The sequence below is a fragment of the Pseudooceanicola endophyticus genome, from assembly GCF_018760365.1.
Taxonomy (GTDB): domain Bacteria; phylum Pseudomonadota; class Alphaproteobacteria; order Rhodobacterales; family Rhodobacteraceae; genus Pseudooceanicola; species Pseudooceanicola endophyticus.
Window position 1 is genome coordinate 1 of record NZ_JAHIAB010000020.1, and the last position, 52,929, is coordinate 52,929.

General features: G+C 65.4%; 53 protein-coding genes and 7 pseudogenes. 33 read left to right on the forward strand and 27 right to left on the reverse strand.

The annotated features are described in order from the left end of the window. Nucleotides 1-321 precede the first annotated feature (321 nt). Complete coding sequence (locus tag KM176_RS25380) at nt 322-924, forward strand: glutathione S-transferase family protein (protein ID WP_160897100.1); 603 nt, start codon at nt 322-324, stop codon at nt 922-924. A 426-nt stretch (nt 925-1,350) separates the two neighbouring features. Here KM176_RS25380 and KM176_RS23095 read toward each other — a convergent pair whose 3' ends face one another. Then, on the reverse strand, nt 1,351-2,340 hold the full coding sequence (locus tag KM176_RS23095; RefSeq protein WP_160897099.1) for a LysR family transcriptional regulator: 990 nt from the start codon (nt 2,338-2,340) through the stop codon (nt 1,351-1,353). 51 nt (nt 2,341-2,391) lie between these two features. Between KM176_RS23095 and KM176_RS23100 the strand changes: the two genes are divergently transcribed. The 6 genes from KM176_RS23100 to KM176_RS23125 are packed head-to-tail and all read left to right on the forward strand — an operon-like array spanning nt 2,392 to nt 8,396. Beyond that, the gene (locus tag KM176_RS23100; protein ID WP_160897098.1) at nt 2,392-4,194 is read left to right on the forward strand and encodes a CocE/NonD family hydrolase; all 1,803 of its coding nucleotides are present in this window, start codon (nt 2,392-2,394) and stop codon (nt 4,192-4,194) included. Then, nucleotides 4,191-4,643 (forward strand): hypothetical protein, encoded by a 453-nt coding sequence (locus KM176_RS23105; protein ID WP_160897097.1) that lies wholly within the window; start codon nt 4,191-4,193, stop codon nt 4,641-4,643. The genes KM176_RS23100 and KM176_RS23105 overlap by 4 nt, the downstream gene beginning before the upstream one ends. Beyond that, nucleotides 4,634-5,434, forward strand: a complete 801-nt coding sequence (locus tag KM176_RS23110) for an ABC transporter permease (protein ID WP_160897096.1) — start codon at nt 4,634-4,636, stop codon at nt 5,432-5,434. Before KM176_RS23105 ends, KM176_RS23110 begins: the two co-directional genes overlap by 10 nt. An 18-nt stretch (nt 5,435-5,452) precedes the next feature. Beyond that, the gene (locus KM176_RS23115; RefSeq protein WP_160897095.1) at nt 5,453-6,490 is read left to right on the forward strand and encodes an ABC transporter ATP-binding protein; all 1,038 of its coding nucleotides are present in this window, start codon (nt 5,453-5,455) and stop codon (nt 6,488-6,490) included. 34 nt (nt 6,491-6,524) lie between these two features. Then, nucleotides 6,525-7,562, forward strand: a complete 1,038-nt coding sequence (locus KM176_RS23120; protein WP_160897094.1) for an extracellular solute-binding protein — start codon at nt 6,525-6,527, stop codon at nt 7,560-7,562. A 3-nt stretch (nt 7,563-7,565) separates the two neighbouring features. Further along, nucleotides 7,566-8,396, forward strand: a complete 831-nt coding sequence (locus KM176_RS23125) for an ABC transporter permease (RefSeq protein WP_160897093.1) — start codon at nt 7,566-7,568, stop codon at nt 8,394-8,396. Nucleotides 8,397-8,867: 471 nt separating this feature from the next. Here the strand turns inward: KM176_RS23125 and KM176_RS23130 are convergent, their stop codons facing one another. After that, nucleotides 8,868-9,116 (reverse strand): hypothetical protein, encoded by a 249-nt coding sequence (locus tag KM176_RS23130; protein ID WP_160897092.1) that lies wholly within the window; start codon nt 9,114-9,116, stop codon nt 8,868-8,870. Continuing rightward, entirely contained in the window at nt 9,116-10,708 is a 1,593-nt protein-coding gene (locus KM176_RS23135; RefSeq protein WP_160897091.1) for a phytoene desaturase family protein, read from the reverse strand. The genes KM176_RS23130 and KM176_RS23135 overlap by 1 nt, the downstream gene beginning before the upstream one ends. Nucleotides 10,709-11,332: 624 nt before the next feature. On the opposite strand from KM176_RS23135, the gene KM176_RS25070 reads away from it, so the two are divergent. Then, nucleotides 11,333-11,839, forward strand: coding sequence for a transposase (locus KM176_RS25070; protein ID WP_236045438.1), 507 nt, complete (start codon nt 11,333-11,335; stop codon nt 11,837-11,839). Between the two features lie 156 nt (nt 11,840-11,995). Beyond that, nucleotides 11,996-12,166, forward strand: a pseudogene (locus KM176_RS25240) (transposase); the annotation flags it as partial. 189 nt (nt 12,167-12,355) lie between these two features. On the opposite strand, the gene KM176_RS23145 reads toward KM176_RS25240, so the two are convergent. After that, the gene (locus tag KM176_RS23145; RefSeq protein ID WP_202398101.1) at nt 12,356-13,255 is read right to left on the reverse strand and encodes a LysR family transcriptional regulator; all 900 of its coding nucleotides are present in this window, start codon (nt 13,253-13,255) and stop codon (nt 12,356-12,358) included. 127 nt (nt 13,256-13,382) lie between these two features. Here KM176_RS23145 and KM176_RS23150 point away from each other — a divergent pair, with 127 nt between their 5' ends. Then, the gene (locus KM176_RS23150; RefSeq protein ID WP_160897090.1) at nt 13,383-14,750 is read left to right on the forward strand and encodes an amidohydrolase family protein; all 1,368 of its coding nucleotides are present in this window, start codon (nt 13,383-13,385) and stop codon (nt 14,748-14,750) included. A gap of 47 nt (nt 14,751-14,797) precedes the next feature. Here KM176_RS23150 and KM176_RS23155 read toward each other — a convergent pair whose 3' ends face one another. From KM176_RS23155 to KM176_RS23170, 4 genes and pseudogenes are all read right to left on the reverse strand, one after another. Then, nucleotides 14,798-14,935 (reverse strand): hypothetical protein, encoded by a 138-nt coding sequence (locus KM176_RS23155; protein ID WP_160897089.1) that lies wholly within the window; start codon nt 14,933-14,935, stop codon nt 14,798-14,800. 115 nt (nt 14,936-15,050) lie between these two features. After that, nucleotides 15,051-15,287: pseudogene (locus KM176_RS23160) on the reverse strand (transposase); the annotation flags it as partial. 127 nt (nt 15,288-15,414) lie between these two features. After that, nucleotides 15,415-16,563 (reverse strand): annotated as a pseudogene (locus KM176_RS23165) (IS256 family transposase). Between the two features lie 142 nt (nt 16,564-16,705). Beyond that, complete coding sequence (locus KM176_RS23170; protein WP_160897088.1) at nt 16,706-17,344, reverse strand: TetR/AcrR family transcriptional regulator; 639 nt, start codon at nt 17,342-17,344, stop codon at nt 16,706-16,708. Nucleotides 17,345-17,686: 342 nt separating this feature from the next. Between KM176_RS23170 and hpbA the strand changes: the two genes are divergently transcribed. From hpbA to KM176_RS25385, 5 genes and pseudogenes are all read left to right on the forward strand, one after another. Beyond that, nucleotides 17,687-19,723 carry an N-methyl-L-proline N-demethylase HpbA gene (gene hpbA / locus KM176_RS23175; RefSeq protein WP_160897087.1) on the forward strand — a complete coding sequence of 679 codons (2,037 nt, stop codon included), beginning with the start codon at nt 17,687-17,689 and terminating at the stop codon, nt 19,721-19,723. A gap of 105 nt (nt 19,724-19,828) precedes the next feature. Next, nucleotides 19,829-20,314 carry a dimethylsulfonioproprionate lyase family protein gene (locus KM176_RS23180; RefSeq protein ID WP_236045439.1) on the forward strand — a complete coding sequence of 162 codons (486 nt, stop codon included), beginning with the start codon at nt 19,829-19,831 and terminating at the stop codon, nt 20,312-20,314. A gap of 22 nt (nt 20,315-20,336) precedes the next feature. Then, nucleotides 20,337-20,441 (forward strand): annotated as a pseudogene (locus tag KM176_RS23185) (electron transfer flavoprotein subunit beta/FixA family protein); the annotation flags it as partial. A gap of 11 nt (nt 20,442-20,452) precedes the next feature. Beyond that, the gene (locus tag KM176_RS23190) at nt 20,453-21,064 is read left to right on the forward strand and encodes an IS110 family transposase (protein WP_311136200.1); all 612 of its coding nucleotides are present in this window, start codon (nt 20,453-20,455) and stop codon (nt 21,062-21,064) included. 14 nt (nt 21,065-21,078) lie between these two features. After that, a complete protein-coding gene (locus tag KM176_RS25385; protein WP_202398099.1) occupies nt 21,079-21,255 on the forward strand; it encodes a transposase in 177 nt (58 codons plus the stop codon). Between the two features lie 101 nt (nt 21,256-21,356). On the opposite strand, the gene KM176_RS23200 is transcribed toward KM176_RS25385, so the two are convergent. Genes KM176_RS23200 through KM176_RS23225 form a run of 6 tightly spaced genes read right to left on the reverse strand, consistent with a single transcriptional unit; the run spans nt 21,357 to nt 26,839 of the window. Next, a complete protein-coding gene (locus KM176_RS23200) occupies nt 21,357-22,151 on the reverse strand; it encodes an SDR family NAD(P)-dependent oxidoreductase (protein ID WP_202398098.1) in 795 nt (264 codons plus the stop codon). Next, entirely contained in the window at nt 22,148-23,146 is a 999-nt protein-coding gene (locus KM176_RS23205; RefSeq protein ID WP_160897085.1) for a branched-chain amino acid ABC transporter permease, read from the reverse strand. The genes KM176_RS23200 and KM176_RS23205 overlap by 4 nt, the downstream gene beginning before the upstream one ends. A 1-nt stretch (nt 23,147) precedes the next feature. Further along, nucleotides 23,148-24,011 carry a branched-chain amino acid ABC transporter permease gene (locus KM176_RS23210; protein ID WP_160897084.1) on the reverse strand — a complete coding sequence of 288 codons (864 nt, stop codon included), beginning with the start codon at nt 24,009-24,011 and terminating at the stop codon, nt 23,148-23,150. Between the two features lie 3 nt (nt 24,012-24,014). Beyond that, complete coding sequence (locus KM176_RS23215; protein ID WP_160897083.1) at nt 24,015-24,716, reverse strand: ABC transporter ATP-binding protein; 702 nt, start codon at nt 24,714-24,716, stop codon at nt 24,015-24,017. Between the two features lie 14 nt (nt 24,717-24,730). Further along, nucleotides 24,731-25,477 (reverse strand): ABC transporter ATP-binding protein, encoded by a 747-nt coding sequence (locus KM176_RS23220; RefSeq protein ID WP_160897082.1) that lies wholly within the window; start codon nt 25,475-25,477, stop codon nt 24,731-24,733. Nucleotides 25,478-25,534: 57 nt separating this feature from the next. Continuing rightward, nucleotides 25,535-26,839, reverse strand: a complete 1,305-nt coding sequence (locus KM176_RS23225) for an ABC transporter substrate-binding protein (RefSeq protein WP_160897081.1) — start codon at nt 26,837-26,839, stop codon at nt 25,535-25,537. Nucleotides 26,840-27,020: 181 nt separating this feature from the next. Here KM176_RS23225 and KM176_RS25080 point away from each other — a divergent pair. Beyond that, nucleotides 27,021-27,629, forward strand: a pseudogene (locus tag KM176_RS25080) (TetR/AcrR family transcriptional regulator); the annotation flags it as partial. Nucleotides 27,630-27,642: 13 nt separating this feature from the next. Here KM176_RS25080 and KM176_RS25085 read toward each other — a convergent pair. The 6 genes from KM176_RS25085 to KM176_RS23255 form a co-directional block, all read right to left on the reverse strand. Beyond that, entirely contained in the window at nt 27,643-28,131 is a 489-nt protein-coding gene (locus KM176_RS25085) for a winged helix-turn-helix transcriptional regulator (RefSeq protein ID WP_160897079.1), read from the reverse strand. 88 nt (nt 28,132-28,219) lie between these two features. Continuing rightward, nucleotides 28,220-28,567: a nuclear transport factor 2 family protein gene (locus KM176_RS23235; RefSeq protein ID WP_202398097.1), complete on the reverse strand. Its 348-nt coding sequence runs from the start codon at nt 28,565-28,567 to the stop codon at nt 28,220-28,222. Then, nucleotides 28,555-28,797 (reverse strand): hypothetical protein, encoded by a 243-nt coding sequence (locus KM176_RS23240; protein ID WP_202398096.1) that lies wholly within the window; start codon nt 28,795-28,797, stop codon nt 28,555-28,557. Before KM176_RS23240 ends, KM176_RS23235 begins: the two co-directional genes overlap by 13 nt. Before the next feature lie 4 nt (nt 28,798-28,801). Then, nucleotides 28,802-29,593, reverse strand: coding sequence for a hypothetical protein (locus KM176_RS23245; protein WP_202398095.1), 792 nt, complete (start codon nt 29,591-29,593; stop codon nt 28,802-28,804). A 45-nt stretch (nt 29,594-29,638) separates the two neighbouring features. Continuing rightward, nucleotides 29,639-30,073 (reverse strand): hypothetical protein, encoded by a 435-nt coding sequence (locus tag KM176_RS23250; protein ID WP_202398094.1) that lies wholly within the window; start codon nt 30,071-30,073, stop codon nt 29,639-29,641. A 188-nt stretch (nt 30,074-30,261) separates the two neighbouring features. Further along, on the reverse strand, nt 30,262-30,372 hold the full coding sequence (locus KM176_RS23255; RefSeq protein WP_202398093.1) for an NAD(P)-binding protein: 111 nt from the start codon (nt 30,370-30,372) through the stop codon (nt 30,262-30,264). Nucleotides 30,373-30,535: 163 nt separating this feature from the next. On the opposite strand from KM176_RS23255, the gene KM176_RS23260 reads away from it, so the two are divergent. Genes KM176_RS23260 through KM176_RS23280 form a run of 5 tightly spaced genes read left to right on the forward strand, consistent with a single transcriptional unit; the run spans nt 30,536 to nt 33,351 of the window. Then, nucleotides 30,536-31,141 (forward strand): cupin domain-containing protein, encoded by a 606-nt coding sequence (locus KM176_RS23260; protein ID WP_160897078.1) that lies wholly within the window; start codon nt 30,536-30,538, stop codon nt 31,139-31,141. Then, nucleotides 31,134-31,622 carry a VOC family protein gene (locus KM176_RS23265; RefSeq protein ID WP_160897077.1) on the forward strand — a complete coding sequence of 163 codons (489 nt, stop codon included), beginning with the start codon at nt 31,134-31,136 and terminating at the stop codon, nt 31,620-31,622. Before KM176_RS23260 ends, KM176_RS23265 begins: the two co-directional genes overlap by 8 nt. A 12-nt stretch (nt 31,623-31,634) precedes the next feature. After that, nucleotides 31,635-32,453 (forward strand): SDR family NAD(P)-dependent oxidoreductase, encoded by an 819-nt coding sequence (locus KM176_RS23270; protein WP_160897076.1) that lies wholly within the window; start codon nt 31,635-31,637, stop codon nt 32,451-32,453. Continuing rightward, on the forward strand, nt 32,450-32,755 hold the full coding sequence (locus KM176_RS23275; protein ID WP_160897075.1) for an antibiotic biosynthesis monooxygenase family protein: 306 nt from the start codon (nt 32,450-32,452) through the stop codon (nt 32,753-32,755). The genes KM176_RS23270 and KM176_RS23275 overlap by 4 nt, the downstream gene beginning before the upstream one ends. A 17-nt stretch (nt 32,756-32,772) precedes the next feature. Then, nucleotides 32,773-33,351 carry a TetR/AcrR family transcriptional regulator gene (locus KM176_RS23280; protein ID WP_160897074.1) on the forward strand — a complete coding sequence of 193 codons (579 nt, stop codon included), beginning with the start codon at nt 32,773-32,775 and terminating at the stop codon, nt 33,349-33,351. Here the strand turns inward: KM176_RS23280 and KM176_RS23285 are convergent. The 4 genes from KM176_RS23285 to KM176_RS23300 are packed head-to-tail and all read right to left on the reverse strand — an operon-like array spanning nt 33,336 to nt 36,620. After that, nucleotides 33,336-34,280, reverse strand: a complete 945-nt coding sequence (locus tag KM176_RS23285; RefSeq protein WP_160897073.1) for an ABC transporter substrate-binding protein — start codon at nt 34,278-34,280, stop codon at nt 33,336-33,338. The genes KM176_RS23280 and KM176_RS23285 overlap by 16 nt on opposite strands. Nucleotides 34,281-34,315: 35 nt before the next feature. Next, nucleotides 34,316-35,080 carry an ABC transporter permease gene (locus KM176_RS23290; protein ID WP_160897072.1) on the reverse strand — a complete coding sequence of 255 codons (765 nt, stop codon included), beginning with the start codon at nt 35,078-35,080 and terminating at the stop codon, nt 34,316-34,318. Then, a complete protein-coding gene (locus tag KM176_RS23295) occupies nt 35,077-35,814 on the reverse strand; it encodes an ABC transporter permease (protein ID WP_160897071.1) in 738 nt (245 codons plus the stop codon). Before KM176_RS23295 ends, KM176_RS23290 begins: the two co-directional genes overlap by 4 nt. Further along, complete coding sequence (locus KM176_RS23300; protein ID WP_160897070.1) at nt 35,811-36,620, reverse strand: ABC transporter ATP-binding protein; 810 nt, start codon at nt 36,618-36,620, stop codon at nt 35,811-35,813. The genes KM176_RS23295 and KM176_RS23300 overlap by 4 nt, the downstream gene beginning before the upstream one ends. 443 nt (nt 36,621-37,063) lie before the next feature. On the opposite strand from KM176_RS23300, the gene KM176_RS23305 reads away from it, so the two are divergent. From KM176_RS23305 to KM176_RS23320, 4 genes are all read left to right on the forward strand, one after another. Next, nucleotides 37,064-37,813 (forward strand): SDR family NAD(P)-dependent oxidoreductase, encoded by a 750-nt coding sequence (locus tag KM176_RS23305; protein WP_160897069.1) that lies wholly within the window; start codon nt 37,064-37,066, stop codon nt 37,811-37,813. Between the two features lie 146 nt (nt 37,814-37,959). After that, on the forward strand, nt 37,960-38,874 hold the full coding sequence (locus tag KM176_RS23310; protein ID WP_160897068.1) for a LysR family transcriptional regulator: 915 nt from the start codon (nt 37,960-37,962) through the stop codon (nt 38,872-38,874). 109 nt (nt 38,875-38,983) lie between these two features. Beyond that, entirely contained in the window at nt 38,984-39,910 is a 927-nt protein-coding gene (locus KM176_RS23315; RefSeq protein WP_160897067.1) for a VOC family protein, read from the forward strand. Then, nucleotides 39,910-41,436, forward strand: coding sequence for an FAD-dependent monooxygenase (locus KM176_RS23320; RefSeq protein WP_160897066.1), 1,527 nt, complete (start codon nt 39,910-39,912; stop codon nt 41,434-41,436). Before KM176_RS23315 ends, KM176_RS23320 begins: the two co-directional genes overlap by 1 nt. 83 nt (nt 41,437-41,519) lie before the next feature. On the opposite strand, the gene KM176_RS23325 is transcribed toward KM176_RS23320, so the two are convergent. After that, complete coding sequence (locus KM176_RS23325) at nt 41,520-42,482, reverse strand: fumarylacetoacetate hydrolase family protein (protein ID WP_160897065.1); 963 nt, start codon at nt 42,480-42,482, stop codon at nt 41,520-41,522. Next, nucleotides 42,479-43,408, reverse strand: a complete 930-nt coding sequence (locus tag KM176_RS23330; protein WP_160897064.1) for an NAD-dependent epimerase/dehydratase family protein — start codon at nt 43,406-43,408, stop codon at nt 42,479-42,481. The genes KM176_RS23325 and KM176_RS23330 overlap by 4 nt, the downstream gene beginning before the upstream one ends. Before the next feature lie 175 nt (nt 43,409-43,583). Here KM176_RS23330 and hisD point away from each other — a divergent pair, with 175 nt between their 5' ends. From hisD to KM176_RS23365, 7 genes and pseudogenes are all read left to right on the forward strand, one after another. After that, nucleotides 43,584-44,921 (forward strand): histidinol dehydrogenase, encoded by a 1,338-nt coding sequence (hisD, locus tag KM176_RS23335; RefSeq protein ID WP_160897063.1) that lies wholly within the window; start codon nt 43,584-43,586, stop codon nt 44,919-44,921. Nucleotides 44,922-44,924: 3 nt separating this feature from the next. Then, nucleotides 44,925-45,689 carry an SDR family NAD(P)-dependent oxidoreductase gene (locus tag KM176_RS23340; protein WP_160897062.1) on the forward strand — a complete coding sequence of 255 codons (765 nt, stop codon included), beginning with the start codon at nt 44,925-44,927 and terminating at the stop codon, nt 45,687-45,689. Between the two features lie 5 nt (nt 45,690-45,694). Further along, nucleotides 45,695-46,858 carry an alpha/beta hydrolase family protein gene (locus KM176_RS23345; protein ID WP_202398092.1) on the forward strand — a complete coding sequence of 388 codons (1,164 nt, stop codon included), beginning with the start codon at nt 45,695-45,697 and terminating at the stop codon, nt 46,856-46,858. Beyond that, nucleotides 46,855-47,874, forward strand: coding sequence for an SMP-30/gluconolactonase/LRE family protein (locus KM176_RS23350; protein WP_160897061.1), 1,020 nt, complete (start codon nt 46,855-46,857; stop codon nt 47,872-47,874). The genes KM176_RS23345 and KM176_RS23350 overlap by 4 nt, the downstream gene beginning before the upstream one ends. Nucleotides 47,875-48,098: 224 nt before the next feature. Then, a complete protein-coding gene (locus tag KM176_RS23355; protein WP_160897060.1) occupies nt 48,099-49,703 on the forward strand; it encodes a MaoC family dehydratase in 1,605 nt (534 codons plus the stop codon). Nucleotides 49,704-49,775: 72 nt separating this feature from the next. Next, nucleotides 49,776-50,885: a hypothetical protein gene (locus KM176_RS23360; protein ID WP_160897059.1), complete on the forward strand. Its 1,110-nt coding sequence runs from the start codon at nt 49,776-49,778 to the stop codon at nt 50,883-50,885. Between the two features lie 263 nt (nt 50,886-51,148). Then, nucleotides 51,149-51,901: pseudogene (locus KM176_RS23365) on the forward strand (IS256 family transposase); the annotation flags it as partial. A 127-nt stretch (nt 51,902-52,028) separates the two neighbouring features. On the opposite strand, the gene KM176_RS23370 reads toward KM176_RS23365, so the two are convergent. Then, nucleotides 52,029-52,430 carry a hypothetical protein gene (locus tag KM176_RS23370; protein WP_160897058.1) on the reverse strand — a complete coding sequence of 134 codons (402 nt, stop codon included), beginning with the start codon at nt 52,428-52,430 and terminating at the stop codon, nt 52,029-52,031. Nucleotides 52,431-52,460: 30 nt separating this feature from the next. On the opposite strand from KM176_RS23370, the pseudogene KM176_RS23375 reads away from it, so the two are divergent. Continuing rightward, a pseudogene (locus tag KM176_RS23375) lies at nt 52,461-52,793 on the forward strand (transposase); the annotation flags it as partial. Between the last annotated feature and the right edge of the window lie 136 nt (nt 52,794-52,929).

Below are 52,929 nucleotides of genomic sequence, written 5' to 3' on the forward strand. Positions count from 1 at the left end.
GGCCAGATCCAGGCCGACTGTTGTAACCTTCATGCGGATGGCTCCTCTCGCAGCAGACAATGACATCTGCACTATGGCGCATTGCGACGCCGATGGAGCAGGAGCCATCCACTCCATCAGGTATGGGGAAGCTGCGCTGCGGCAACGCTGATCCTGGCCAAGGTCGGCTTCGGGCCGACCGCGACGGTCTTCGGCGCCGAGCAAATCGAGCCGTCCGCCCCGCCGCCGCGAGGCTGGCCCGGCCTAAGGACGATCTTTCCATCGGTTTCAGATCATGTGAGATTGAATGTGCCCCAACGCTACCCATCGGCGAAAATCATAGTGATCCTCTTCTATACACAAAACTCACCTTTTGCCCGGACTGCGCGCATCGCGCTTCGCGAGTGGGGCCAACTTACAGGAACCGAGGAGAGGCTTGCTGCGAACCGGGAAGTCGACAACCCAGTCTTGCTGTTCAGTCCTGTTGGGCGAGTACCAACCATTGTCGATGGCGGGCTTGTAATCACTGAAGCACGAGCGGTCTTCGCATATATCAAAGCGCGAGCCCAAGGCAGCAGAGAAGCTCCCCCTGAGGTCGACAGCTGGGCAGCCGTAGCTGCGGAGGGACAAATAGTTGGGTTCTTGGAAGGGATAGCTACCTGGGTGAGAGAGAATCGCAGAGCGCCACAAGAACGCTCGAGTTTCCTTGCAGCTGTTGAGCATGATCGGATGACGCGATGCCTCGTCCACTTAGATGAGCTGGCTGCTGAGCGACGACTGCCTAATGTTCGGGAGTTTGGCGGGGCAGCCTTGGCTTCTGCTCTTCAATTGATGTCGATGCATAACCTTTGTGTTGGATGGGAGGCCTCGCATCGCAATCTTTCAGAATGGCTCAACCCACAGCTTATGCGCCCCTCCATGCTTTCCACCCAACCCGTAATCTGAAAGGATGGGTGCCTGCTTTGTCCCGCGGGGCTGACCCTAGCGTGCCAGACCTTGCTGCAAGATGCCACGGATGGCCGGTTTGGGGAGGCTGCGCCGCAGCAAAGTCGAACCTGCGAAGGTCGGGATTGGGCCGCAAATGCCTATCGCGGGACAGTGGGGTTCGGGACGAGGAATGTCCACTGTCTTCGATATTCAGGCAAACGGAAACATAATCAACCTTATAAATTTTATCTTGGGCCGGGTTGCCGATACCCATTCAACGGCACCAGGCGCAACTGAACCGGAGGGACGAAAGCGCTAAGTGCCGGCTCGTGGCGCGGCTGCCCCGTCTCCTTTTGGCCGGCACGTGAGGCGCTATGAAATGGGCCGTCACCCGCAGGTCACCAATACTTCCCAACGGCCTCCGATCGTCTGTTTCCGAGACATCTAGCCCTGAAAGATTTCCGCTGCGAGCGCCTTGGAATTTCGCCGGATCTCGAGCGCCACCTCCTCGACCACCGGCGAGCGTGTGCCCCAGCTGGGAAAAAGGAAGGCATAACGCAAAAGGCCCTGAGGGGCGAATGGACGCAGAACAATGTCCTCGACACCGCTCGAGAGCGCCACGAAGGGATCGGTCAGGCAACAGCCGATGTTCAGGCCGGCCATCTGGCAGGCGATCACACCATTACGGGCCTCGACACGCACATCAAGGCGCTTGCCCGTCTGCTGGCAGAGCATTTCCAGGTGCTGGCCCAGCAGCGAACGGGCATGGGTTGCGACGATGGGATGGGCCGCGAATTCCTCGAAAGTGACCACTTTTCGGGCAGCCAGCGGGTGATCGGGATGCATGGCGACCATCATAGGCAGTTCCAGGAACGGTTCGACCTCGAAGGCCCCTTCCCGGATCGGCAGCGGCGCGACACCCAGATCGAAGGTTTCCTGAGTCACCCAGATGTCGATATCCAACCGTACCCGGGCGTCGATCTGCGCTGTCATCCGGGGGTGGCGTTCCATCACCGTGGCCAGCGCCTGGTTGATTACCGCGTTGGAAATGAACGGGGCAACCAGCAGGCGAAGATGTTCCTTACGACCGCGCCGGATCTGGTCCGCGCGCCGTTCGACCACGTCCTGCGCCTGCATAACCCTTTCAACTTCATAGTATAATTCCTTCCCTTCGCGGGTGAGGTGTAACCGTCGACCGCGCTTTACGAGCACGGCGAAGCCAACCTGCTGCTCCAGTGCCGAAAGAAGCCGGCTCACCTGAGGGGGGGTGCGCAGCAGCCGGTCCGCCGCGCCGCTGATCGAGCCCGTCTCGACGAAGGCCCGCAGCGCCTCGAGGGATTTCTGGTTCAGGTGCAAGGATGGTCCTTTCGCGATGCAGCCGTTCAATGGTTGCTCTTTACGCAAATGTTTTTTGAAATTATTCAATTTACGCAAGTCAAAATTTTGGCCTGTGTGGCGGAAACAGACCCAGACGGACTACAGCCCATGACTTCGCACAGCGACTTCCACCGCCGCATCGCCGCCTACGAGGCGGACCGGCCCGTGCCCTACAGCCCGCCCGCCACCCCTTCGTCGCACTACGTGCTCATGGCCGACGGCTGCCGGATCGCCATCGATGTCTACCTGCCGCAGGGCGCCACCCTGGGGACGCGCTTTCCGACGCTGCTGCTGTTCACGCCCTATTTCCGCCGTTTCCGCCTGGCTGACGGCTCGGACGCGATGCCCAACCCCAACACCGGCAAGTTTAGCAGCTACTTCGTGCCGCGCGGCTACGCGGTGGTGGTGATCGACGTGCGCGGCACCGGCGCCAGCTTTGGCACCCGCGATGGCTTCCGCTCTCCGACCGAGCGCCGCGACAGTGCCGAGATCGCCGACTGGGTGATCGCCCAAAGCTGGTCGAACGGCGTGCTGGGGGCCACCGGGATCTCGTATCTGGGAGCGGCCTCGGATTTCCTTGCCTCGACTGGGCATCCGGCGGTGCGCGCCATTGCGCCGCTGTTCTCGGTCTGGGACACCTATGCGGACAACTATTTCCCTGGCGGCATGCAGTGCAGCTCTCTGACGCAGATCTACGACACGCTGATGAAAGGGCTGGACCTGGACCGGCGCGCGCATTTGAAGGACTACAAGTACTACGCCCATCCCGACTATCAGGGCCCGCAGCCGGTTGACGAGGATCCCGAGGGCACGCTGGTGGCCCAGGCCGTGGCCGAGCATCAGGCTAACTTCCGCCAGACCGACTTCATGGCCGATTTCGCCTATCGGGAAGAGGGCCTGCCGTATGATCCCGACTATACCAGCGCCTCGATCAGCCCCTATGCCTATGCCGAAGGCATCCCCGAAGACGTGGCGATCCTGTCGGTCTCGGGCTGGATGGACGGCGCGGGCTATGCCAACGGCGCCATCGCGCGCTTCCTGACGCTGGACCGCAACCCCCGCCACCTGGTGCTGGGCCCCTGGGACCACGGTGCCCGCATCGACGTCTCGCCTTGGCGCAAGGACGAGACGCCCGATTTCCCGGTGCTGGGATGCGTGCTGCGCTTCTTCGATACCTACCTAATGGACCACCCCACCGGCCTGCGGGACGAACCTCCGGTCAGCTACTTCCTGATGCACGAGCAGGCCTGGGCCGAGGCCACCAGCTGGCCTCCCGTGCCGGCCGCCACAACCTTGCACCCTACCGAAACCGGCACGCTAATCCCGCAGAGCGCTAGCGGCGAGGCGCGGTACCAATGCACGCCGGACACCCGCACCGGCCTGGAAACCCGATACGAGCGCATCGCCGGGATGGATTCGCGCAACTATTACTGCGACTGGCAGGGCCGCGCCGGGGCCATGCTGAATTTCGACAGCGCCCCGCTGCCGCAGGCCATGCGGCTGGCAGGTCATGCGCTTTTGGACATGACGCTGCGCTTCGATGCCCCCGACGCCGGTCTTTTCGTTTACCTGACCGAGGTCGAGACCGACGGAACCGAGCGCTACATCACCGAAGGCGTGCTGCGTGCCCTCTTCCGCGCCGAGGCCCCCGCGCCCGAACATACCCGCATCAGCTGGCCCTACCGGACCTTCCACCGCGCCGATGCCCGGCCCCTGCCGCAGGGCGAACCGCAGCGGATCCGCATCCCGCTGCTGCCCACCGGCTGGACGCTGTCGGCGGGCAGCCGTCTGCGGCTGTCGATCGCCGGGGCCGATGCCGACCATTTCCGCAAGGTCCCTCATGGCCGGATGCCCGAGCTGCGCATCGACCTGGCGGAGACCTCTCTCGAACTGCCGATGGTCCCGGCATGAGCGCGCCGCGCGACTGCTCGGCGTTGCTGGCCGCGCTCTCGGCCCTGGCCGAACTGCGCGCGGCCACGGTGCTGCGCTACCGCGACGGCGGGGCCGAACGCATCTGGTCGACTCATCCGGCGGTCTTTGCCGCCGAAGGGTTCAAGCGTTTCGACGAGGCGCCGACCATGCGGCGGGTGCGCGATGGCGGCCGCCCGGTGCTGACCGAGGGCAGGGCGGCGCTGCAGGCGGGCTTTGCCGACTGGCAGGCGATCCTTGAGCGGGGTGCCGACGCGATCCTGAACCTGCCAGTCCGCGATCCTGCGGGCCGCTGCCTGGGCCAGGTCAACCTGATGGGGCGTTACGGTGGCTTTCCGGCCGACGTGATCGCCCGGCTTCAGTCTACTGCCGATGCCCATGCCGACTGCTTCTTGCCACCCGAACCACAGGAGACCCCGCCATGCGCCTGACCAGCCTGATCTACCGCGGCACCATCGTGATCGCCTATACGGTGATGCTGCTGCCCGTGCTGCTGCTGGTTGTGACCTCGTTCTTCCGCGATGCCATCATCGCCTTTCCACCCACGGGGCTGTCGCTGGAATGGTACCGCAACGCCCTGACCCGGGATGAATTCCTGTCGGGCTTCCTGGTCAGCGTGAAGGTTGCCGCCATCGCCACCGCGATCGGCGTACCCACAGGCACCGCCGCCGCCATGGCGCTGGTGCGCAGCCGGCTGCGCTTCAAGGCCGCGATCACCACCTTCCTGCTGGGCCCGATCATCGTGCCCGGGATTGTCGCCGGCATCGCGCTTTATCTGTCCTACCTCGCGGTGCAGAACCGCCTGGACATGGATATTGTCGGCACCCTGCCAGGGCTGATCGCCGCCCATGTGCTGCTGACCATTCCCTGGACGGTGCGGGTGGTGATCTCGGGGTTGCAGGGGCTGGACCGCAGCGTCGAGGAAGCGGCGCTGAACCTCGGGGCGCGCCCCCGTGCGGTCTTCCTGCGCGTCACCCTGCCGATGATGCGCCCGGCCATCGTTGCCGCCGCGATGTTCTCGTTCATCCAGAGCTTCGAGAACCTCGAACTGACGCTGCTGCTGGTCGGCCCCGGCATGAGCACCCTGCCCATCGCGATGATGAACTACCTCGAATTCCAGGTCGACCCCACGCTGGCGGCCGTGGCCACCCTGCAGATCGCCGTCATCGCCGCGATGATGCTGATCACCGACCGATACGTGAAACTGTCGCGCATCGTCTGACCCACCGGAGACACCCCGATGAAATCTCTTGAACTCGTCAACATCCGCAAGGAATACGGCGATGCCGTGGCGGTCGACGACATGAACATGACGATCCGCAAGGGCGAGCTGGTCTCTCTGCTGGGGCCCTCGGGCTGCGGCAAGACCACGACCCTGCGCATGGTGGCGGGCTTTGTCGCGCCAAGCGCCGGATCGGTGCTGATCGACGGCCGCGATGTCACCCACCGCCCCCCCTACGAGCGCAACACGGCACTGGTCTTCCAGTCCTACGCCCTGTTCCCGCACATGAGCGTGGCGCAGAACGTGGCCTTCGGGCTGGAAATGCGCCGGATGCCCCGCGCCGAACGCGAGGCGAAAAGCCTGGAGGCCCTGCGCCGGGTGCGCCTTGACCACCTGGCCGAGCGCTATCCGCGCCAGCTGTCTGGCGGTCAGCAGCAGCGCGTGGCCCTGGCGCGCGGGCTAGTGTTGAACCCCGATGTCTTCCTGCTGGACGAACCGCTGTCGAACCTGGATGCCAAGCTGCGCGCCGAGGTCCGTTCAGAGATCCGCGGCCTGCAGCAGGCGCTGGAACTGACGACGCTGATGGTCACCCATGACCAGGAAGAGGCGCTGACCATGTCCGACGGGCTGGTGCTGATGGCAGGGGGCCGGGTGCGCCAGTCCGGCAGTGCCCAGGACCTTTATGAGCGTCCCGCCGATGCCTTCGTGGCGGATTTCGTCGGCCGCTCGAACGTGCTGGAAGGCCGGGTCGAGGGCGGCAGCTTCCGCATGAAGGACGGCACCGCCCTGCCCGGCACCGCCGTGCCCACCGCCCGCTACTACACCCTGCGCCCCGAGAAGATCGCCCTGACATCGCCCGACCAGGGCGTGCCCGGCACCCTTCGGGAGGTGCTCTACCTCGGGGCGCAGACCGAATACACCGTGCTGCTGGGCACGACCCCGGTGACGGTGATCCGGGCCACCCCCGGCCCCGACGACACCCTGGCGCGGTTGCGGCCAGGCGACCCGGTGGGCCTACGCTGGAACAGCGCCGATGCCCGCCTTCTGGACAGCTAGTCCCAATCACAAGACCATCCCGACAGGAGTTCCCATGACCAAACTTTCCCGCCGCCAGTTCCTGGCCACGACCTCTGCCGCCGGGGCTTCGGCCCTTCTGGCCAGTCCCGCCCTTGCCCAGTCCAAGGAGCTGGTCGTCGGCACCTGGGGCGGCACCTTCGGTGACCTGCTGAAGGCCAATGTCGACGAGGCACTTCTTGTGCCGCAGGGCTATGACGTGCTGCAGGAGATCTCGGGGCCGGTCCCGCGCCGGACCAAGCTGATCACCGAACGCATGCAGCGCCGCGGCAGCATGGATGCCGCCCTGCTGGCCGATTTCGACATGCATGCCGCCGCCCGCGTCGGCGCGCTGGAAACGCTTGATGCCGGCAATGTGCCCAATTACGACACCATCCTGCCCTTCCTGAAGAAAAAGACCTCAGTGCCGCTGATCTATTCGGCCCATGTCATCGTCTACCGCAAGGATCTGGTGAAAACGCCGCCGACCTCGGTCCAGGCGCTGTGGGATCCCGCCTACAAGGGCAAGATCGGGCTGAGCGATTTCCTCTATACTTCGAACATGGCCTATGCCGCCGTGGCCAATGGCGGCACCGTCGATAATTATGCCAATGCCGAGAAGGGCGTCGAGGGCTGGAAGGCGCTGGAGGCCAAGCTGCTGCCCTCAACCGAGGCGGTCGGGCAGGCGCTGGCATCGGGCGACATCTGGCTGACCATCATTTCCGCCGCGCGCGGCTACAGCTGGCAGAAAAGCGGCATCGACCTTGCCTGGTGCGTCCCTGAAGAAGGCGCCTTCCCTGCCGTTTACGAGGCCGGTGTGCCGAAGAATGCGCGCCACCCCGAAGCGGGTCTTGCCTACATGAACGCCCTGCTGACCCCCGACGCCCAGGTCGCCTTCGCCGAGAAGATGGGCTACCTGCCCACGGTCAAATCCGCCAAGATCAGCCCCGAGCTTGAAGCCAGGATCGGCTTCTCGGAAGCCGAACAGAACAGGCTCTGGACTCCGGATCTCGACTTCATCATGGAAAACCAGGCGGGTCTTCTGGACACCTGGAACCGCATCCTCAAGGGCTGAGCCATGGCAAAACTTGTTCTTCCGGCAGGCCTTTTGGTGCTGGCGCTTTTGGGCGTGCCGATGCTGCTGATGCTGCGATACTCATTCAACAGCTTCGATCCGCTTTACCTGATGAAGGAAGCGTTCACCTTCGGGAACTATGCGCGCGCAGTGGTTGATCCCTATTACCAGAAGATCCTCCTGACCACGGTGGCGGTTGCGCTGGCCAGCACCCTGCTGACTACGCTGCTGGCCTATGGCCCGGCCTACTGGCTGGCCCGCATGGAAGGCCGCTGGAAGAGCAAGCTGACCATCCTGACCATGTTTCCGCTTCTGGTGGGGGGCGTGGTGCGTTCGGCCGGCTACATGGCGCTGCTCAGCTCGGACGGGCTGATCAACGCGACCCTGCGTGGTCTGGGCCTAATTACCGTGCCTTTGCAGCTTCTCTACACCCCCGGCGCCGTGGTCTTCGCGACGGTCGGGATTGTGCTGCCCTACATGATCCTGACCCTTGCCTCCGTGATCGAGAGCATTCCGCGCCAGGTCGAGGACGCCGCCGCAAATCTCGGCGCGCGCCCGGGTACGGCATTCATCCGCGTACTAATGCCGCTGTCGTTGCCGGGCGTCCTGGCCGGGTCGACCCTTGTCTTCATCCTGTGCATGAACGCCTACGCGACACCGCTGCTGCTAGGCGGGCCGCAATTTCAGATGATGGCGCCGGCAGTCTACGACCAGTTTGCCCGTGCTTCCAACTGGCCCTTTGGCGCGGCGCTGGCCTTTCTGCTGTTGGTCGTTACCGTGGCTCTAACCACTTTGGGTAGTTCGGTCATTGCGCGGCGGTACAAGGCAGGTTGAAGTTCGCCAGGATCAAACTTGCAGGTCGGGCACTGGTGCCCGGCCTGTCATCCTGAAACCACGGCTGTATCTCTTAGAGAAAGGGCTGAACTGCCAGCCCGCGAACCTTTTACCCGACGTTATTCATCGAACCCGTGCGGGGGCCGGATCAGGTGGCTGACGCGGGCAGTTTGGTCGGTCGTCGCGGTAGCGGGACGCGTCTTGGCGCCAGTTGCGCGGCCGGTTCTCGACAATGTCTGGAGCACGCCTGGGGCGACACAACCGCCCCAGGCGACCGCACGATCCGGCTAATCATGCGGGATCGGTGAATAAGCCGGGCTGAATGGCATAGTGGTCCTTCATCCCCGCGCCGCCGGTGAACCACAGCCCGCTGTTGAGCATTTCCATATCGTCGGTCAGGTAGCCCTCAAAAAGCGGTCACATCGCGCGCATTGAAGTGCGAGATGTAATCTTCGAACATCACCCGATCTATCAGGATGTCTTGTCAGGCGACGTGGATTTACGAAACAGGATCGTGAGGAGGAAGAGGAGCGTCTTGATGTCCAAGAGCTTCAGCGCCGCGCGTGCGTCCTCGGGTGTCAGCCGCGCGGCCATCGGCATGGCATCGAAGATCTTGCCACGGATAACCAAGTCATTCCCGTCCCGCTCCAGCCGCTTGACCGACATTAACGCATTGCCCTGTGCATCGTAGATCGCCATGTTCTTCTTCTTGCCGCTCATCACACTGCTCCCGCGATGACTTTGTCGAAGTCGATATCCAGATCGTCCAGAATCTTGATTGCGGTCGGTCGACCGGCGCCAAAGATCGCCCCGCCCGGATGCATGAACGGCCCGCACAGATAGAGCCTCTCGCAGCCCGGCACGGCATATTGCGCAAGCTCGGGCGTCGGGCGGAAACCGGAAGTCTGGAACAGCTGGAGCCCCGCGCCATGCACCTCGCCATTGACGAAGGTCGCAGGCGACCAACGCTGCATGTCGAGCGGGCTGTCAACCTCGCGCGCGATCACCGCATCGGCCAGACCAGGGTAGAAATGGCTGTGCTTTTCCAGCAGCCGGTCGGCCACATCCTCTTTGATATCGTCCCATTTACCGGGACCCTGACGCCCGATGTCGTAAGGCTGGTAGCTGGTCATGTAGAGGTTTGACGTTCCTTCGGGCTGAAGCCCCGGCAGCGCCGTTGGCCCGCCGCCTTGCAATGGGTTTTCCGTATTGACGCGACCCATCCGCAGCGGCTCGAAATTTTCGAGGAATTCTAGAAGGGTCGTGGCGTGGATGGTGTTGGCAGCGGTGCCGAACACCTCGTCGGGTAGATTGCCGGCAAAGGCGCTGACGGGCCGGTCCAGCGCAGCGTCGATCTTGAAGAGCGCATAAGGCGCGTTCGTGACCCGGCTTGCGCGGCGCAGCATCGCCTCATCCAGCCCTTCCACGAAATCGCCCAGAAGGTTGGGATGGATTGCGGCAACAACAGCATCCTTGGCGCGGAACTCTTCCCCCTCAATGGAGCGAAGGCCAACCGCCCGACCGCTCTCGACGATCACGCTGTCGATCTCGGTATTGTAGCGGATCTGGCCACCATGATCCTCGATGCAATCTATCAGCGCGCGCGGGAGCTCGCCGCTGCCGCCCTTGGCAAAGCCTACAGGGTAGTAATGCGTCATGACGATCATGATCATCACGCCCAGCCCCGTGCCCATGTCATCGGGGAACTGAAGGATGCCTTCCGAGGCCCATTTGAGAATGAAGATTTTCAGTAGGTCGCTCTCGAAAAGCTCATCGACGATCTGCAGGGGGCTGCGGAACATCAGGTCGATCAGCCGGCGGCCATCCTCGTTGCCCTGCATCATCATCAGGAATGCGCCCATCGGCACCGGCACGTTGAACATGCCCTGCATGAGCATCGGCATCATCCGCCCGCCCCATTCGACGAATTCACGATAGGTCTCGGCGTCTTTAGGCGAAAACCGGGCGATCTCCTCGCAGGTCTTGTCGATGCTGATATAGGACCGCATGTAGGTGAAATCTTTGAGTACAAGGCTCATTGGTGGGTCGGGATGGATATATTCCAGCCCATATTTTGACTTCAGTCCAAGCTCGTCGTGCAGCAGCATCGGGTTGGCCTGGATCATCCCGTGGATCATCGAATGCTTGTTGTGCAGAAAGCCCGGAGCTGTGCGCGGCAGCGTGACCGCGCCGCCACCGGCAAACTCTTTCTTTTCAAGTACAAGTACTTTCTTGCCCGCTTTGGCTAGATAGGCCGCGGTGCCGAGCTGATTGTGGCCTCCACCCATAACCACGACATCATAGTTTGACATAGCGCCCTCCCAAAATAGCGTCTCGTCCGCCCATAGACGCCCGCCTGCCGCGTATGAAAGAAGGCACATTTCTGTTCCTGTCTTGCGCGACGGGCAGGCTTAAATTACTTATACATATTAAATGGTTGATCGACCAACAAAATAAGGGAAATTCCATGACGGTAGATTTTTTCGGTCGGAAAAGACGTGCGGCGGGTGGTGACGGGTAGTGATACCCAGGGCAAGGCCATCGTGCTGTCCGCGGACACGCCCCCCAATGTGATTCGTCCCACGCATCAGCCGGAGCTGGCCTTCCACGAGCTGTTGCACACTGATGTAAGCCCCGCCCGGTCGACGGCAAACGAGCCCGAGCCGACCGACCGATATACCGAGTCCGCCCCGCCGCCCCATGGCATCATCATCCGCATGGTCGACATTCCGCCAGAGGGCAGAGCAGCCCTGAATTCGACAAGGAGGCAAGACGCGCCCTGGTTGCCCAGGTCGAGCTGATGGAGAATGCCGAACATATTATTCCGGGCCGCCATCCGCTGATGTACCGCACGGAGAGCATCGACTACGCTTCGCGCTCGACGGTCAGATCGTGCTGTCGCTCGATGACGAAGAAGTCGTGCTAAGCGCGGCGATATGGTCGTTCAACGTGGCACCATCCATGTCTGGGCCAACCGCACCGACCGCATGACCCGGATGCTGTTCATACTGAGAGAAATTGTGTTGATACATGACTTAAAACGCCAGGGCGTGAGCGCGATCGCCCGGCAGATTTACTGTGACGGAAAAACCGTCCGCAAGTATCTGGACCTCGGGCTGGAGCCTCCGATCTATGGGTCCCGCCCGCCACGAGGCAGCAAGCTTGACGGATATCATGCCTATCTGCTTGATCGGGGCGCCGATTTTCCAGGGCCTTCGGGGCGTCGGCTATTCCGGGAACTGCAGGGCAAGGGTTATGAAAGCGGGAAGTTCTGGACCAAGGTCCTGAGCGACTTGCGCAACCGGCGCGTCCAGGAACGCCTCATCGCCGTCGTGGTCGGGCTGAAGGGATTCCGTCAGGTGATCAAGGCGGCCCTCCCCCGGACACGGATACTGACCTGTATTGTCCATCTTCTGCGCTATTCCATGAACTTCAACAGTTAAAAGGATCGCAAGGCCGTCGGCGCCGGCGTCAAGACGATTTATACTGCGGTGGATGCTGATGCAGCCGAACTGGCCCTGGCAGAGTTCGAGGATAGCGATCTGGTCCGGCGGCATCCGGCAATCGCGCCCAGTTGGCGCCGGGCCTAGAACGAGGTCATCCCGTTTCTATACTACCCACCCGAGGTGCGCAGGCTGATCTGCGCCACGAATTCCATTGAGGCCATGAACTCGAAATTCCGCTGCGCCGTCAGCACCCACAGTCACTTCCCAAACGACGACGCAGCAACGAAATCGATCTATCTGGCGCTCAATGCTACATCAAAGGAATGGAAGCGCTCGGTGCGGGAATGGCACGCTGTCAGAAGCCACTCAGATTCTGCTCGGCCTCGTGTCCGGCCTTTCCGACATGCGGTTCATAGCCGCCTGCATTGCCTTTTCCCGCGAAAGCATGGCCTGGAAGACGCTGGCGGAACCTGCGCCGCAGGGCTGAGCGATCTGCATGCCACTAGGCTGCCCTCAGCCCTGAAGACCCTGCATGCCGTCGATCACGGCTTCCTCGAAATCCCGCAACAAAGCCGATGTCCGGCCGCTGGGGAATTTCGAGAAGCTCAACGTTTCGGTCGTGGGCTTTCCCGAAAGCGGCACGAAGCAAAGCCGCCCCCCTGCGACTTCGGTGAAAACATCCGCCCAGGTCAGCAGGCCCAGGCCGACACCCTGCCCCACCAGCGTCCTGACCAGCGAGACCGAATTGGTTACGGCCACGGCGCGCGACGTGGCCCGTGCGCCTTCGAGCATCGACTTGACCAGCGGCCCGATGGTCAGCGAATTGTCCGGCACCACCAGGTCCCAGTCCGCGATCCGTTCCAGCGGGATCCCAGCACTGCCCCAAAGCGGATGGCCCACTGGGACCACCAACCCGATTTCCATCCTGAGTTCGTGCAACGGGACGAGGCCGATATCGGCCGGCGCATTGAAGACGATGGCGTAGTCCAGCGTGCCGGAAAGCATCCGTCCCGCGATATCCCCGGTGCCCCCGACCGAGATCGTCATGGAAAAGTCCGGATAGACCCGCCGGAGGCGGCCCAGAACCTCTGGCAGGAAAACCTCCGCCAGGCATTCCATGACACCGATGCGCAGAGCGCCGCTGCGACCCTTGATGCCCTCGATCCGCGCGCGCAGGTCACGCTCGTCATTCTGCCAGCTGCGGATCTGCGCCAGAAGTGTCTCTCCTGCCTCGGTCAGCCGCATCCCCCTTGCGTGCCGCGTGAACAGCGGCGCACCGAACTCCTCCTCCAGGTTGAGGATTTGCCGGTTGAGCGCAGAGGGCGCGATATTGGCCCGCTCCGCCGCCCGCCGGATCGAACCGGACTGGGCCACCATTTCAAAGACCCGCGCTCCCTGGGTGATGATCGGCATTCGCGCTCCAGCGTTCTGATTTTGCGTACAACAGATGCCTTTTAATGCGCTTGTTGCGTTCTCTCTGTCAACTTAGCCTCCGCCCATTCTCAGCCCCAGTACTCAGCCCCAGGAAAAGGATGCCCCGATGGCCAACCAGATTTTGACCGCCGATCATGTTGTCACGATGGATGCCAAGCGATCAGTCCTGCGCAACGCGGGCGTGGCGATCAAGGCCAACCGGATCGTAGCGGTCGGCGAGAGGGATCGTCTGCTGGCGGACAATCCCGACCTGCCCGTCCGCCATTTCCCCAATCACCTGCTGATGCCGGGGCTCGTCAACGCGCATTGCCATTCGGGCATTCTGCGCGGCACCGCCGAAGGCCTGCCCGTCTGGGACTGGCTGCGGCTCTACATCGATCCGATGCACCGGGTCCTCAACCCGCGGGAGGCCGAAGTCGCCTCCTGGATCTGCTATGCAGAGGCGGCACTTTCCGGCACGACGACCATCGTCGACATGTGGCGCTACATGGAAGGCAGCGCGCGGGCAGCCAAGACGATCGGCACCCGCTCGGTCCTCGTTCCCTATGTGGGCGAGCACCCCGATTACGATTACTTCGAAACGCTCGAAAGCAATGAGCGCCTGCTCGAAACCTGGCACCGCAGCTGCGATGACCGGATCCATGTCTGGGTCGGGATGGAGCACCTCTTCTACGCCACCGAAGACAAGTACCGGGATTTCATCGACCTCGCCCGGAAATACGACACCGGCTTCCACACCCACAGCAACGAGGCGGAAATCGAGCTGGCCGAGATGGCACGGCGCTATGGCAAGCGGTCGGTCCAGGCTATGCAGGATTTCGGCTTCTTCGACACCCGGCACACCCTGCTGGCCCATTGCGTCTGGCTGGATGACACGGAAATCCAGATCATTGCCGATCGCGGCGTCGGCGTTGCGCATAACCCCGTCAGCAACATGAAACTGGCCAGCGGCATCGCCCCCGTCGAAAAGCTTCTGAAGGCCGGGGTTGCGGTCGGCATCGGCACCGACGGCGAGAAGGAAAACAACAATCTCGACATGTTCGACGACATGAAGGCGGCCTCGCTCCTGGGCAAGCTCAACACCCTCGATGCCGCCGCGCTCGATTCCTGGGACGTGCTGGCCATGGGCACCAGCCTTGGCGCCCGCAGCATCGGCCTGCAGGAGGACATCGGCTCTCTCGAGGTCGGCAAGAAGGCCGATATCGTCGCCCTGCGTACCGATACGCCGCGCATGACCCCGCTGATCGGAGACGGTCAATTCCTGAACCTGCACCACAACATCGTCCATGCGGCGCGGGGCGGAGACGTGGACATGACCATGGTCGACGGCAAGATCATCGTCGACGGTGGACAGCTGGTGAACGTGGACATGCAGGCGCTGATCCATGACGTGCACGACGTCATTCCCGGCCTCTTCGCACGGCGCGCCGAATTCCTGGCGCAGAACAAGAACGGCGCGGTCAGCCCGGTCTGAAAAACTGCGCGGGCCCCGGGGCCCGCGCCTTTCCCTTTTGGGCCAGATCAGGCCGCCAGACGCCGGAACGCAGCCACGCTGTAGCGGCTGAAGGCACGCCAGTCAGTGGGGTGGTCATGTTCCAGCACCAGATACTCTGCCCCCATGACGGCAGGAGGCGCCAGCAGGGCGCTCCAATCCATCATGCCGGCGCCAAGGTCACGGAAGAAATCCTGGTCCGTCCGCTCGGACGGCGCCGCAAGGTCCTTCACATGCACCGCCGGGATACGGCCCGCATACCGTTCGAGCTAGGGTCAGGATTCATAACCAGTAAATGACGAGAGCCGCGAGGGCGATGGCTGAGAGGAACACCTTGGGACATCGGTCATAGCTGGTCGCGACGCGCCTCCAGTCCTTGAGCCTGCCGAACATGATCTCGATGCGGTTGCGCCGCTTGTATCTCCGCTTATCATATTTGACCAGCTTCTTGCGCTTCTTCCGGCCTGGGATACAGGCGCGTATCCCCTTGTCCTGCAACGCTTCTCTGAACTGCTCAGCACCCATATCCGGGTCTGCCGGAGTGTACGAAACTTTGCGTATCTGATCGGGCCCATGCGGTTTCCAGATACGTTCAGGCGTCGAAACGCCCGGTGAACATTATGGCCAACGGATTGCGGGCGGCAACCTATTCGCGGACGGCGTGACCGCATTTCTCGAGGTTGCGGATGGCCAGGTAGATCAGCTTGGTTGCAGTCTCCTCGGTCGGGAACCAGCTCTTGGTCTTCAGCATCTTTCGCAGTACCCGGTTCAGCGTCTCCACGGCGGTCGTAGTGTCGATGTTTTTCCGGATCCCGGCGCTGAAGGCATGGAACGGGGTCTCTTCGACCCAAGCCCGGCGCCAGGCCGAGGCGATAGAGGGGCATTTCCAGGCCCATCTTTCTTGAAAGCATCGAGCCTGCGGGCGGCCTTCTCGGCTGTCGGGGCCGCGTAGGTCGGGTGCAGGTCCGCCGCCACCGTCTTGCGTTCTTTCCAGCTGCAGAAGTTCATCGAATGCCGAGTCAGGTGCACGATACAAGTCTGCACCGTGGCCTCGGGGAATGCCGCCGTAATGGCGTAAGGGAACCCTTTCAATCCGTCGAAGACGGCGATCAGGATATCTTGATCGCCCCGGTTCCGGAGCTCGGTCAATACCGAGAGCCAGAACTTGGCGCCCTCGTTATCGGCGATCCAGACGCCAAGAATCTCGCGATCACCGTCCCGGGTGACGCCCAGGGCGATGTAAAAGGCCTTGTTCTTGACCACCCGGCTGTCTGCGCTGCGGCTCTTCACCCGCAGCGCGTCGAAGATCACGATCGGATAAATCCGGTCCAGCGCCCGGTGCTGCCACTCGCGGGCCTCGTCCAGAACGGCAGCTGTGACCAGGCTGATCAGATCGGGCGAGACCCGTAGGCCGTAGAATTCCTTCGAGATGGGCCTGAATATCGCGCACCGACCGCCCGGCGGCATAGAGCCCGATGATCTGGTCATCAATTCCGTCGATCCGGGTCTAGCCCTTCTTCACCAGCTCGGGCTCGGATCTGCCATCCCGGTCGCGCGGCACGGTCAGCGGCACCTCGCCAACCAAGCCTATCACCCGTTTCGTCGCGGTGCCGTTCCGGCGATTGGCCTGTTCCAAGGGCGCTGCTGCACCAACTTCATAGCCGAGATGCGCGGTCAGCTCAGCGCCGAGTATCCGTTCCATTAGCCGGATCTTCAGCTCCTTCATCAACCCGGTATCATCCAGAAGATCTTCAGGCCGCTCGCGGCCCTTCAACAGTTCGTTGGAAATCGTCATCGTCCTTGCACCTCTCAGGAGCATGGACGCAATTTGCCATACACAGAAGGCCTGACACTCTCTCCCGAAAGGCTAGGTCCTGCTGGATCTCTGACACTGCGGGTCGGCCACTATCCTCCTCGGCTTGCACAGCGCTGCCCGCTCAGTCCTTGCGAGAGCGACAGCCGATCCGCGCCATGAACCGCTCCATCTCTTGCGCGGGCGGACGTTTTCCGGTATAGATCTCGACATATTTGGGAAACCGCTCAAGCCGCTCTTCCAGCGGCTCATGAACACGCATCGAGATATAGCCTACCTGAACTAGGTAGATCGTTCGCGCCCGGACGTCCGCGTCACCCTCGCCGTGTCCCCAGTCTTCCAAGACCTTTCTCAGTGCCGCAAGGCGTGCGGCGTCCGCACGCTGAAGACGTGCCAGGACGGCAGGATCCTGCTGCGCCCAAGCCCGCACCGCAAGTTCCAGCTTCGTGTCGAAGACGGCATCGGACAGGAACGTACTGATGATGTTCAGCATCGCCTCGGTCTCGGTCGCCGCATAGTCCCGCGCCGCCGCGACGATGGCCCCTGTCGTGCTGGCTTCCCAGCGGTTCAGCAGCGCCGCCAGAAGCTGCCGGCGATCCTTGAAGAACCAGTAGAAACTGGTCCGAGACAGCTGCAGCGCATTGGCCAGCGGCATGATCTTCACCCCGTCGACGCCCTTCTCGACCAGCGCCTCATAGGCCGCATCCAGCCAAAGCTCCGGCGACCCGCGCCAGCCTCGATCCGTCTGCATCTCCTGCGTCATGATGGCTCCGTTCCTGCCCAGCGGGTGGCCCGCCCCTTTCGTCATAGCACCGGACACCACCAAATGTACATGTGGCACCGAATTGGACGCGAGAACAGACAGGGCTGAACAGACCTGTCAATCGAAATCGCCGCGCTTTTGGGCAGAAGGTCCGCTCAACACAAAATGTGCAACACATTGATATATTTAAATATATAAGATATTTCACTTGTACTGACCTCGGATCTACCACCGAGGCACACCACATCAATAGTCACATATGACCTTTTTATTGACACAAATGTACATTTTTAGAAAGTCTTCACCTCAGCGCAGCCACCCATAGCGAAGAAGGCCACGGACATGTCGAACGATCCCCTGCTTCAGCCGTATCAGCTCAAGCATTTGACCCTGAAGAACCGCATCATGATCACCAGCCATGAACCGGCCTACCCCGAGGACGGCATGCCGAAGGAGCGCTATCGCGCGTATCACGTCGAGCGGGCGAAGGCGGGCGTGGCCATGACGATGACCGCAGGCTCCGCCAGCGTGTCCCGCGACAGCCCGCCGGTGTTTAACAACATCCTGGCCTGGAAGGACGAAGTCGTCGGCCACATGGCGAAGCTGACGCAGGAATGCCATGACGAAGGCTGCGCGGTGATGATCCAGCTGACCCATTTGGGTCGCCGCACCCGCTGGGACAAGGCCGACTGGCTGCCCGTCGTCTCGCCCAGCCACGAACGCGAAGCCTCTCACCGGGCCTTTCCGAAGAAGGTGGAAGACTGGGACATCGCCCGCATCGTCGAGGACTACGTCCAGGCCGCGGAACGCATGAAGGCAGCGGGCCTCGACGGCGTCGAGATCCAGGCCTACGGCCACCTGATGGATCAATTCTGGTCGCCCCTGACCAACGACCTGACCGGTCCCTATGGCGGCTCGCTCGACAACCGCCTGCGTTTCACATTCGACATCCTTCAGGGTATCCGTGAGCGCTGCGGCGAGGACTTCCTGCTGGGCGTGCGCTACACTGGCGACGAAGACCTGGCCGGTGGCCTGACCGAAGCGGACGGGATCGAGATCTCGCACCGCCTGAAAGACAGCGGGCTGGTCGACTTCCTGAACGTGGTGAAGGGCCATATCGACACCGATGCCGGGCTAACCGACAACATCCCGATCCAGGGTATGAAGAACGCCCCACACCTGGATTTCGCCGGGCGCATCCGGGCGGCAACCAACTTCCCGACCTTCCACGCCGCCAAGATCCCCGACGTGGCCACCGCCCGCCACGCGATCGCCAGCGGGAAACTGGACATGGTGGGCATGACCCGCGCTCACATGGCCGACCCGCACCTGGTACGCAAGATCGTCGCAGGCCGCGAAGATGACATTCGCCCCTGCGTCGGCGCGAACTACTGCCTGGACCGTATCTATCAAGGCGGCATGGCACTCTGCCTGCACAACCCCTCGACCGGGCGCGAGATCGAACAGCCGCACAGCATTGCCCCGGCACCCGAAAAGAAGCGCGTGACCATCGTTGGCGCCGGACCGGCCGGTCTAGAAGCTGCCCGGGTCGCCGCCGAACGCGGCCACGAAGTGACCGTTTTCGAAGCCGCCGACCAGCCGGGCGGGCAGATCCGTCTCACCGCGCTGCAGGAACGCCGCCGCGAAATGTCCTCAATCGTGGCCTGGCGCTTCGATCAGTGCAACAAGCTGGGCGTCACCTTCAACTTCAACAGCTATGCCGATGCCCCGGATGTACTGACGACCTCCCCCGACGAGGTCATCATCGCCACCGGCGGGATGCCCCATACCGAGGTCTTGGCAGAGGGTAACGAACTGGTCGTCTCGGCCTGGGACATCCTGTCGGGCGACGTGAAGCCGGGCCAGAACGTGCTGGTCTTCGACGACGCCGGAGATCACGCCGGCCTCCAGGCCGCAGACCTGCTCTCCGAGTGCGGCGCCAAGGTCGAGATCGTCACCCCGGACCGCAGCTTCGCCCCCGAGGTCATGGCGATGAACCTGGTGCCCTATCTGCGCAACCTGCAGAACCGCGATACCACCTTCACGGTGACCTGGCGGCTGCGGGCCGTGGTGCGGCAAGGCAATATCCTGCGCGCGGTACTTGGGTCCGACTATGGTGACTACGCCAAGGAACGCAGGGTCGACCAGGTTGTGGTGAACCACGGCACCCGCCCCCTCGACGAAGTCTATTTCGAACTGCGCAACCTGTCGCGCAACCTGGGCGAGGTCGACTACGAAGCCCTGGTCGTCGGCGCGCGGCAGGAAGTGGCCCGCAATCCCAAGGGCCGTTTCGGCCTTTACCGGATCGGCGACGCGATCTCGGCACGCAACACCCACGCGGCGATCTACGACGCGCTGCGCCTCGTGCGTCACCTCTGAGGCCCCGGAATGACCGCGATTGCTCTAACGTCCTTCGTCGAACTCGCGCTGCGGATCACCGTAACGCGGGCGCAAGATCCACGGTCCCGCGCGATGTTGGTCGCAATGCAAGGGGCACGGCCAGCACAGGCTCACGGACCGATTGCAGCCCGGACAGCACCGGTCGTCGACCGATACCTGGCGCCCGCCCTGGCCAGGGCGGGTGGCACTGCCGCGGTGGCGCCCTTGATCGAAGCGATCGGGACGCTGGTGCCACAGCTTTGCTGGCGCCCGCGCGCCGATGGCCCCAACGCCTCGGAGGGATTTTCCGCCGCACATGCCAACGCCATGATTGCAGGACCGGGTGGTCTGCAGGATCGGCAGGATATCTGGATCGGCCTCAGCCTGCTTGCCCCTGAAACCCGCTATCCTGACCACGCGCATTCCCCAGAGGAAACCTACCTGACCCTGTCCCCAGGCGAATTCCGGGTCGGATCGGTGGATTGGTTCACCCCCGGCATCGGCGGCAGCTTCTACGTTCCGCCGGCAGAAACCCACGCGATGAAAAGCGGCGACACTCCGCTTCTCGCGCTATGGGCCCTTCGGGCCTGACACCCCGACCAAGAGAAAGACGATGAAGGTACTGGTGCATGTCAAACGCATCGTCGACTACACCGTGAAGGTTCGCGTGAAAGCGGATGGCACGGGTGTCGATCAGGCAAATGTGAAGATGTCGATGGTCATGTTGCCGTGGCCAATCTGGCCCGAAACCGCGGGGCTATCGTGTGCTTCGAAGCGACGGGCGGGCAGGAATGGCGCCTCTGGTTCTATCTGGAGGATGCAAGATTCGAAGCCCGCCAAGTGCCGCCGGACCAAGTCACGGCCTTCGCGCACAGCCCTGGAACCCGCGCCAAGACCGAGAGGATCGATGCCGAACTCTTAAGGCGCTTCCTAGTCTTCAGGCCTGAGGCGGGACGAACACTTCCCGCGGAACATCTACGTCTTCTCAGAGCCTTGGCCACCATGCGGGCACAGGTGGTCGAAATGCGAAAGCGGCTCCTGGCGCAGATCCGGGAGCATCGGAAATCCGGAGCTGCAGAGCTGTTCGAGGATATCGATGTAGAGCTGAAAGAGCAGTTGGAAGTCGCGATTGCCGAGTTGGAAAACCGAATTTCAGAGCTTCTCGGTCGCGACAGCCATCTTGCGGACACCGCGCGGATCCTTCGTTCCGTTCCCGGCATCGGACCGGTCGCCGGCTCAACGCTGATCGCCGACCCTCTCGGGCCATTGCTTCGCAATGCCCTGCCGGGCAATGACTTCCCGAGCTCGGTGCTCTCATCGGCGAAGAAGCTGCGGCACTGATCGGTCTGGCGCCTGTGGCACAGGACAGTGGAAGACTGCGCGGCAAGCGCACCATCGCCGGTGGCAGGCGTGCGCTGAGGCATGTCCTGGTCCGGGCGGCATTTGTCGCCTCGCATCACAACCCGACGCTCAAAGCCTTCGCGGATCGGCTCCGCAGGGCCGGGCCGGCAAGCCGCACAAAGTCATCGTGACAGCGGTCGCACGCAAGCTCGTCATTATCGCCAATGCTCTCTGCAAAAGACGGCGGGAATTGGGAGCCCCGTCACTCCCGAAAGATACAGTTACTAGGGCGCTAGCTGCCATCGGTGATCAGCGTGCCGCCATCGACCACCAGCGTGGTACCGGTAACGAAGGCGCCGCCCGGTCCCGCCAGGAACAGCGCCGCGGCGGCGATCTCCTCGGGGCGGCCGGCGCGGCGCAGCGGGGTCATGCCCTGGATGCGCCGCGCGACGAATTCGGGATCCGCCAGCAGCGGCGCCGCGAAGGCCGTGTCGATCAGCCCCGGGGCGATGGCATTGGCGCGGATGTTGTCGGGGCCCCATTCCACCGCCAGGTTGCGCGCCAGCGCCGCCAGCCCCGCCTTGGCCATCGCATAGGGCCCGATGCCACGGTTGCCCCGCAACGCCGAGAGGCTGGCCATCAGGATGACCGAGCCGCCCCCCGCCGCCGCCATCCCCGGCCGACAGGCCGCCGCCAGCCAGTAGGCACTGTGCAGGTTGATGTCGAAGACGCGGGCATAGTCGGCCTCAGCCGCAGCACCGGTGGCGCCGACCGGCCCCTCGATCCCGGCGTTCGAGACCAGGATATCGAGCGCCCCTCCCGCCAGCTCGGCCGCGCGGGTGGCCAGCGACAGGGCCTCGGCGCGGCCCTTCAGGCGGCATTCCACCCCCTCGATCGCCAGCCCCGCCGCGCTGGCGGCGGCGCAGCAGTCCTGCAGGTCCCCGGCCCGGTCCGAGGCGATGACCACCCGCGCACCCGCGCCGGCCAGGGCCTCGGCCACGGCGCGGCCGATCCCCGAACTGCCGCCCGTCACCAGCGCCCGGCGCCCGGCAAGCCCGAAGAGGCGCTCCAGCGCTGGCGCCCTCATTCCGCAGGCGCCTGATGATGCGGCGCGCGGTCAGGGCGTCCGGGCCAGGGCCTGCGCACCGACAGCCAGTCCAGGTGCAGCCGGTCGCGCAGGATCGGCCACAGCCCCTTCGGCGCCATCAGCATCGTCGCCACCGCCAGCGCCCCGAGCGCCACAAGGTACCAGCTGCCCGACAGGCCCAGCCCGTCCGTCACGCCCTGGCGGATCGCGAAGTAGATCAGCGTGCCCAGGATCGGCCCCTCAAGGGTGCCGATGCCGCCGATCACCACCACGAAGGTCATGATCACCGTCCAGTCGGCAGAAAAGGCGATACCGGGCTGGATGAAGTAGTTGGGGATCAGGTAGACTGCCCCCGCCAGCCCGACACCCGCCGCCGAGACCGCATAGACCAGCCGCCGGTTGCGCCGCACGTTGACCCCGATCGAGGCCGCCGCGACCTCGTTGTCGCGCACCGACATCAACCCCAGCCCGAAGCCTGAGCGCAGCACCAGGTAGGACAGCACCAGCACCGCCAGCGCCAGCCCGCCCGCCACCCAGAACACCTGGGCATAGATCGAGGCCCCCAGCATCCCGCCGGTGAAAAGCGGCATGCCCGTGATCCCGCCAAGCGCATCCGAGCGCTGCACGAGGATGTAGAAGACCTCGGCCAGGACCCAGCTGCCGATGGCGAAATAGGCGTCCTTCAGGCGGAACAGCAGCGGCGTCAGCACCAGCGCGATCAGCGCCGGCACCAGCGCCGCCAGCGGCAGCAGCCACAGCGGGTTCACGTTCAACGCGTTCGAGGCGATGAAGACGGCATAGCCGCCGATGCCGAACCAGGCCTGATGGCCCAGCGACACCAGCCCGCCGTAGCCCGCCAGCACGTTCCACATGGCGCAGATCACGAAGGTGACCAGCATTTCCATGCCCAGCGACAGCTGGCCGTCATCCAGCAGAAGCGGTGCGCAGCCGATGACCAGCGCCGCCAGAAGAAGGGTCAGGATTCGCAGGATCATGTCATTTGCTCCCGAAAAGGCCGTTCGGCCGGGCGATGAGGAAGGCCAGGAACAGCAGATGCGCGTAAAGCAGGCCGGAATTGGCATCGAAGCGGAAGCCCACCAGCTGCGTCACCCCAAGGGCAATGCCCGCCAGCAGCGCGCCCCAGAAACTGCCCAGACCGCCCAGCACCACCACTTCGAAGGCGATCAGGATGCGGTCGATGCCGCTGCTGGGGGTGAAGGAGGTGCGCATCGCCAGCAGCAGACCCGCCACCGCCGCCAGCGCCAGCGACAGCGCCATGACCAGCGCATAGATCCGCCCCGGCCGCACGCCCATCAGCCGCGCGATGGCGGTATTGTCGGAGGTGGCGCGGATCACCCGGCCGATCTCGGTGCGGGTGATCAGCCAGTTGAGGCCGCCGAACAGCACCACCGAGATCGCCAGCGTCAGCACCGGCAGCACCCCCAGATGCAGGCCCGCGACCTGGAACGAGGCCCGGCTGAGGGCGCCTGCCTCCAGCGTCACCGGCGTCGCGCCGAAGGTTTCCAGCATGATGTTGCGCATCACGAAGCTGACGCCGAAGGTCAGCAGCATCGGCACCAGCATGTCGTCGCTGTCGATCACCCGGTTCATCAGCACGCTCTGGAATGCCCAGCCCAGCCCCGCGGCAATTGCCACCACCGGCAGGATGATCAGCAGCGGCGACACCCCCGGCACCGCCGCCGACAGGAACACCCCGATGAAGGCCGACAGCACGATGAAGTCGCCATGGGCGACGTTGATCACCTTCATCACCCCGAAGACCAGCGCAAGCCCCAGCCCCAGGATGCCATATAGGCCGCCCAGGAAGATCCCGTTCAGCACCGTTTCAACCCAGACCATCTGTCATTCTCCGAAATAGGCGGCGGAAAGCGCGTCGATGTCGACGCGCGCCGTGTCTTCGACCCGCAGGGTCACCTGGCCGTGCAGCAGGCAGGCCATCCGGTCGGAAACCGCGATGGCGCGCTCGATGTCCTGCTCGACGATGATCATCGACATGCCCTCGGCGCGGATGCGGGCAAAGCTGTCGTAGATCTGGCTGACGATCACCGGCGCCAGGCCCAGAGACAGCTCGTCACACAAGAGCACCCGCGGGTTCGCCATCAGCGCCCGCCCGATCGCCACCATCTGCTGCTGGCCCCCCGACATGGTGACCGCCATCTGCCGACGGCGTTCGCGCAGCACCGGAAACAGGCCATAGATCGCCTCCAGGTCCCAGGGCCCGCGACGGCGGTTCATCGCGCCCATCTGCAGGTTTTCCTCAACCGTGAGCGAGGCAAAGAGCTGCCGCCCCTCGGGCACCAGCGCGATGCCCGCGCGCGCGATCTGTTCGGGGCTGGTCGCGATCAGCTCCTCTCCGCCCAGGCGGATATGGCCGCGCCGGTCGCGCACCAGCCCCACCAGCGCGCGCATCAGCGTCGACTTGCCCGCCCCGTTGGCGCCCACCAGCGCAAAGGTTTCCCCCGCCCGCAGCCCCAGCGACACCCCGAACAACGCCTGCATGTCGCCGTAAAAGGCCTCCAGCCGTTCGATCTGGATCACATCCATACCGCTTCCCCCCCTCAGGCCGCGTGGCCGGCCTCTTCCTTGAGACCCATGTAAATTTCGCGCACCACGGCCGAGGACATGACCGCATCGAAGGGACCGTCGGCGACCTTCTCGCCGAAGTTCAGCACCACGATCCGGTCGGCGACGGCCTTCAGCGCATGGGCGATATGTTCGATCCAGATGATCGCGTGATCCTGCTTCAGCGCGGCGATGCGTTCGATCAGGAAGGCGACCTCGCGTTCGGTCAGGCCGGCGCCGATCTCGTCCAGCATCAGCAGCTTCGCCCGGGTGGCCACCGCCTTCGCGACCTCCAGGTTCTTGCGGTCCAGCAGCATCAGCGCCCCCGCCAGCGTGTCGGCGCGCCGCGCAAGCCCGGTGCGCTCCAGCACCTCGCAGGCCCAGTCCGAGGCCGCGCTGCCGCGCAGACCGGCGCCGGAACAGGCCGCCGACAACACGTTTTCATAGACCGTCAGCCCGGCAAAGGGCTGCGGGATCTGGAAGGCCCGACCGATGCCGTGATGCACCCGGCGATGCGCAGGCAGCCGCGTCACATCTGTGCCGTCCAGGATCACCCGGCCGCCATCCGCCGCCAGCACCCCCGCAATCAGCGAAAACACCGAGGACTTGCCTGCCCCGTTCGGGCCGATCACCCCCACGCATTCGCCCTGCCGGATCTCCAGGTCGAGATCGCGCGCGACGGTGATCGCGCCAAAGGATTTTCTCAGGCCCGAGACCTGCAGGACCGGTACATCTTGGCTCATCTGGCCGTTCTCCTCCCATCGACAGCCCCCGGCGGATCAGCCGCCGGGGGGGGCACCTCAGTAGTTCAGCGCCATGAAATCGGCGGTCACGTTGACCGCGGGATTGGTGGAATTGTCCACGATCTGAAGTTGATAGCGGTAGGCACCCGCCTTCGCTTGCTGCCACTGGCCGCCAACCGTATGGGTCAGGCCCACCGATTTCAGCGGCGAGCCCGCGAAATCGACCGTGCCCACCACCGTCTCGTTGCGGCTGTTGGCCAGCGCATCGCGCACCGCGTCGTGGTCCTTCGGGTCGCTTGAGGTCCTCAGGGCGTTGATGCCGATCTCAAGCAGTGCATGTTCGTAGCCCAGCGGCTGGGTCCACTGCTGCTTGCCCGCCGCCTCGAAGGCCTGCGCCACCTCGGCCGCGCTCTGGCCGGTCAGCGACGAGGTGAAGGGCATCTCCGGGGTCCACCAGGCCTCGGTCGACATGCCCTGGCCGCGATCGCCAAGGTTGGTCACCGACGAGGGGAACAACAGCCCCGAGGCGATGGTGCAGACCTTCGGCTGGAACCCCATCTGCGCCGCCTGGTTCCAGAAGGTCGCCATGTGGTTTTCATAGGCGGTGCCGGCGACGATATCGACACCCTTGCGCTTGAAATCCGCGATCTGGGTCGAGAAGTCGTCGGTATCAAGACGGAACAGCCCGGTGTCCGAGGCAAAGGTATAGCCGGCCTCCTCGAAGGCGGGGGGAAAGCCGATCTCGGGGTTCGACATCACCCGACCCGCGTCATTGTCGGCAAACAGCGCACCGATCTGGTGGTTGGTGTCCAGATGGTCCCACATCGCCGGGAAGGCGCGGCCCAGCTCGTCGGCGCCGAAGAAAAAGTGGAACGTGTAGGGAAAGCCCTTCTTAGGATCGTACTTGCGCGAAAAGGCCCAGGCCTGCCAGGGCCCGAAGGTCGACAGCGTCGGCACCCGGCGCGCATCGGCAATGGGGCCGATGGCCGTGGCGGCCTCGGCATCGGCGACCAGGATGATATCGGGCTTGTCCTTCAGCAGCAGCTCGTTGCCGACCTGAACGCTGCGCGCCGGCGTCGACTGGCAGTCCTTGACGATGATCTCGACGTCATAGGTCCGGCCACCCACCGTCAACCCGTCCTTCAGCGCCTGGCGCACCACGTCCAGTGTGTGACGGGTCGACACGGTGAAGGGCGCGCGTAGCCCGGACAGCGGGGCAATGTAGCCGATGCGGATCGTGTCGCGCCCGGCTGCCCTGATCATGGGCGCCCCAAGAGCCCCGCTGCCAAGAGCCAGGCCCAGGCCCGCACGCAGCACCTTACGGCGCGACAGGGCGCTGGCGCCGTTACGAATTTCGGTCATGTCTCTCCTCCCAGAAGCCGCAGGGCCGACATCCCGGACGCTGGTTGCATCCTGTGGGTTGTCCTTTCCCCTCTGGCTCCTTATTTATATAACCAACCAAATAAAGATAAAATCGCTTATACCCACGGCAGGTATCGATGCTTTCGATACCTGCTCCCAGGACAATCGAGGACGACGGACGATGCGCGAAGAAGGGGCCACGCGGGCCAATGGGGACCGCACCAAGAAAAAGATCCTGGATGCCGCCGAAGACCTGTTCGGCGCCCGCGGGATGGATTCCGTGTCGCTTCGGGACATTACCGACCGGGCCGAGGTGACACTGGCGCTGGCCTCGTACCATTTCCGCACCAAGGACCGGCTGTTCGAGGCGGTGGTGGCGCGGCGGGCGGACGTGCTGTGCGCCCTGCGCCGGACCGGCCTGGAGGCCCTGCCCCCCGATGCCCCGCCGCAGGCGATCCTAGATGCCTTCATGCGGCCGCTCTTCGAGCAGATCACCCTGAACGAGGACCCCGGCTGGGCCGCCTATATGCGCGTGCTGGCCCGCATGGGCGAGGATGACCGCTGGCTTGATCTGCTGGGAGAGCATTTCGACGCCCTGGCGCGCGAGTTCATCGCGCGGCTTCGCCAAGCCTTGCCTGACGCCCCCGAGGACGCCCTGGCGCGGGCCTTCACGATGACGTTGCATCTGATGCTGACCACGGTCTCGCGGCACCGGCGGCTGGACCAGATCACCGGCGGCCGGGCGGCGGCGGGGGATCTGCAGCGCGCCTACGACAGCCTGCTAGCCTATGCCGCCGCCGGCATCACCGCGGCGAGCGATCCCCGGCGAAGCCCTGCCGCGCCGCTTCGATCCGCGGACTTGCCTGCTCGATCCAGCTCAGCAGACGCGTCAGTTCCTGTTGCAGCTCCCGGCCCAGCGGCGTGAGGGCATAGCTGACTCGCGGCGGCTTCACTTCGTCCTGGACATGGCGGGCGACGAAGCCGTCCCGTTCCAGCGCCCGCAGCCGCAGGGTCAGCATCCGCTGCGAGATCTCCTCCTCCGAGGCGAAGGCCGCGATCAGGCGCTTCAGCGTCGCGTGACGATAGCTGCCGGTGGCAAGGATCTGCAGGATCAGCGGCGACCAGTTGTCGCCCAGCCGCGCGACGACCTCGCGCACGGGAGTGTCGCGGTCGGGCGGCACGGGGCCCATCTGTCGGGCCAGCGCCACCAGCCCCGACAGGCGGGTGTCGGGGCCGGGGCCACGGGGTTCGCCGATGCTCAGCAACGGCGCGATCTGGGATTCGGTCAACATGGCGAGACGCTAGGCAATCGCGTCGGGCGCGGCAATCGCCCGACACAGGCAGCCCCCCTTCCGGCGCCCCCCATGCCATCCCGGGCCGCTAGTGCGGCAGGCCCATGGCCTGGCGGCTGCCATCGGCATTCAGCCGGTCGAAGCTGTTGTAGGACACCGTGATCGCACTGAACCGCCCGTCTCGCAGATCGTAGAAGATCAACCCGTAATAAAGGTACCGTTCATCCGTCCGGACCGGGCCGAACAGCGTTTCTGTCGAGCCAAGGGCGAAGAAACGGGTCCACTTCTCGATCGCCACATGGGCTGACGAGGACAGGAAGCGCTGCCCCTCCAGCCGTTCCTCGAAATGGGGCCAGATGCGGGTCATGTAATGCGCGCGCATCCCCTCGAGCCCGTGGAACCGCACGGCGCCGTTCAGCATCTCTATGTCGGCCACGCTCTCGAGCCGAAACCAAGACCAACCTTCTCAGCAGCGTCGCCAGCAGGAACCAGATCGTCCGGCGGTCCCAGCATCCTGAGTGCCGCGCGCACCTCTTGCGGGCTCGGCTTGGCGGACATCGGCATGGCGCCGAAGATCTTGCTGCGGATCACCAGGAAGTTGCCCTCGTCCGGGGCAATCGCCGAGACGGTCATCAGTTCCTTACCGGTATTGTCCAGGATCTTCATGCGATCACCCTTTCGAAAGCGATACCCAGGTCGTCGAACATGCGCAGCACGGTGGCCCGCCCGTACCGAAGGCACCACAGCCCGGGTGCTGGAACGGCCCCATCAGATTCATTCCCTCGATCCCCGGCACGGTGTACTGGCCCAGATCGGATGCCGGCCGGTGGCACATCGTCTGGTAGAGGAACGGCGCGCAGCCGTGCATGTCGCCGCCGACGAAGGAATTCGGCGAGGACCACTCCATGTCGAGGGGCGACCAGTGGCTGGAGGCGATGATGTTGTCGGCGGTCAGGTTCGAGATGAACGGATCGTACTGGCGCAGGGTCTCGGCGGCATAATCCTCTTTGATCTCGTCCCAGTGCTGCGGCCCTTTGCCCGCGATGTCGTAGGGCACCATGGTGATCGAAGGAAAGATCCCCGCACCTTCGGGGGCGCGCGTCGGATCGCCGTGGGTCTCGTCGCCGCCGCCCAGCAGACGGCGTCGGGGGATCCGCCGGCGGCGCAGCTGGTCGAAATCGTCCAGCATACTGTCGAGGTCGGTATAGGGAAAATATTCCAGCATCACCGCCGCGGTGGCCTTGGTGCCGGCGCGGTAGGTCGTGCGCTCCTTCAAGTCGTAATGGCTGACGAACAGCGATTGCGTCGACAGCGTCACCGCCTTGCCGCGGGCCTCGACATCGGGGTCCAGCCCCTCGATGAACTTGCCCAGCACATGCGGGTGGATGGCGCCGATCACCGCGTCCTTCGCCATGATCTCCTCGCCGGTGCTCAGCCGGACGCACAGGGCCTCGCTGCCCAAGGTCCGGATCTTCGAGAACTCGGTGTTCAGCCGCAGCTCGCCGCCCTAGTCCTCAAGGCAGCGCACCAGCGCATCCGTCAGCCCGTCCGAGCCTCCCAGCGGCTGCGACATGCCATAGGTGTGGATGATCCCCGGCATGATGAAGATGCCCATCCCCGTGCCCAGCTCGTCCGGCAGCTGCAGGTTCTCGCTCACCAGCTTCAGCAGGTGGATCTTGACCCGGTCGTCCTCGAAGCGCTGGTTGCTGATATCCAGCGACGAGCGGTTCATCGCATCCAGGATCACCCGGCCCTCGGCCTCGGAATCCAGCATCGCCATGAACGGCCCCCAGGGGATCGGCGGCGCGTAGGAGCCCGCCACGATCATCGGCATCATCCGCATCGCGCGCTCGGCAAAGGCGCGGTAGGTGCGGTCGTCCTTCTCGCTGAAGCGGGCGATCTCGGCACAGGATTTGTCGAGGTCCTTGTAGGTGACCAGCACCTGGTTGTCAGGAAAACAGCGAGGCCAGCGGCACCTCCGGGTAGCATCAGTTCAGCCCGTATTTCGATTTCAGCTCCAACTCGTCCTCGGCCAGCATCGGGTTGCCCTGGATCATGGTGTGAACCGAGCTGTGCAGGTCGTGGCGATAGCCGGGGGGGTGATTTCCCGGGTGACCACACGCCCTCCGGTCAGCCCTGGCGTTTCAGCACCAGCACCTTCTTGCCGGCACGGGCCAGATAACAGGATGCGACCAGGCCATTGTGGCCCGCCCCCATGGCGACCACGTCGTACTGAGACATGAGTTCTTCCTTCAGAGCTCCTCCGCCTATCGGATAACCGCGATAGAATGTTGAATAACGGAATACAGATTTCTGTGCCTGCCGAAAAGTGGCGGGACGGGAAGGGGCTTGCCTGAGGCATTTTATTTGGTTAGCCATACAACCAAATAAGAGGAGGCCTCCCATGCAACGAACCGTCAGACGAGTCGTTACCGGTCATGATGGCGCGGGACGCGCCGTGGTGCTGTCGGATGGCGCACCACCGGTGATCACGCGCTCGGATGTCCAGCAGGACCTGTCGTTCTACGAGCTGTGGAACACCGGTGGCGATCCGGTCGTCACCCCCGCCACATCCGAGCCGACGCTGGGCCGGACCGAAACCGCGCCGCCCCCCGGCGGCACGGTGATCCGCTTCGTCGACATCCCCCCCGAGGGCGACGAGGGCCCGGAATTCGACCGTGACCAGGCCGAACGGCTGTTTGCCGCCGTGGGTCTGGCCGAGAACGCCGCCCACACCCTGCCGGGCCGCCATCCGCTGATGCACCGCACCGAAAGCATCGACTACGGTATCGTACTGGAAGGGCAGATCGTGCTGCTACTGGATGACCAGGAGGTCGTGCTGGAACAGGGCGACATGGTGGTGCAGCGCGGCACGATCCATGCCTGGACCAACCGCAGCCAGGGCATCACACGGATGGCCTTCATCCTGACCGATGCCACCTTCGCGCCCGATCTGGCGCAGGCGCAGCGCGATCATGACGCCCGGCTGCAGGCCGCGGCCCATGGCTGACGGGCTGTTCCCGGGCCTGCGCTGGCATCATGTCGGGCTGTCGGTGGGCGATCTGGACCGCGCCATCGCCTTCTACACCCAGGTCTTCGGCCTGGAGGTCGAAGAGCGCCGCCATATCGCCCCGATCGACACGCATCTGGCCTTCCTGCACCGCGACGGCTTCCGGCTGGAGCTGTTCCAGAAGGCCGGATCGGCGCCGGTGCCGGCGGCGCGGCGCGCCCCAAACACCGATCTGGACGAGCAGGGCACCAAGCATCCGTGCTTTTCCGTGCCCGACTGCCAGCAGGCGCTCGATGTGCTGGCGGCGCGCGACGACGTGACGATCATCGGGGTGATCCGCGCCCCCGGCGATCCGATGCACCCCGAGGCCGATCCGTGCCTCGGGCCCGGCGATCCGCGCCCCCCCGCGGCCGCCTTCTTCTTCCGCGACCCCTGCGACCTGATCGTCGAAGTGGTGGCGGCCGGCAATTTTCCATCCTGAGGAGAGGATGACATGCATTACGAACTGGAAGGCAAGGTCGCCCTGATCACCGGCGGCGCCGGCGGCATCGGCGCCGCGACCTGCCGCATCATGGCCGAAAGCGGCGCGCGCATCGTGGTGGCCGACATTGCCACCGACCGCGCCGAGGCCGTCGCCGCCGATCTGCGCGCCAGCGGTCACGAGGCCATCGCGCTGACGCTGGACCTGGGCTCTGAGGACAGCATCCGCGCCATGTACCGCGCGACCGAAGCGCGCTACGGGCGTCTCGACATCGTCGACAACAACGCCGCCCTGCTGACCGCCGACCAGGCGCAGCGCGATGGCGACATCGAACACATGCGCACCGACGACTGGGATGCCGCCTTTGCCGTCAACACCCGGGGCACCATGATCTCGTGCCGCGAGGCGCTGCGGCTGATGACGCCTGCGCGGCGCGGCGTGATCATCAACACCGCCTCGAACCTGGCGCTGCAGGGCAATGTGATCCAGGCGGCCTATTCGGCCTCGAAGGCGGCGGTGATCCAGATGACCCGCGCCATCGCCACCAGCCACGGCAAGCTGGGCATCCGCTGCAACGCGGTGCTGCCGGGGCTGACCGGCACGCCCTCGGCGCTGGCGCATCTGCCGGCCGAGCTGCGCGAGACGGTCGAGGAAGAGACCCTGACACCCGGCCTCGGCGCGCCCGAGGACATCGCCCATCTGGTGGCCTTCCTGGCCTCGGACGCGGCGCGCTACATCACCGGCCAGGCGATGGCGGCGGATGGCGGGACCTCGGTGCACGTGCCGGGCTATGCGCGGCTGAACCGCTTCTTCAACGGGGTGGCGGCATGATCCTGGAACTGGCACAGATCCGCGTCATCGCGGGACAGAACGCGGCCTTCGAGGCCGCCGTTGCCGAAGCCGCCAGCGTCTTCGCCCGCGCCCCGGGCTGCCGCGGCCTGCAATTGCTGCGTGGCCTGGAGGCGCCCGACAGCTACAGCGTGCTGATCGGCTGGGACACCCTGGAGGCGCATACCGTCGATTTCCGCAGCAGCCCGCTGTTCCAGGAATGGCGCGCGCTGGTGGGGCCGCATTTCGCGGCGCCGCCCCAGGTCTCGCACCATGCCATCGCCCTGCCGCAGGTGTCCTTCTGAGTACGACGGTGAAACCAATGGCCGGCCGGCCGCGCAAACCCGCGGCCCGTCGCGACCTGCAGCAGGCGGCGCTGCGGCTGGTGCGCCGACACGGCTATGCGGGGGTGACGATTTCCGACATCGCCCGCGCCGCCGGCGTCTCGCGGCAGACCCTCTATGCCCGCTGGGACAGCAAGGCCGAGCTGGTTCTGCATGCCATTTTCGAGATCGCCAGCCAGCCCGACCCCGACCTGTCGGGCCCCGAACCCCGGCGGGTGCTGCTGGAGAATTTCCTGCGCGCCATCTTCGCCGATCTCTCGGCCGATGGCGACACCCTGCGCGGGCTGATCGCCACCACCCTGACCGAGCCGGGCTTTCTGCCGGTCTTCAGGGCGCGGTTCTCGGCCCCGCGCGAGGCAATCATGCTGGCACTGCTGCACGATGCCCGCGCCCGGGGCGAGCTTCCCGCCACGGCCGACCCCGAACTGTTGTCGGATTTCATCCACGGCGCCTTCTGGTACCGGCTGCTGAACGGCCAGCCGCTGCCGCCGGATCTGGCGCAGCGCATTGCCGGGGCGGTGTTCGCCACCCCGGCGCCGGATCAGTCCGCCGGATAGGGAATGACCACCTTCGCCAGATCCACCGGCCCCGAGATCAGCCTCTGTTCCTGCGCCAGCTCGTTCCAGAAGCCCAGGCTGCGTTCCGGGTCGAGATGGGTCGAGAACGCCGGTAGCGTCATCCCCGCCACCACCGCCGGCGGCAGGGTGGTGTGGCGGGCCAGGCTGTCGCGGGTCTCGGCATCATGGTCGCGGATGAAGGCCAGCGCATCCTCCAATGCCTCCTGCATCGCCGCGACCGCCTCGGGGTGATGGCCCGCCCAGTCGGCAGTGGCGACGAACAGCGTTCCCGCCGTGCCGTCGGGAATGACGCTCATGATGTTGCCGGCCTCGCGGCCCGCGCCGTCCTGCAGGGCGCGGCTCATGAAGGGATCGACGGTCACCACGCCGTCGACCTGGTGGGCGCGCAGCATGTCACCGGTCTGCGGCAGGGAATATTCCACGATGTCGATTTCTGCCGGATCGCCGCCGTTCTCAAGCACCCATTTGCGCATCACCACGTCCAGCAGGCCGCCGATGCCCGGCACCCCGATCCGCTGCCCTGCCAGATCCCCGGCCGAGGCAATGGTGCTGCCCGGCTGCACCAGAAGCCCCGCGGCCGAGGGGTCGGGAAAGGCATTGGTTGTGGCGAAGGCGCGCAGATCCAGACCATTGTCGATGGCCTGGAAGGCGACGGTCGCCGTGGTCAGCCCGACCTGCGCCGACCCCGAGAACACCCCCGGCACGATGACCGAGATATTCTGCGCCAGCTGCAGGTCCACTGCCAGCCCATGGGCCTGGAAAAAGCCCTGATCCTGGGCGACGAAGGCCAGCGCATTGGGCGCCGAGGCGGTATAGAGCATCTTCACCCGGGTCTCGGCGTGAAGCGGCTGGGCCAGAAGCGTGGCCGCCAGAAGCGGCAACGTGGCCAGGGCAAGGGGGGAACGCATGTCAGTCTCTCCTACAGGGGCTTGGCGGGCCGGGGTCAGCGGGGGCGCCAGCGCAGCAGCCACGCCTCGGCCAGCGAAAGGATCGCGTTACTGGCCAGCCCGATCAGCCCCAGCACGACGACCCCGGAAAAGATGTCGGGCGCACGGAACGACCGCGCGGCCAGCAGGATGCGGGTGCCAAGGCCCCCCTGGGCGGTGATCATCTCGCCCACCACGGCAAGGATCAGCGCCACCGTCAGCCCCAGCCGCAGCCCGCCGAAGATGTCCGGCAGGGCCCCTGGCAGGGCGATCTTGCGCAGATAGGCGGTGCGGCTCAGCCCCAGGCAGCGGCTGACCTCGGCCAGGCGCGCGGGCCGCGATGCCACGCCATGGGCGGTGGTCAGCAGCATCGGCCAGAGCGCCCCGAAGGCGATCAGCACCAGGATCATCTGCTCGCTCAGGCCCAGGAAGACGATGGCCACCGGCGCCACCGCCGAAGCGGGCAGCGGCCGGATGCCTTCCAGAAGCGGCAGCACCCAGACCCTTGCCCGCGCCGAAAGCCCGATCACCGCCCCCGCGCCGATCCCTAGCACCGAGGCCAGCCCCCAGCCCAGCACCATCCGCCGCAGCGTCTGCCCGGTCTGCTGCACCAGAACGCCGCTTTGCAGCCCCTTGACGATGGCCGCCCAGGTGCGTTCGGGGCCCGGCAGGAACACTGCCGAGACCAGCCCCGCCCGCGCGATCCAGGACCACAGCCCGATCGCCATCGCCAGCACCAGAAGGCTGGCCAGCCCCCAGGCCAGATGCCGCCGCGCGCTCATGCCCGGGCACCGGTCGCAAACAGCCAGTGCTCGGCCCGGACAAGTGCCAGGTTCAGCCCCCAGCCCAGCAGCCCGATCCACAGCAGGGTCGCGAACATGTCCGCCGGGCGCATCGACTGCCCCGCCAGCATCAGCCGGTAACCCAGCCCCATCGGATTGGACGAGATCTCGACCGTGACGGCGACGATCAGCGCGATCCCGGCACACAGCCTGAGCGCCACGAAAAGCCGTGGCAGGATCGCCGGCAGCACCATCTTGACGACCCGCTGCGGCAGCGACAGCCGCAGCATCCGCGCCACGTCACGGCCCAAGGGGTGCAGGCCGCGCACCGCGGTCTCGGTCAGGATCAGCATCGGGAAGAAGCAGGCAAAGCCCACCACCGAGATTTCCAGCCGCGCACCAAAGCCGAAGACCAGCAGCGCGATCGGGATCATGGCGACGGCGGGCACCGGGCGCAGGACCTCGATCAGCAGCCGCAGCAGCCGCGACAGCACCGGCAGCAGGCCGCAGACCAGCCCCGTCACCGCCCCGAGCCCGGCGCCCAGCATCAGCCCGGCGGCGGCCGCCCCCACCGTCTGTACGGTGGCCCGCAGGATCGAGGCATCGCCCAGACCCGCTGCCAGCGCCGCCAGCACCTGCAGCGGATCCGACAGCGTGTCAGACTGCAGGCCGAAAACCGTCGCAGTCCCCTGCCAGGCCAGCACCAGCCCCAACGGCAGCACCGCCCCCTTCATGCCGAGGCCTCCTGGATAAAGTCGAACAGCGCCCGGCGCAGCGCCAGGAAGGCCGGATCTTCGCGCGTCGAGAGCTGATCGCGCTGCGGCGGCAGCGTCACCGGGAAGCTGTGCGCAATGCGCCCGGGATGCGGTGCCAGCGCGATCACCCGGTCCCCCAGATAGATCGCCTCTTCCAGGTCATGGGTGACGAAGAAGGCGGTGACGCCGGTGCGCCGGACAATGCCGCGCAGCTCGTCCTGCAGCTTATGACGGGTCATCGCATCCAGCGCCCCGAAGGGTTCGTCCATCAGCAGTACCGAAGGATCCTGGGCCAGGCAGCGCGCGATCTGCAGACGCTGCTGCATGCCCCCCGACATCTGCGCGGGAAAGCGCTCGGCATGGGCGCCAAGGCCCACCATCTGCAACAGCTCGGCGATGCGGGCGGCGCGTTCGGGGCGCGGCACGCCGCGGGCCTCCAGCGCCAGGGCCACGTTGCCGGCAGCCGTCCGCCAGGGCAGCAGCGCATTCGCATAATCCTGGAACACCACGGCAATATCCGGCGCTGGCCCGCGCAGCGGGCGCCCCGCCATACTGACCTGCCCGGCCGAAGGTTTCTGCAGCCCCGCCAGCAGCCGCAGCAAGGTGGTCTTGCCGCAGCCCGAGGGGCCGATGACGCTGACGAATTCCCCGGCTGCGATTTCCAGGTCGATGCCGCGCAGAATCTCGGTGCGGCCAAAGCTGAGGCCCACGCCCGCAAAGCGGATCAGCGGCGCTGCCGTCACGGGTTGCGGCCGGGGCGCGACCTTCAGGATCTGGGCGGGCATTGGAACCTCCGGAATGGCGAGCAGATGGCGCGGGCGACCACGGGCCCTCCTGCGGGAAGGCACTGCGGCCGCGGCGGCAGAGCGGGTGAAGATCCGGGCCGCGCTCCTCTCGCGGCCCGGACGGGCGCAGGCCGGGGGGCAACCCCGGCATCGTCGGACCCGTCCCGGGCCCGGTCGTTCGGAAGGTGAAATCACCGCGCGGCCGATGCCGCAGCTCTGTTCAGGGGCCTCCCCTCCCCCCCCGCCAAATGCCGCAGACCTCCACCCGCAGATATTTAGTTGGTCGAACAAACAACTTATAGGAGCCCCCCCGAAGACTGGCAAGATGGAATCATCGGCGCCCCGGTCGGCGGCTATCGATTTCACCGATGGCCATGATGGATTCGTCGGATTTCTCAATGCTGGCAGGGCCTTCTAGGATGCAGCCATCAGGGAGGACGACCATGACGAACAGATTGAAGGGCAAGCGCGCGGTGGTGACCGGCGCCGGGCGCGGCATCGGGCGCGAGATCGCGCGGATGATGGTGGCGGAAGGGGCCGCCGTTCTGGCGGTCGACATCACGGCCGAGCCGCTGCTGGAACTTCAGACCATCACCCCGGGACTGACCGCCCACCCGACCGATCTGACCGATGAGGCGGCCGTGGCGCAGCTGGCGCAGGCGGCAGCCGGGATATTCGACGGGGCGCTCGACATCCTGGTCAACGCCGCAGGCATCTGCCGCTTTGCCCCCCTGCCCGAGATGACGCTGCCCGACTTTCAGCTGACGCTGCGCGGCGAGGTCGAAACCGCCTTCCTGGCCAGCCGGGCGCTGTGGCCACTGCTGGTGGCCTCGGGACGTGCCTCGGTGGTGAACTTCGCCTCGGCCAATGCCCATACGGCGCTGCTGGGCCTGCCCGCCATCGCCCATACCGCCGGTAAGGGCGCGGTGCTGGCGATGACCCGGCAGATTGCGATGGAGGGCGGCCCGCATGGCATCCGCGCCAATACCATCGCCCCCGGCTTCACCGTGACCGAGGAAACCGCCCAGCACTTGGACACGCCCCTGATGGCCCAGGTCCGCGCCAAATGCATGGTCGACCGGCTGGGCACGACCACCGACATCGGCCATCTGGCCATCTACCTTGCATCCGACGAAAGCCTCTACGTGACCGGGGCCGACCTGCGCATCGACGGCGGTGCCACGGCATGGTAATCCATTCACGCCATTGATATAAAACGGTTTTGAAAGAAATTTACAGTTCCGCTCCAGAACCAGCTTGCTTTATTTGGTTGGTCGTACAAGATTTGGGGCACGACTATTTCGCAGTCGAGCTATCACTTCTGTCGATGGGAGGACGTATGAGGTTCAAGGGGCTCGATCTCAATCTGCTGGTGGCACTGGACATCCTGCTGAGCGAGAAGAACGTCAGCCGCGCTGCCGACAGGCTGTGCCTGTCGCAATCGGCCACGTCGGGGGCGCTGGCGCGCCTGCGCGACTATTTCGGCGATGACCTGTTGACCCAGGTGGGGCGCCAGATGGTGCTGACACCGCGCGCCAGCGAGCTGTCGGACAAGGTGCGCAGCACGCTGATGCAGATCGACAGGACGATCCTGCGCTCGCCCGATTTCACCCCGCGCACAGCCGAACGGCGCATCCGCATCATCGCGTCGGACTATGCGACGCTTACCGGGCTGCAACGACCACTGCAGGAGATCTCACGGCAGGCACCGTTGTTGCAGTTCGAGATCCAGGGACCCGGCGCAGATCCACAGGCCTGCCTGGAACGCGGCGATGTCGAGCTGATGCTGATGCCGGAACCCTGCCGCGCCAAGGGCCATCCCTCGGTCGCGCTGTTCCGCGACGATTACGTGGTGGTGGCGGCCCGGGGCAACAGCTGGCTGGGAGAGGCGATTTCGACCGAGGAATTCTTTGCCGCCGAGCATGTCGTCGCCCGGTTCCCCACCTTCCGGCCCACCTTCGAGACCTGGTTCGTCGAGAACCACGCCGAAAGCCGCCGCATCGCCTGCGAGGCCGAAAGCTTTCTGGCGATGCCCTACCTGGTCGCCCACACCGACCGCATCGCGCTGATGCACCGCCGCCTGGCGGGAACCTTTGCCTCGGCCCTTGACCTGCGGATCCTGCCCGCCCCGGTGGCGATCCCGCCACTGACCGAGCACCTGCAATGGCATGTGCAGTCGGGATCGGACGACTGCCTGAGCTGGGTGCGCGAGCGCATCGTCGCAGCCCACGCCCCAGAAGCCTGCGCCGCCTGAGCGGCCAGGGCCTATCGGCGGGGCCGATATTACGGATTGGAAACTACGATTTTTTCAATGCGTTTCCGCGTTCTAGACTGATCCCGAGGAAAGTTCCCGGGAGGAAAGAATGCAAATCATCGGCCCTGACGAGGTCGTCTTTGGCGTGGACGACGTGGCGGCCTGCGCCACCTACCTGACCGATTTCGGCCTGACCCGGGTGGCGCCGGACCTGTTCGAGGCACTCGACGGCACCGCGATCCGGATCCGGCCGCGCGACGACGCTTCGCTGCCGCCGCCGCTGCCCACCGCCACGATGCTGCGCAAATCGGTTTACGGCGTCACCGATGCCACGGCCCTGGCCGAGATCCGCGCCGAGCTGGAAACCGACCGCACCGTCACCGACACCCCCGACGGCGGCTTCGAGACGGTGGACGATTCAGGCTTTGTGCTGGGCTTTCGGGTCACCACGCGGCGGGTGCTGGACCTGCCGGGCGAACGGGTCAATTCGCCGGGCGCCGCACCGCAGCGGCTGGAAGACGAGGTGGCCGCGAACGAAGACGTCCCCGCCCTGCCCCGCACCCTGTCGCATATCGTCTACTTCGTGCCGAACCTGAAACAGGCCGAGGCCTTCTATGTCGAGCGCCTGAAATTCCGCGTCACTGATCGTTTCGAGGATGCCGGCCCCTTCCTGCGGCCCGGCGCCTGCCGCGACCACCACACGCTGTTCCTGATCCAGACGCCCGAATACATGCAGGGTCTGGAACATATCGCCTTCCACATGCAGGGCCCGACCGAACTGATGCTGGCGGGCACGCGGATGGTCAACAAGGGCTACGAAAGCTTCTGGGGGCCGGGACGGCACAAGTTCGGCTCGAACTGGTTCTGGTATTTCAACAGCCCGATGGCGACGCATATGGAATATGATGCCGACATGGACCTGCACAGCGACGACTGGGTGCCGCGCAGCGCCCATACCGGGCCGACGCATTCCCAGATGTTCCTGTTCCGCAGCACGCCGAAATGGGCGCCGGGACCGGATGCGGATGATCACTGATGCCCGCGTCCAGCCCCGGGGGCGGCACGCTCCTGTGCGGCCTCGCAGATCTGCCCGAGGGCGCCGCCCGAGGCTTTGACCCCGGGGGCCGCGGGCATGACACCGTGTTTGTGGTCCGCCGCGCAGGCGCCGTCTTCGGCTGGCGCAACGACTGCCCGCACCACCCCGGCGCCCGGATGAACTGGCGCAAGGACGCCTTTCTGAACGCCGATGGCAGCCTGATCATGTGTTCGGCCCACGGCGCCCTTTTCGACATCGAGACCGGCCTTTGCCAACTGGGCCCCTGCCTGGGCAAGCGCCTGACCCCCGTGCGGCTGAGGATCGAGGACGGCCGCATCCATCTTGAGGGCCCCCCGGGCCCCACATCCAAGGGAGGAACCCGGATGGCACAATCCCATCTGCCCCAGAACCTGAACCGCGTGCTGATCGTCGGCGGCGGCATTGCCGGCATGGCCGCCGCCATCCGCCTGCGCGAGGCAGGCGTCGCGGTCGAGCTGATCGACAAGGACCCTGCGTGGTCGGTCTATGGCACCGGCATTACCCTGTCGCCGCTGACCTTCCGGGCGCTGTGCCACCTGGGCTTTCAAGACCGGCTGATCGCCGAGGGGCACGGCCATGACGGGGTGACGCTGAATGACATGCAGGGCCGCCTGATCCGCGAGGTCCGCTCGGAACGGCTGGTCGGCCCCCGGGTCCCGGCCGAGGGCGCGGTGCTGCGTCCGGTGCTGCACCGGATGATGTCCGAGCGCGTCCGCGCCTTGCAGACCGAGGTCCGCCTGGGCGTCACCGTCACCGCGCTGGATCAGGACGATACGGGGGCGAATGTCACCTTCTCGGAAGGGCGGCAGGACCGCTATGACCTGGTGATCGGCGCCGACGGGCTGTTTTCCGGGCTGCGCGACATGGTGCTGGAAAACGCGCCGAAGCCGCGCTTTACCGGTCAGGCCTGCTGGCGGGTGCTGTTCGACACGCCGAAGGACTGGCACCAGGGACAGATGTTCCTGGGCCCTGAAACCAAGGTCGGCTTCAACCCCTGCTCGCCCGATCAGATGTACATGTACCTGTTGGAAAGCGTGCCCGGCAATCCCTGGCGCGAGCCCGACGCGCTGCCGGCGATCCTGCAGGATCTGCTGGCGCCCTTCGGCGGCATCGTGGCCGAGCTGCGCGCGCTGGTCGATGACGGCCGAGAGATCATCTATCGCCCGCTGGAAAGCATCCTGGTGCCGGGCGACTGGTACCGTGGCCGGGTGGTGCTGATCGGCGATGCGGTCCATGCCACCACGCCGCATCTGGGCTCGGGCGCGGGCATGGCGGTCGAGGACGCGCTGGTGCTGGTCGAGGAACTGTCCGCCCATCCGTCGCTGGAGGACGCGCTGCACGGCTTCATGCGCCGTCGCCTGCCCCGCGGCCGGCTGGTCGTCGGTAACTCCCTGAAGATCGGCGAGATGGAGATGGCAGGCGATCCGATGCCCGCCCAGGCCGCGCTGATGGCCGAGAGCATCGCGGCGATCTCGGCTCCCTACTAGGTACCTCCCGCGCTCCCCGGCGCAAACAAAGGGCGGCCCTGCGAGGGGGCGCCCTTTTCTAGGTATGCGGTTGCAGGCGGGGATCAGGCCGCGACGACTGTCTGGCGGATCGCCCCGAACAGCGCGCTACCGTCGGCGGCACGGCATTCCATGCGCACCTCGTCCCCGAAGGACATGAAGGGGGTCCGGGCCGCGCCCTCGTCCAGGGTCTCGATACCGCGGCGCTCGGCGATGCAGGCGGAACCGATCTGCCGGAAGGTGCTGTTCGAGACGGTGCCCGATCCGATCACCGTGCCCGGCACCAGATCGCGCGAATAGGCGGCGTGGCGCACCAGATCATCGAACCCGAAGGCCATGTGATAGCCGTTCGGCGCCCCGAAGGCCGCACCGTTCCATTCCACGTTCAGCGGCAGGTCGACCCGGGCATCGCGCCAGGCCGCGCCCAGCTCGTCCGGGGTGACCGCGACGGGGGCCATGGAACAGGGCGGCTTGGCCTGGATCCAGCCGAAACCGGTCTTCATCTCGACCGGGGCCAGCTTGCGCAGGGACCAGTCATTGATCTGCACCACCAGCGCGATGTGATCGGCGGCACTGCCGTTCACCCCCATCGGAGTCGCCTTGCAGATCACGCCGAATTCGCCTTCGAAATCGATGCCGTCGGCCTCGGATGGCATCCGCGCGGGGGCCGAGGGCGCCAGGAAGCGGTCCGAGACGCCCTGGTACATCAGCGGACGGCCGGTCTTTTCCTTCTTCTCGAAGCCGAAGACCGCATCCATCAGATCGCCGTGGCTTTCAAAGGCCGACCCGTCCAGCCATTGCCAGGCCCGCGGCAGGGGCGCCAGCGCCGCCGCCGGATCGAAGGGCTGGCCGCCGCCCTGATTCAGCGCGGCGTATTCCGCCTGCAGCGCGGGGCTCAGCGCATCCCAGCCTTCCAGCGCGGCCTGCAGGGTGGGCGCGGCCTGCGCCGGGATGCAGCGCGTGTTGTCCCGGCTGACCAGATGCAGCCGCCCGTCGGGGCTGCCGTCGGGCAGGGTTGCAAATCTCATGCGATCTCCTCCTCTTCGATCATGGCATCGCGGACCAGCGCATCGGCATCGGCATCGCGGGCAAAGCCCAGCCGGTCGGCGGTTTCGGTGACCAGCCGCGGATAGCTGGCAAATAGCGCCGTCAGTTCGGGGTCCGGAGCAAAGCGGACCCGGGCGCGGCTGTCGGGAAAACGCCGCTGCAGGGCCTCGACCAGCTCGGCAAAGGTCAGCGACAGGGCGGGCAGCGTGAAGGCGCGCACCGGCCCCGGATCGGGCAGCAGCGCGCCGTGGACGAAATTCTGCGCCACATTGCGCACCGAGGTCAGCCAGGTGCGCCCCGTTTCGGGGACCGGCAGGGTGATGTCCTCGCCGCGCCGAATGCACCAGAAGAGCCGCGACAGGAAGGCCGTGCGCAGCGCCGCATCGGCCCCGTCGCGCGCCATCACCCCCGAAGGGCGCAGCGACAGCGCATCCAGCCAGCCGCGCGCGGCAAAGTTCGACAGCGCGACCTCCATCATCACCTTCTGCGCGCCATAGACCATCGAGGGCGCCAGCGGCGTCGCATCCGTCACCGGATCGGGCATCGGCTTGCCATAGGCCGCGATGGTCGAGGCAAAGACGAAGCGCGTCGCGGGGTTCGCATCGCGCAGCGCCTCGGCCAGGTCCAGCGTCGCATCCAGGTTGACCCGCCGTGCCAGGGCATAGTCGGCCTCGGCCGCGCCACCCAGGATCGCCGCCAGGCAGATCACCGCATCCGCCCCCTCGCAGATGCGCGCCCGAATCGCGGGGTCGGAAATGTCGCCCTGCAGCGCCTCGATCCCCGGGCCCCTGCGCTTTGGTGCCACCCGGTCCACCAGAAGAAGCCGGTCGATCCCGGGCCGTTGGCCAAGGATCTCTGCCACTTGGCGGCCGACGAAACCACCCGCCCCAATCACCACGACCTTCATGCGACCTCCTCTCGTCATTATTTGATTGCTCGACCAACCAATATTTGAATAGAAAGAGAGTCGCAAGGAAAACAATGGGTTCTCCATCGATGGCGGTGAAGGGACCCATCCGTGAAACCGATGGATGCGCCGTCGGGATCCGGTTTCCCGAACCACCATCCGAGGAGGACGAGAGATGGCGAAGTGGTTGAAGGAAGGGGCGGAACCCTCTGCCGTGGCAGCGATCGACAAGCGCGTGCGCGAGACGGTCGAGGCGACGCTGGCGGATATCGAGGCGCGCGGCAACGCGGCGATCCGGGAGCTTTCGGTGAAATTCGACGGCTGGGACCGCGATGACTACCGCCTGAGCCAAAAGGAAATCGACGCCTGCATGGCGCAGATGTCCAAGCAGGACCTGGCCGATATCGCCTTTGCCCAGACCCAGGTGCGCGGCTTTGCCGAGGTGCAGAAGGCGGCGCTGCGCGATGTCGAGGTCGAGACCCTGCCGGGCGTCATCCTGGGCCATCGCAACATCCCCGTGCAGAACGCGGGCTGCTATGTGCCGGGGGGCAAGTATCCGATGCTGGCCTCGGCGCATATGTCGGTGCTGACGGCCAAGGTGGCGGGCGTGCCCCGCGTCATCACCTGCGCGCCGCCCTACAAGGGCCAGCCCGCCGCCGCTATCGTCGCCGCCCAGCACATGGCCGGCGCCGACGAGATCTATGCCCTGGGCGGCATCCAGGCGATCGGCGCCATGGCGCTTGGCACCGAAACCATCGATCCGGTCGATATGCTGGTGGGACCGGGCAACAGTTTCGTCGCCGAAGCCAAGCGGCAGCTTTACGGCCGCGTCGGCATCGACCTGTTCGCCGGTCCGACCGAGACCATGGTGATCGCCGACGAAACCGTCGATGCCGAGATCTGCGCCACCGACCTTCTGGGCCAGGCCGAGCACGGCCCCGACAGCCCGGCGATCCTGCTGACCACCTCGGAACGGCTGGCCCGTGAGACGCTGCTGGAGATCGAGCGCCTGCTGGAGATCCTGCCCACCGCAGGCCATGCCCGCAAAAGCTGGGAGACCTACGGCCAGGTCATCGTCGCCGGGGATCACGACGAGGCGCTGGAGATCGCGAACCAGATCGCCTCGGAACATGTTCAGATCATGACCGACCGGGACGACTGGTATCTGGCGAACATGGTGAACTATGGCGCGCTGTTCCTTGGGCCGCGCACCAACGTGGCCTTTGGCGACAAGGCCATCGGCACCAACCATACGCTGCCGACGAAACGCGCCGGGCGCTATACCGGGGGCCTGTGGGTCGGCAAGTTCATCAAGACCCACACCTATCAGAAGGTCCAGACGGACGAGGCCTCGGCGATGGTGGGGCGCTACTGCTCGCGGCTGTGCATGCTGGAAGGGTTCCAGGGCCATGCCGAGCAGGCCAACGTCCGGGTGCGCCGCTATGGCCAGCAGAACGTGCCCTATGCGGAAGGTGCCGCGCCCATGGCTGGTGCCGACCTGGTCGAGGGCTGAACGATGCAGCTACCGGTTTCCCCCGGCTTCCGGCTGGACGGGCAACGGGCGCTGGTGACGGGGGCAGGCCGGGGCATCGGCCTGGCCTGCGCTGCAGCCCTTGCCGAACAGGGCGCCGATGTCACCCTGGCCGCCCGCACCCTGCCCGAGATTGAGGCCGCCGCCCAGGCGATCCGCGGCCGTGGCCAGCAGGCCCGGGCGCTGGCCCTTGATGTGTCCGACAGCGCGGCAGCAGCACAGGCCATTGCCGCGGCGGGGCCCTTCGACATCCTGATCAACAACGCCGGCACCAACCGCCCCAAACCCATGCAGGACGTCACGCCCGAGGATTACGACGCAGTGCTGGGGCTGAACCTGCGCGCTGCCTTCTTCGTGGCGCAGGCGGTGGCACGAGGGCTAATCGCGGCGGGACGGCCCGGTTCGCTGATCCACATGTCCTCGCAGATGGGGCATGTGGGCGGGCCGAACCGGTCGCTCTATTGTGCGTCGAAATGGGGGGTCGAGGGCATGTCGAAAAGCTTCGCGCTGGATCTGGCAGGGCACGGCATCCGCTCGAACACCATCGCGCCCACCTTCATCGAGACCCCGATGACGAAACCCTTCTTCGAGGACCCGGCCTTTCGCGACAGCGTGCTGGGCAAGATCAAGCTTGGCCGACTGGGCCAGGTCGAAGACCTGATGGGCGCGGTGGTCTACCTCGCCTCGCGCGCCTCGGCGCTGGTCACCGGCACGTCGCTTGTCGTCGATGCCGGCTGGACCGCAGATTGACAAGGATGACCAAGATCATGTGGGAACCGTTTCCGAATTACGTCTGGAACCTCAGCACCAACCTGGCAGTCATGTGCGGCGGCAACCTGGGAGAGGTGAACGCCGCCTGCACCCCCATCCTGGAGGCCGCCCGCGCGGGCGAGGACGCGGGCACCGCGCTGTTCTTCGACAGCTGGATGGATGTGGCGAACAAGGTGCTGGCCTCGGCCGATGCGGACCTGGCGAAGGGGCGCCACCTGTCGGCGGGCATCAAGTACCAGCGCGCCTCGAACTACCTGCTGACCGCCGAGCGCATGCAGGCGCGCGACTATCCGCCCCGGATGCAGGCCTACAAGGACGGGCTGGCCTATTTCCGCAAGGGGATCGAGCTGCAGGGGCTGAAGGTCGAATTCGTCCAGATCCCCTACGAGGGTGCACATTACACCGCCCTGTTCATCCCCGCCGATGTCGAAGGCCCGGCGCCCTGCGTCGTTTCCTGCAACGGGCTGGACAGCATGAAGGAGCAGATCTTCGGCGCCGGCAACCCCGAGGCCAACCGGGTGCGCGGGATGCACACACTGCTGATCGACCAGCCCGGCACCGGCGAGGCGCTGCGCCTGCTGGGGCTGTGCGGGCGATACGATGCCGAAGGCTGGGGGTCTGCCGCGTTCGACTATCTGCTGACCCGCCCCGAGGTCGATCCGAAACGGATCGGCATGTTCGGCCTCAGCCTAGGGGGGTATTTCGCGCCGCGCGTGGCCTCGATGGACAACCGGTTTGCGCTGTGTTGCGTGATGGGGGCCAACCACAACTGGGGCGAGATGCAAAAGCGCCGCATGGCCCGCGAGGGCGACAACCCGGTGCCGCACTACTGGGACCACGTCCGCTGGGTCTTCGGCAAGGACAGCCAGCAGACCTTCATGGACTGGGCGCCCAACATGGACCTGACGCCGGTGATCGGGCGGATGCGCTGCCCGTTCTTCATCATGCATGGCGGCGGCGACCGACAGATCCCGGTGGAATATGCCGAACAGTCCCGCGACCAGGCCGTGAATGCCGCCAAGGTCGATTTCTTCATCACCGGCCCCGAGCATTTCGAGGTCGAGCATTGCGGCGCCGACAACGGCACCTTCATGCGCGACATGCTGGCCGACTGGATGGCCGAAACCTTTGCGGAGATGGATGGATGAAGGATCAGCAGAACCCCCTCATCGGCTTTCAGATCGACCCGGTCGATTTGCAATTCATCGGCCGCGACCTGGAGCGCCCGGAATGCATCCTGGCGGAACGCGACGGAACGCTGTGGAGCGCCGACGGGCGCGGCGGCGTCATGCGCATCGACCCCGACGGCACCCAGACCCTGATCCTGCAGGAGGGGCTGACGGCCAACACTGCCTCGGGGTTCGAGGACCGGCTGGTCAACACCCGGGGCAGCCTGCCGAACGGGCTGACCTTTGACGCCAACGGCGATTTCCTGATCGCCAATTTCGGCACCGACCGGGTGGAACGGATGACCCGCGGGGGCAAGACCTCGGTGGTGATCGACAATGTCGACGGGCAGCCCTTCGGCAAGGCGAATTTCGTCACCCGCGACAGCCGGGGCCGGCTGTGGCTGACCGTAACCACCACGATGAACCCCTGGACCGATCACGTGAAGACCAATTCGCGCGACGGCTACATTGCCCTCATCGACGAGCGCGGCGCCCGCATCGTTGCCGACAACCTCTGTGGCACGAACGAGCTGCGCTTCGATCCCGCCGAGGAATGGCTGTACGTTGCCGAGACCACCAGCCGCAACATCACCCGTTTCCGCGTCAGCGGGGACAGGCTGACGGATCGCGAAATCTACGGCCCCTCGAATGTCGGCGGCTTCTGCGACGGCATCGCCTTCGATGCCCATGGCAACCTCTGGACCACGCTGATCATGGCCGACCGTCTGGTGGCCATCACCCCCGAGGGTGACCTGCTGACGATCCTGGATGCGGGCGGCGACAAGGCGGCGCTCGCGGCCCTGGACCGCGCCTGGGAGGAAAACCGCGTCACCCCCGAGCTGATGGGCGCCTGTGGCGGTACCGCCTGCCCCTGGATGGCTTCCCTGACCTTCGGCGGGCAGGACCTGAGGCGTGTCTACCTGGGATCCCTGCGCGGCAGCACCATCCCCTGGTTCGACGCCCCCGTCGCAGGTCTGCCGCTGATCTACTGGTAGGCTTGTCCACCGCCATTGCTGCACCGCAGCATAAGCCCGCTTCCGGGGCTTCCGCGCAGGGTCGCGGGGGCCCCTTCGGCCTGTCCCCTGCCCTGCCCCAGCTATGCGTCCAGGCGATAGATGCGATCCGAATTCACGATTTCTCCAGATCCGACCGACCCCCTAATCACCTTGGGTAACGGCCGCGCGAGGAGGATGCGCCGCCGTCATTTTCGGGAGGAACCATGCATTACCGTACCCTTCGGGCGGCCCTTTTGGGCTGCGCCCTGACTGCCATCCTGTCCCCCCTGGCCCTGGCCCAGGACGCGACAGTGCTGATCCAGCCCACGGCGGTGGCCCAGGGCTCCAGGCCCCTGCCCCCGCCCGGCCTCGACATGCGCCAGATGGAGCGCAGCGATTACGTGACCCTCTACCCCGGCGTCTATGCCGAGCATGAAAAGGGCCCCGTGGCCGGCTATTTCGCGCAGAACCAGGCGATCCGCGACCGCGGGCCGATCGATGTCCAGGCCCTGGTCTCGGGCAAGCTGCCCAAGGACACGCCCGGCCTTGGCCCGATCATCCATGTCACCGCCGACTGGCTGGCCTATCAGAACGGCAAATACGACCCGCTGAACCCGATCCGCCACGACCCCGCCCGGGCCGAGGCCGCCGGCTACCGCGATGTCCCCGCCTACCCCACCTTCGGCAATCATGACGACAGCGTCATGGCCCCCTGGCCCCCCGAGGCCCGCGACAAGCTGCTGGTGTCGGACCTCAATCATTCGATCACAAACTATCTGCCGGTCTATGCGGGCGACACGCTTTATACCGTCGTCAACAGCCGCGACGTGACCGATCTGACCCCGGAACAGGGCTCTACGCGGCGGGCCGTGTCCATCGTCACCCATGCCTCGCTTTACAACCAGCATGGCGAAAAGGTCTCGGACGAGGTGTTCCGCGTGACCGAAGAGGAATCGGTCCTTAAGGATCGCGCCAAGGCACCCAGGGATCCCGACTTTGGCCAGATCTGGGAGGCCCCCGACTGGACCAAACGCAAGGCCCATGTCTACACCGATGCCGACTGGGACTTCATCGTCGGCACCTGGAAGGCCGAAGTCATCCGTGGCGCCACACCGCGCTATTGGGAAGACGTCCGCATTGGCGACAGCCCTGCCCCGACCCTGGATGGCCCGATCGAGGAAAGCCCCACCCCCACTTGGGGCATGGGCATGGGATCGGGTGGCAGCCGCACCCTGGAGGACCGGATCCTGAAAACCGGGTTCGAGGGCATGGTCCGCAACCCCGTCGACGGCATCTGGCGCCTTGAGGACCCGAACCTGCAGCGTCCTGCCTTCCCGCCGGTGCCGAGCTTTGCCGATGCGCCGCCGCCGGTGCCCCGCCCGGGGGCGGTCGATACTTCGCAAATCCATACCTCCAGCACCAAGCGCGCAGCGCTGGTCAATTTCACCGGCCGCGATTATGCCGTCCGTCACCTGACAAACTGGATGGGCGATGCCGGCTGGATCCGGACGCTGAACTGGTCAATCATGGATCCCCGCGCCCATTGGGCCAACGGCATGCCGGTGGTGCCGGACACGCTGAACCCGCGCTATGTCAGCCGGGTCCCGGGCATGGCCGACCGCCATGTCACCACGCATGGGCTGACCGAAGACATCGCGCTGGTCAAATCCCGCGTCACCGGCAAGCGCATCGTCAACGGCCGTCACGAGGTCGAGCTGACCTGGTGGATTGAAACCATCGACGGCGACATCTGGGAAGAAGGCAGCGCCCTGATCGACCTGCCCTCGCGCACGGCCGCCATCGACACCGCGGTTCCCACCGTCCGGTAACCTTTCCATCGTCAGAGACCGGCGCAGACGTGCGGCCCTGCCGCGCGTCCCCCGGCCCACGAGGTATTCCCCATGAAGCATCTTATTATTCTCGCCGGCGGCCTGGCCGCGGCGGGCCAGCCCCTCTGCGCGCAGGGCTCCGACACCAGTGACCTTCTGCAGATCTCGGGCGAGGCCCTGGCGACCTATGGCAACACCCATTACTCGGACAGCGACTATTTCGCCGGGCTGACGCTGAAGGCCAATGGCCAGATCGACCTGGGCGAAGCGCGGCTGACCTACCGCGGCGAACTGCTGCTGCGCAGCGACCATGACGACCTGCCCCCCGACATTGACGACATCGGCAATATCGAGGTGGCGCTGGACATGAACGCCTTCGGCACCTTCGGCTATTCCACCTACAACCGCTGCACCGGCATGGGCTTTCCCTGGACGGATGGCGATGTGGGCAATCTGGGCTCGGTGAACATCCACCCCTGGGTGGCGGCGACCTGGCGCTGTGCGGGGGGCAGTGACGTGATCGTGGCCGCCGGAACGGTGATCGATTCCAACGATTACTTCTTCTACCACAACAGCGTCGGTGCCGTGACGGTGGACCTGTGGTGGGACCCGGACAAGGACTATGGATCCTACAGCGGCGCCAATGCCCTGACTATCAACGGCGACGAGCCGCCCTCGTTCGAGGGGCTGATCAGCTGGGATGCAGGTCCCGTGGTGCTGCGGGCGGGCGGCACCAATCTTGGCGACCGGACAGCGGGCCTTGACGTGCCGCTGCTGGATCATAGCCTCACCGTCAGCTACGACTACCAGTTCCTCAACAGCAAGCCCTCGGCGGCCGTCGGCCAGATCTTCGGAGCGCTGTGGCAACCCGAAGGGATGGGCCCGTTCCGCAGCGCCCGGATCACCTATTACCTGGTGCGCCCGGAGGATGATGCCTCGACCCACAATTACATCATCGACATCCGGTTCGGGGGCCCAAAGTGGGAACTAGGCCTGGGGGCAGACGGCCAGGGCGACCTGGCGGCGGAAGGCAGTTATCACCTCAGCAAGTCTCTGAGCCTTGTGGCGGGCTGGGATAATGGCTTTGACGCGGGCGATGGATGGTCGGGGGCATATAGCCCCGCAACCAGCGTTCCCGCCCGTGGCAACAGCTACGAGGTCGGCCTGAAATACACCTTCTGACGGATCGTAATCTGCCAGTTTCGAGGCCCGGACCCGCAAATGTCCGGGCCTTTTCACGCTGTTCACCGCCGTGGACAGGCGCCGTTGCCCCCCTCCATGTCCACCACGGTGGACGGACGTTCACCGGGCAAACCCACCGACCAGTCGCAGAGGATCCAAACTGACCGCGCCCGCCCAGCATCACGCTGTGGAAATCGGCCCATGGACGAAGCCGCTCGCGCGACAATGGCGCCCGTGGCGGGTGTTTGGGACTGATCGCCACCCTGTGTATTTGGGAAGGCGGTCGCATCGTCAGCGTCGCGGTCACGCTCGCCGTGGGCGTCAACACGGACGGCAGGCGCGAGGTGTTGGGCATGGCGATCGGAGCCTCCGAGGCCGAGCCCTTCTGGACCGAGTTCCTCCGCGATCTCGTCCGGCGCGGCCTGTCAGGCGTGAAGCTGGTCATTTCGTTCGTCGGGCAAACAGTCCCCCGGACTGTTTGTTGATCCTCCTCCCCCCATGAGGGCATCAAGGCGGCCACCGCCCGCGTCCTGTTGACCACCTGGCAGCGTTGCCGGGTTCACTTCCAACGCAATGCCCTGGCCCATGCCGGCAAGAGCAGCCGTCGGGTCGTCTCCGCTTTCATCGCCACGGCCTTTGCCCAGCCCGACCACGCGGCGGCCAAGGCGCAATGGCGCCAGGTCGCGGACCAGATGCGCCCGAAGCTGCCCAAGCTCGCCACCTTGATGGATGGTGCCGAGGAGGACGTCCTCGCCTACATGACCTTTCCCCAGCAACACCGGTCGAAGCTGCACAGCACGAATCCAATCGAGCGCCTGAACGGTGAAATCAAGCGCAGGACAGATGTGGTCGGGATCTTTCCGAACGAGGCATCCATCCGCAGATTGGTGGGCGCCATCCTGATGGAGCAGACCGAGGAATGGACCGTGCAGCGCGGAAGATACCTGACACTGGAAACGCTGGCCCCAGTCTGCGATGATGTCCTGGTCAGCCTGCCTGCGGCGCAGCGCGACTGAGACGCTCGGCCCACCGGTCAACGTGAGGCCCGTCATGAGCTACACCATCAGCTGGGACATCATCATAGGAAAAGTAGAGGCTTCTTCATTTTGGTGCTCCGTGGCGAAGAGGGAAACTGCGGGGGCGTCACTGTCTGGGGGGCTTCAGCGGGCTGATTTCTGCCATCGGATGTTCGACGATCATGGCCTCCAAAGCTGAATGGAAGATGTCCTCGTCCTCGCAGGTGCCCTGCTTCAGCAGCACGCTTTGCGTCGCGGAGGCCATGACCAGCAGGAGGCTCGCCTTGCCCTCCTCCGATCGGCGAACGACGATTTCGTAATGCCAGGGCTGCCTGGCACATTCGTGGCGCCAGGCGACGGCCTGTGGGTTGGAGGTCGGCGTCAGATCCTCCAGGATGTAGGGCGGGCATGAGCGCTCTTCCGGGCCAGCCGTTTCGAAGACAGCATTTGCACTGAAAATCTGAGATTTGTCGTGGCTCCAATGCACGGGAATGGGGGCTTGTTGCACATATCGGTGATGAGGATTCACTGCGCGAATCCAGTGCGTTAGATCGGCGGCATGCCGAAGCCCTCTCCCACGCGCTATCGCACGACGAACTGGTCCGACTACAATGCCGCGCTACGCCAGCGAGGCTCGCTCTCGGTCTGGTTTGATCCCGACATGGTCTGGTACGCCGGAAAGACCGGCAAGCGTGGGCGGCCCGAGACATTCTCTGATGCAGCGGTCCAGGTCTGCCTCACGCTGAAAGTGCTCTTCGGCCTTCCACTTCGGCAAACGGTCGGGCTGGTCGAGAGCCTGATCCGGATGGCTGGGCTCGACTGGCAGGTGCCGGATTATTCGACGCTGTGCCGACGCCAGGCGCGGATCGGTGTGCAAATCCCGTATCGCCGCACTGGCAGGCTGTTGATTTCCACCCAGAACTGACCCGGGGTTTCCATCGAGAAGTGACCCACCTTGGATTATGCTGAGCGGGTCATGATTGGGTCAAGACATGGCTTCCCTCCCTCTTTTTCCGGGTGGCTGCGGC

Bases quoted from the DNA above. Each gene is read 5' to 3' on its own strand.
- KM176_RS23100 (WP_160897098.1), top strand. From the start codon at position 2,392: ATGACTTCGCACAGCGACTTCCACCGCCGCATCGCCGCCTACGAGGCG.
- KM176_RS23105 (WP_160897097.1), top strand. From the start codon at position 4,191: ATGAGCGCGCCGCGCGACTGCTCGGCGTTGCTGGCCGCGCTCTCGGCC.
- KM176_RS23110 (WP_160897096.1), top strand. From the start codon at position 4,634: ATGCGCCTGACCAGCCTGATCTACCGCGGCACCATCGTGATCGCCTAT.
- KM176_RS23115 (WP_160897095.1), top strand. From the start codon at position 5,453: ATGAAATCTCTTGAACTCGTCAACATCCGCAAGGAATACGGCGATGCC.
- KM176_RS23120 (WP_160897094.1), top strand. From the start codon at position 6,525: ATGACCAAACTTTCCCGCCGCCAGTTCCTGGCCACGACCTCTGCCGCC.
- KM176_RS23125 (WP_160897093.1), top strand. From the start codon at position 7,566: ATGGCAAAACTTGTTCTTCCGGCAGGCCTTTTGGTGCTGGCGCTTTTG.
- KM176_RS23130 (WP_160897092.1), bottom strand. From the start codon at position 9,116: ATGAGCGGCAAGAAGAAGAACATGGCGATCTACGATGCACAGGGCAAT.
- KM176_RS23135 (WP_160897091.1), bottom strand. From the start codon at position 10,708: ATGTCAAACTATGATGTCGTGGTTATGGGTGGAGGCCACAATCAGCTC.
- KM176_RS25070 (WP_236045438.1), top strand. From the start codon at position 11,333: ATGGTCGTTCAACGTGGCACCATCCATGTCTGGGCCAACCGCACCGAC.
- KM176_RS23145 (WP_202398101.1), bottom strand. From the start codon at position 13,255: ATGCCGATCATCACCCAGGGAGCGCGGGTCTTTGAAATGGTGGCCCAG.
- KM176_RS23150 (WP_160897090.1), top strand. From the start codon at position 13,383: ATGGCCAACCAGATTTTGACCGCCGATCATGTTGTCACGATGGATGCC.
- KM176_RS23155 (WP_160897089.1), bottom strand. From the start codon at position 14,935: ATGATGGATTGGAGCGCCCTGCTGGCGCCTCCTGCCGTCATGGGGGCA.
- KM176_RS23170 (WP_160897088.1), bottom strand. From the start codon at position 17,344: ATGACGCAGGAGATGCAGACGGATCGAGGCTGGCGCGGGTCGCCGGAG.
- hpbA (WP_160897087.1), top strand. From the start codon at position 17,687: ATGTCGAACGATCCCCTGCTTCAGCCGTATCAGCTCAAGCATTTGACC.
- KM176_RS23180 (WP_236045439.1), top strand. From the start codon at position 19,829: ATGCAAGGGGCACGGCCAGCACAGGCTCACGGACCGATTGCAGCCCGG.
- KM176_RS23200 (WP_202398098.1), bottom strand. From the start codon at position 22,151: ATGAGGGCGCCAGCGCTGGAGCGCCTCTTCGGGCTTGCCGGGCGCCGG.
- KM176_RS23205 (WP_160897085.1), bottom strand. From the start codon at position 23,146: ATGATCCTGCGAATCCTGACCCTTCTTCTGGCGGCGCTGGTCATCGGC.
- KM176_RS23210 (WP_160897084.1), bottom strand. From the start codon at position 24,011: ATGGTCTGGGTTGAAACGGTGCTGAACGGGATCTTCCTGGGCGGCCTA.
- KM176_RS23215 (WP_160897083.1), bottom strand. From the start codon at position 24,716: ATGGATGTGATCCAGATCGAACGGCTGGAGGCCTTTTACGGCGACATG.
- KM176_RS23220 (WP_160897082.1), bottom strand. From the start codon at position 25,477: ATGAGCCAAGATGTACCGGTCCTGCAGGTCTCGGGCCTGAGAAAATCC.
- KM176_RS23225 (WP_160897081.1), bottom strand. From the start codon at position 26,839: ATGACCGAAATTCGTAACGGCGCCAGCGCCCTGTCGCGCCGTAAGGTG.
- KM176_RS25085 (WP_160897079.1), bottom strand. From the start codon at position 28,131: ATGTTGACCGAATCCCAGATCGCGCCGTTGCTGAGCATCGGCGAACCC.
- KM176_RS23240 (WP_202398096.1), bottom strand. From the start codon at position 28,797: ATGAAGATCCTGGACAATACCGGTAAGGAACTGATGACCGTCTCGGCG.
- KM176_RS23255 (WP_202398093.1), bottom strand. From the start codon at position 30,372: ATGTCTCAGTACGACGTGGTCGCCATGGGGGCGGGCCACAATGGCCTG.
- KM176_RS23260 (WP_160897078.1), top strand. From the start codon at position 30,536: ATGCAACGAACCGTCAGACGAGTCGTTACCGGTCATGATGGCGCGGGA.
- KM176_RS23265 (WP_160897077.1), top strand. From the start codon at position 31,134: ATGGCTGACGGGCTGTTCCCGGGCCTGCGCTGGCATCATGTCGGGCTG.
- KM176_RS23270 (WP_160897076.1), top strand. From the start codon at position 31,635: ATGCATTACGAACTGGAAGGCAAGGTCGCCCTGATCACCGGCGGCGCC.
- KM176_RS23275 (WP_160897075.1), top strand. From the start codon at position 32,450: ATGATCCTGGAACTGGCACAGATCCGCGTCATCGCGGGACAGAACGCG.
- KM176_RS23280 (WP_160897074.1), top strand. From the start codon at position 32,773: ATGGCCGGCCGGCCGCGCAAACCCGCGGCCCGTCGCGACCTGCAGCAG.
- KM176_RS23285 (WP_160897073.1), bottom strand. From the start codon at position 34,280: ATGCGTTCCCCCCTTGCCCTGGCCACGTTGCCGCTTCTGGCGGCCACG.
- KM176_RS23290 (WP_160897072.1), bottom strand. From the start codon at position 35,080: ATGAGCGCGCGGCGGCATCTGGCCTGGGGGCTGGCCAGCCTTCTGGTG.
- KM176_RS23295 (WP_160897071.1), bottom strand. From the start codon at position 35,814: ATGAAGGGGGCGGTGCTGCCGTTGGGGCTGGTGCTGGCCTGGCAGGGG.
- KM176_RS23300 (WP_160897070.1), bottom strand. From the start codon at position 36,620: ATGCCCGCCCAGATCCTGAAGGTCGCGCCCCGGCCGCAACCCGTGACG.
- KM176_RS23305 (WP_160897069.1), top strand. From the start codon at position 37,064: ATGACGAACAGATTGAAGGGCAAGCGCGCGGTGGTGACCGGCGCCGGG.
- KM176_RS23310 (WP_160897068.1), top strand. From the start codon at position 37,960: ATGAGGTTCAAGGGGCTCGATCTCAATCTGCTGGTGGCACTGGACATC.
- KM176_RS23315 (WP_160897067.1), top strand. From the start codon at position 38,984: ATGCAAATCATCGGCCCTGACGAGGTCGTCTTTGGCGTGGACGACGTG.
- KM176_RS23320 (WP_160897066.1), top strand. From the start codon at position 39,910: ATGCCCGCGTCCAGCCCCGGGGGCGGCACGCTCCTGTGCGGCCTCGCA.
- KM176_RS23325 (WP_160897065.1), bottom strand. From the start codon at position 42,482: ATGAGATTTGCAACCCTGCCCGACGGCAGCCCCGACGGGCGGCTGCAT.
- KM176_RS23330 (WP_160897064.1), bottom strand. From the start codon at position 43,408: ATGAAGGTCGTGGTGATTGGGGCGGGTGGTTTCGTCGGCCGCCAAGTG.
- hisD (WP_160897063.1), top strand. From the start codon at position 43,584: ATGGCGAAGTGGTTGAAGGAAGGGGCGGAACCCTCTGCCGTGGCAGCG.
- KM176_RS23340 (WP_160897062.1), top strand. From the start codon at position 44,925: ATGCAGCTACCGGTTTCCCCCGGCTTCCGGCTGGACGGGCAACGGGCG.
- KM176_RS23345 (WP_202398092.1), top strand. From the start codon at position 45,695: ATGACCAAGATCATGTGGGAACCGTTTCCGAATTACGTCTGGAACCTC.
- KM176_RS23350 (WP_160897061.1), top strand. From the start codon at position 46,855: ATGAAGGATCAGCAGAACCCCCTCATCGGCTTTCAGATCGACCCGGTC.
- KM176_RS23355 (WP_160897060.1), top strand. From the start codon at position 48,099: ATGCATTACCGTACCCTTCGGGCGGCCCTTTTGGGCTGCGCCCTGACT.
- KM176_RS23360 (WP_160897059.1), top strand. From the start codon at position 49,776: ATGAAGCATCTTATTATTCTCGCCGGCGGCCTGGCCGCGGCGGGCCAG.